Source organism: Paraburkholderia ginsengiterrae, assembly GCF_001645125.1.
GTDB lineage: Bacteria > Pseudomonadota > Gammaproteobacteria > Burkholderiales > Burkholderiaceae > Paraburkholderia > Paraburkholderia ginsengiterrae.
Map to the genome: position 1 here is coordinate 1 of NZ_LXKA01000232.1, position 57180 is coordinate 57180.

Sequence of the window (57180 nt, forward strand, 5' to 3'; positions counted from 1 at the left end):
GTGCTTCCGCGTCTCGACGGCAATGGCAACTCGCCCCTCGGACTCGCTTTCCGTCCGCTTTACGCCACCGCCCTTGGGTCCTGGTGGGGGCTCGACGCCCAGTCGATCTTGCAGCAGCGTTTCGAGCCGCTGCCGTTGTTACGCGTTTGACGACGGCTTGAGGCAGCTTAAGGCGGCTTTGCCGGTGTGTGCGGCAGCGTGCCTCCGCGTGACTATTTCGCGCGCCACGCAATCCAGAGCTTGCGGATCGGCGTCAGCGAGATGCGTTGATGCAGCACCTGATAACCGTCGCGCTCGATTTCATCCAGCAGTGCCAGCGCCAGCGCTGTCTGTGCAACCAGGGTGCGCTGCAGGCGGCGCTCGCCGGCGGGCACCGCAGCGAGCGCGCTTTGCAGCGCGTCGCGGGCGCGCTTCGTTTCGAAGCGCATCAGTTCGGTGAACGCGTCGGTATATTTTCGATTGATCAGATCCGCGGCGGTTACGTTAAAGCGCTGCATTTCGTCGATCGGAATATAGATGCGGCCTTGGCGCGCGTCGTTACCCGTTTCGACCACGAATTGCGCCAGCAGCAATGCCTCGCCGAGCGGCGCGGACCAGTTCGAATCCCGCGCGGCGCCGTTCGCCGCGGCGCGCGCGACCAGCGACGCGAAGGTGCCGCCCACGCCTTGCACATAGCGGCGCAGATTCGGATAGTCGAGGTAGCGCGCCTGGTCGAGGTCCATTTCGAACCCGGCGAGCAACGCCTGCAGCGCCGGATACTCCGCGTTCATTTCGGGGAGGTGGGCCGCCAGCGCCTTGGATACCGGATGCGAAGGCGAGCCCGAAGCCAGCGCGGCGATTTCCTTTTGCCACCAGGCGAGTTTGGTGCGGCCCACGGCCGGATCGCTGGTTTCCTTGACCGTTTCCTCGAACTCGCGGCGCAGTGCGAACAGCGCGGTCAGGAGCGGCTGGTTGCGTGCCGGCGCTTGCCGAAGCGCATAGTAAATGCTGGATCCGGGCGGTGCCGCTTTTTGCTGGCAATAGTCGTCGAAATTCACTGGATTGGGAATGTGGGGAAGGGCGGACGAAGCGAAGGCGCGTCGTGCGGGCATCAAGCCAAAAATTGTAGCATCGGCGCCGCTTCGGCATATGCTGGGCAGATGCAGACAAGCGCGAATCAATCGGTTAGAATCTCGCGCTTACGCTTTCGGGCACGTGCTTCTGGCGCGGCTCGGGGCAAGCAGGAGAACGGGTAAACGCGTGCGGTCAAACGCGCTGCGCCGTGCCCGGCTGCGAGGGTGGCGAAATTGGTAGACGCACCAGGTTTAGGTCCTGACGCCCGCAAGGGTGTAGGGGTTCGAGTCCCCTCCCTCGCACCATCATGAAGTTCAGCGGTAAAAGTAAAGAAAGGCGGAACCTGTCAAGGGTTGCCGCCTTTTTTCTTTTTCCATCGCACTTGAACGTAGCAAGGCGGGTTTTCCCGCCACGCCTTGAATTCCTGGATGAAGCGGATTAGCGCGGCGGCGTGTCGCATCACGCGGCCGGCGTTTGCGCGTCCGCGCCCGGCAACTCTGCTTGTGCGGCGCCTTCGAGAAAGCGGCGGGTCGAGTCGAAGGCTTGCAGCATTGCGTCGGGCATCGGTGCTTGCTGCATCACGGCCTGATGGTTTTCAAACGCCGAAGCAAGCAGCTTCGCCAGTTCCGGCGAACGCAAATGACGCAGCAGCACGCTGACGGCAATCGCCGTTGCCTGGCTCGCGCCGGCCGTCTGGAGTTCCGACGCGGTGAGGGCGGCGATCTGTTTGTTGATGTCCACTGAAACTTCCTTGGATGAAATGTGGGAGATTGAAGGCTCGGTGGCCAAACCCGAATTTTGACATGGTTGGCCAGCTGCCGTGAACGCGGCGGCGTTGCGCATGCTTCAGTGTGGTATTCCGCTCCGTCGTTTTCGCCGGATTGCTGATCTAATACTCTCGGGGGATGAATCCATGTGTGGCTAAATGGATCTTGCTACGGAGCACAATAATTAGAGGCTTGCGATGAGCGTGATATTCGCCATGCTCGGCGCGGTGGTCGGCATGCTGATCGCCTGGTCGAACGATTTGCCGGTTGGCTTCTGCGCGCTGACGGGCGGCGTAGCCGGTTTTGCGCTGGCGCGTCTGCTGCGGCATCAGTCGCCGGGCAGCACGGCGGAACCGGCGTCCAAGCCTGCCGCAGCAGACAACCGGAGTTCACCAGGCGACCTCGCCACGCGCGTCGAGCGGCTGGAGCGCGAGATCGTCGTATTGCGCGGCGAGATTCGTCGGTTGAGCGAAGGGGAAATGGCGGGTGCCGGAGTCGATGGCCCGCAAGCTGCTGCCCCTGCGGCGACCTTGCCACAGCGCCACGACACGGCGGCGAGCCCTGACGCGCTCTCGCCCGCAACCGGGCAGGCGGCGCGTCCTAAGGCGCCGATGCCAGTGGTTCAAGAGGCCAGCGCCGTGCCCGCCCCGGCAGGCGCCGAAACCATCAAGTTGCCCACGCCGCCGCGCGGCCCGGATTTCGCCGAACGCCTCTTCAAAGCATGTCGCGAGTGGTTTTTGGGCGGCAATGCCGTTGTGCTCGTTGGCATCATCGTGCTGTTTTTCGGCATTGCCTTCCTGCTCAAATACGCGGCCGACAACAGCCTGCTGCCGATTGAATTCCGCCTCTCCGGTGTCGCGCTCGCCGCGACCGCGCTGCTCGTGCTCGGCTGGCGCATCGGTGAACGCCGCGGCGCGTATGGGCTGATCCTGCAAGGAGGCGGCGTCGGCGCGCTCTATCTGACGGTGTTCGCCGCCACCCGGCTCTATGATCTGCTACCGGTGGCTACCGCCTTGCCGTTAATGATCGCCATCTGCGCGCTCAGCGCATTTCTGGCCGTACGGCAGAACGCTTCGTCGCTGGCATTCATGGGCAGCGCGGGCGGTTTTCTCGCACCGCTCCTGTTGACGACGGGCGTCGGCAGTCATGTGATGCTGTTCAGCTACTACGCGCTGCTCAACGCGGGTATCCTCGCGATCGCGTGGTTCAAGGCGTGGCGCCCGTTGAATCTGCTCGGCTTTGTGTTCACGTTTTCGATTGGCGCCGCGTGGGGCGTGACGGCCTACCGGCCCGAACTGCTTGCCAGTACGGAGCCGTTCCTGATTCTGTTTTTCCTCATGTATGTCGGCATCGCGTTGCTCTACGCGGTTCGCCGCGAGATCGCGCTGAAGCACTACGTCGACGGCACACTGGTGTTCGGCACGCCGCTGGTGACGATCGGCTTGCAAGCGGCCCTAATGAGGGGCACCGAATTCGGTCTGGCGTGGAGCGCGGTGGCGTTGGCTGCGTTCTACCTCGCGGTCGCGGGCTGGCTGTCGCGCCGCCGCGAGCGGCTCGGCATGATGTTCGAGGCCATGCTCGCGCTCGCGGTGATCTTCGCCACGCTCGCCGTGCCGCTCGCGTTCTCCGGCCCGACCACGAGCGCGGTTTGGGCGATCGAAGGCGCCGCGATCACGTGGCTTGCCGTGCGCCAGCGACGTCTCACCGCGTTCGGCTTCGGCTTGCTGCTGCAGTTAGCCGCGGCGCTCGCGTACGCGTATGCGGCCGGTCCGATCATGCCGGGCGAGGGCGTGAACGTCTGGCCGGTCCTGAATGGCGCGTATATCGCCTCCGTGCTGATTGCGCTCGCGAGCCTCTTCACGGGATGGCGTCTGCACGGCCGCGCCGAAGCCGCCGAGTGGCATGCATGGATGCCGCAGATCGGTCTCGCCGCCAGCGTGTGGGGCCTGTTGTGGTGGATTGCGGGCGGTCTCCACGAAATCCATGCCTACGCCGATGCTCACCTCCCGTATGATCATGCGCGTTTCGACATTGCCGCCGTCGCGCTGTTTGCCGTGCTTTCGGCGTGTCTCGCGCACGGTGCGCGACGCGCGCTGCGCTGGCCGCTCGCCGAACTCCCCGCGCTCGTGCTCGTACCGGTCCTCGCACTGCTGACCGCGGGGCTCTTCATCTTGGGTGCAGCGCCGGTCAGTGGTTACGGCTGGCTGGTTTGCGCGCTGGCCGCTGGCTGCGCGTATGGCTTGTTGTGGCGCCAGCAGCGCGACGTCGCCGATGCCGTGCTCGGGCCGCTTCACACGCTGATGTTCTGGACGGCCGGCGCGTTTGCGGCGCTGGTGGGCTATTGGGGCTTGCGGGACTATGTGCCCGAAGGCGCATGGAGCTGGAGCGCGTGGGCCTATGGCTTCGGTGTGCCGCTGTTGCTGGTGGCGGGCGTCGGGCACCGTCTGCGCTGGCCGGTCGCTCGCTTCCTGCGCGCCTATCAGGTGTGGGGCGCGGCGCCGCTCGCCGTCCTGCTGTGGGCGTGGAGCATCGCGAGCGTGACGAGCGATGGCAGTGCCGCGCCGCTCATCTGGCTGCCGGTCCTCAATTCGCTCGACGTCGCGCAGATCCTCGCGTTCATCGCCTGGCTGGTCTGGGTGCGGCGGCTGCGTGAGGCAGGCGTGCAATGGCATCCACGCTTTGCAGGCCACCTGCTGTTTGCCACGCTGTTCCTGTGGTTCAACGCGCTGCTGCTGCGCACGCTGCATCATTGGTTCGGTGTGCCGTACCATCTCGCGGCGATGTCACACTCAATGCTCGTGCAGGCGTCAATATCGGTATTCTGGACAGTGTGCGCGCTCGCCATGATGATCTGGGCAACGCGCCGGGAGAGCCGGGTGGTCTGGTTCATTGGCGGCGCGCTCCTCACGGCGACCGTTGTCAAACTGTTCCTGTTCGATCTGTCGCATGTGACCGGCATCGAGCGGATCGTTTCGTTTATCGGCATCGGTTCGATGTTGCTGCTGATTGGCTACTTCTCACCCTTGCCGCCCAAAGGCGTGGTTCCGGAAACAGAACAATGAAACGTGCTTTCACCCTGACCGGCTGGTGCTGTGCGATCGTGGCGCTGTGCGCGTCGGCGCCCGTGTTCGCGGCAGATCATTTTGCGCAGCGCTTCGCCCTTCAACTCGAAGAAGGCGCAGCGTACTACAGCGTGACGCTGCCGGCCGCGGTCTATCTGGCAAGCGATCGCGGCGATCTTGGCGACGTGCGTGTCTTCAACGGTGCGGGCGAACCCGTGCCGTATTCGCTCGATGCGGCACGCGAACTTACCCGCGTGCCGCCTACGCTGCACGCCGTGAACTGGTTTCCGTTGCCGCCGGCCGCCGCCGGTTCCAGCTCCAGCTCCCGGCTCGGCGTAACGATTGCCGCCGACGGTTCGCTGCACGCCACCGCAGCCCCGCCGGCGCGCTCGCAACACGACACCGAATTGATCGATACCGGGCGTGCGTCCCCTAAGGCGGGCGCGTCCGGAGCGCCGCCGTCGAACGAGGCAAACGCGTTGGTCGTCCATCTGCGCGATGACAATTACCAGGGGCGCGTCACCGTTGAAGCGAGCGACGATTTGCAGCACTGGAAACCCGCCGGCGACGCTCAACTCCTCAAGCTCAGCTACAACGGCAGCACGCTGAGTCAGGACCGGATCGAACTGGACGGCACGCGCGCGCGTTACCTGCGTTTGCATTGGCTCGATGGCGTGCCGTACGTCGATTCGATGGAACTGGAGGTGCAGCCCGTTGCCGCCGACAATGTGCAACGGACAGGCCGGATATGGAACGAAGGCATCGTTGCTCGCGCGGGGCCGAAACCCGGCGAGTATTTCTTCGTGACGGGCGGCCCATTCCCTGTCGAACGCTTGCGGCTCAACCTGCCTCAGCCGAATACCGTTGCGCCTGCCGTCGTCTACTCGCGTGCGGGGCTGGACGCGCCGTGGCGCCAGGTGGCGAGCGCGACGCTGTTCCGCTTGCATAACGGCGCGGTGGAGCAAAGCAACCCGGAACTCGAATTGATGCCCGACACGGATCGCCAATGGCGCGTGGTGGTCGATACGCGTAACGGTGGACTTGGCGCTGGAACGCTGACCGTTGCGGCGGGCTGGCGTCCGGCAACACTGACGTTCGTCGCGCGCGGAGCCGCGCCGTTTACGCTTGCGGTGGGGAGCGCGGCGGCGGTGTCGTCGGCGGTGAGCCGCGGCGATCTGCTGATGGGGGCTTCGTCCGTTGCCGCCACAGCGCGAGTCGGCGATGCGCTGTCAGCGCCGCCGGAGGCCGATGCGCGATCCAGCGGAGATGCGGATGCGCGTCGCCGTTACTTGCTGTGGGCGGCGCTGGTGCTGGCTGTCGGCTCGCTTGGGATGATCGCCCGGCGCCTCGCTCGTGGCGCACGGGTTCACGCGGGCGATGTGGGGAACTCAGGCGCACCTGATTCGCCCGGCCGCGCCGGAGCCGCGGGCACGGATGCGGCTGGCAGTGCCGCGGATATTCCGAACGGGCATCGCGACGACAAGACGTGAGTTCGACTTGGAGCCGGGGCCGGCGCTAACTCGTCGGCGCCGTCCCCCCAGGTTGCTGGCTGCTGGCATGCATCGTCTGGTACGCACGGTATCGGGTCACTGGGTCACACCGGGTTACCGGGTCGCGCGCACCTCGAAAAGCTACTGGCGCTTCACTCCTCGCGCGCCGTCAACGTGCCAATGATCTTGTCGAGCGCGAGGCTGAAGGCCTCTTTTTCCCGATCGTCGAGACAGTCGAACATGTCTCCATTCCATTTGCGCGCGATCGGCATCACCTTGCGGTACAGCGCGCGGCCTTCCGCTGTTAGCGAGACCAGCACTACGCGACCGTCTTCCGCGCTCGGCTCGCGCTTCACGAGCCCTTGCTTGATCAGCGCTTCAGCGGCGCGGCTTGCCTGGCTTTTGTCGAGATTGGCATGCCTCGCCAGTTCCATGATCGAGAACGGCCCGAACGACCCCACCGATGCCACCACCCGCGCTTCAGGCAGGGTCACGCCAAGCTTGTCCTGATAGCGCTCGCTGATACCGCGCTCCGCGAGTTTGTTCAGCACATGCAAACGGTACGTGAGGAACTGTTCGAGTCCGGTTTTGGCGGAGTCCTTCATGGTCTTCCCGTAATGAGTGATCGGTCGCGGCGCAATGATTGTTGCCGCAACCGTTCCTCCGGTCAACGCGCGCCGTATTTTAGACGCGTCAATTGTTCTGCTTCATTCGCCAACAGGCGTGCGGCATCGCGAATCGCGACCTCCAGGGTGATCGGCCCCGGGGCGGGCGAGAAGCAGCCGCTGAAGTGTTCGGCGAGACGCGGCAACGCTGCGGAGTCGACCGCACCGGAGAGCAGGGTGGCCGGTACGCCCGCCGCCTGCGCATGACGACAGGCAATGAAGGGCGCCTTGCCATGCAGCGTTTGCACGTCCGAACGGCCTTCGCCGGTAATCAGCCAGTCCGCGCCTTCGAGCGCCGCGTCGAGACCGATTTGCCGCGCGACGGTTTCCGCGCCCGGTTCGAACTGCGCGCCGAGCATATGCAGTGCGAAGCCGAGGCCGCCGGCCGCACCCGCGCCGGGTTGATTGCGCGCGGTGCGGCCAAGTGCCGCCTCGAGCAGATCCGCGAAGCGCCCGAGTGCGGCGTCGATCGAGGCAACCTGCTCGGGCTTGACGCCTTTCTGCGGACCGAACACGGCGGTCGCGCCGTGCTCGCCGGTGAGCGGGTTGTCCACGTCCGACATGCCGACGAACTGCGTATCCGCCAGGCGCGAATCGAGTTGTGAGACGTCGACACGCGCCACCCGCGCGAGTTGCTCGGGCGTGGCGTCGAGTTCATTGTCTTGCGCGTCGAACAGTTTCAGGCCGAGGCCGGCCAGCAAACCGGCGCCGCCGTCGTTCGTGCTGCTGCCGCCGAGCGCGACGAAAAAGCGCCGCACGCCGGCATCCATCAGCGCGCTAATCGCTTCGCCCATGCCACGGGTGCTGCGCGCCTCCACCGGCACGCCCATGCCTACCGGGTCGGTAATGCCGACCACCTCCGCCGTTTCGACGATCGCGCTGCCGTCGGCCAGCAGGCCGGTGAGCGCTTCGCGCAGCGGGCCGGCCGCGCCGCGCACGCTCAGCGTGCGGCGCTCGCCGCCGCGCGTGGGCATGGCGTCGAGCGTGCCTTCGCCGCCGTCGGCCATCGGGCAGATGCGTACTTCGGCATCGAGACGGGCGCGCTGGATGCCCGAGGCAATGGCCTGCGCGACTTCTTCCGCGCTAAGCGAGCCTTTGAAGGAATCAGGAGCAATGACGACGACAGGCGAGGACGGCAAATTCGGCATGGTGTCTCTGGATGGTTGGAATCGTTGCGAGAGCGGAGGACATGATGGGCTGCAGGCACAGCCCCAAGCGCTGCCGTTAGCTTATCAGCATGGGCGCGCCGACTGAATATGTCGAATGGCATAGCCGGAATCGTAAGGGGTCTGATGCGAGCGCGCGGTGCACCGCGGCAGTGCGGGAACAGGGCTGAAACGGGCCGGAAACAGCCCGGAAAACAGAAAAATATTGACAAAAGCGCCGATAAAAACGCGCGCGGGCATCGAATCCCGGCTAGCCGCTCAAATAGTTTGCTAAAATATTCGGCTCTTTGGACTCAACCGTGCTGCCAGCGGCCTGCAAGCCCGCGGCGCAGGCGCCAAGTCGATGCAAGGCGCGATGCAAGGCGATAACGTAAAGCGATCACGCAAAGCGAATCGCAACGCGACATCGACGGCCGGCACGGAGAAGATAACTGATTCGCTCGAATAATTTTAGGACGATTGAAGCCATGGCTAACGTTGTTGAAAACCTCGGCAAGCTCGAACGCCGCGTCACGATTTCCCTGCCGAAGGACGCCGTGCAGAAGGAAGTGGATTCGCGTATCCGTCAACTCGCGAAGAACGTGCGCATGCCGGGTTTCCGCCCGGGCAAGGTGCCGCTCAAGATGGTGACGCAACAGTATTCGGGCCAGGTGGAAGCCGAAGTGCTGAGCGACAAGGTCGGCAAGGAATTCTTCGACATCAGCCGCGCCGAAAATCTGCGCGTCGCCGGCCAGCCGAGCTTCGCGCCGAAGGGTGATGTGACCGAAGGCGACTACGCGTTCGACGCGACCTTCGAGGTGTATCCGGAAGTGAAGCTGGGCGACGTCGCCACGGCTGAAATCGAGCGCACCACGACCACCATCAGCGAAGCGGAAATCGACCGCACGCTGGACATCCTGCGCAAGCAGCGCGTGCACTTCCACGCTCGCGGCGAAGCCGGCGAGCACGGTGACGGCGGCGCGGACACGGCAGCTAAAGAAGGTGATCGCGTCACGGTCGACTTCGTCGGCAAGATCGACGGTGAAGTGTTCCAGGGCGGCAGCGCTGAAGACTTCGCGTTCGTGCTGGGCGAAGGCCGCATGCTGCCGGAATTCGAAAAGGCAGCCACGGGCCTGAAGGTCGGCGAGGCGAAGGAATTCGACCTGGCTTTCCCCGCGGACTACCACGGCAAGGAAGTGGCCGGCAAGACCGCCCAGTTCACGATCACGATGAAGAAGATCGAGTGGCCGCACCTGCCGGAAATCGACACTGAGTTTGCGAAGTCGCTCGGTATCGAAGACGGCGATCTGACCAAGATGCGCGCTGAGATCAAGGACAACCTCGAACGCGAAGCGAAGCGCCGCACGCAAGCCATCGTCAAGAACCAGGTGATGGACGCGCTCCTGAAGATTTCCGAGCTCGACGTGCCGAACGCACTGATCGAACAGGATCAGGAACGCCTCGTCGCGATGGCGCGTCAGGATCTGGAGCAACGCGGCGTGCCGAACGCCAAAGACGCACCGATCCCGGCCGCCATGTTCAAGGAACAGGCTGAGCGCCGCGTCAAGCTGGGCCTCGTGCTGGCCGAGCTTGTCAAGGCCAACGAACTGCAGGCGAAGCCGGAGCAGATTCGTGCCGAAGTGGACGAATTCGCGAAAAGCTACGAAGACCCGAAGGAAGTCGTCCGCTGGTATTATTCCAACCAGCAACGCCTTGCAGAAATGGAAGCGTACGTCGTTGAAGCCAACGTCGTCGACTTCGTTCTCAGCAAGGCCAAGGTGACGGACAAGGAAGTGAGCTTCGAAGAGCTGGCAAGCGCAACGGCGCAAGCGCAAGCTTAAGTGTCGCTGCAACGGCGTGCCGGCTGTCGGAGCGACGGCCCGCACGCCGTTTTTTTGTGCTGCGAATGTGCGCTGCGTTTTGCATGGGGTCATGCATCGCGCGCGAACTGATCGTGCACTTGAATGCGGGGTCGCTGCCCACACCTGTCTAGCATCTAATATTCAGAATATTTCCAGACAAGGATCCATTGCATGACCTTTCGCGCCCAAATGCTGGACACGTTGACCTCCCAGTCGTCGCGGGATCTCGAAGCGCAGGCGCTCGGACTGGTGCCGATCGTCGTGGAAACGAGCGGCCGGGGCGAGCGCTCGTATGACATTTATTCCCGTCTGCTGAAGGAACGCATTGTGTTCCTGGTCGGCGAAGTGAACGACCAGACGGCCAATCTCGTCGTGGCGCAGATGCTGTTCCTCGAAAGCGAGAATCCGGACAAGGACATCAGTTTCTACATCAACAGCCCGGGCGGATCCGTTTCGGCCGGCATGGCGATTTACGATACGATGCAATTCATCAAGCCGGACGTCTCCACGCTTTGCATGGGCCTTGCGGCCAGCATGGGCGCGTTCCTGCTCGCAGCGGGCGCGAAGGGCAAGCGTTTCGCGTTGCCGAATTCGCGCGTGATGATTCACCAGCTGCTCGGCGGCGCGCGCGGCCAGGCATCGGATATCGAAATTCAGGCCCGCGAAATCCTGTATTTGAAGGAGCGGCTGAATCATCTGCTCGCGCATCACACTGGCCAGCCGGTCGAGCGTATCGCGCGCGACACCGACCGCGACAACTTCATGTCCGGCGACGACGCGCAAGCATACGGTCTGGTCGATCAGGTGGCGCACAAGCGTCCTTGATCTGGCGCGGTTTTTGCCCCGAAATGGGGCAAAAACCGTCAGCGGATCGGTTGTGAAATAATCAAGAATCGTCCGAGCGCCTGCGGCAAACGCCGTCATCCTGGCTCAAGCCCTGCCGCGCCTTATCCGCGAGGCGGGGGCAAACGGCGTATCATGTTATCGAGTGTCCGGAGGCTCACACATCTATGGCGGACAAAAAAGGTTCTAACAGCGAAAAGCTGTTGTATTGCTCGTTTTGCGGCAAGAGCCAGCATGAAGTCAAAAAGCTGATTGCAGGCCCGTCGGTGTTCATCTGCGATGAATGTATCGACCTGTGCAACGAGATCATTCGCGATGAGGCGGCCGGCGCGGGCATCGAGGCGGGCTTGTCCAAGTCCGATCTGCCGAGTCCGCAGGAAATCCGTGAAATCCTCGACCAGTACGTGATCGGTCAGGAACGCGCGAAGAAGATTCTCGCGGTCGCGGTGTACAACCACTACAAGCGCCTCAAGCATCTCGACAAGAAAGACGAGATCGAGCTCTCCAAGAGCAACATTCTGCTGATCGGCCCGACCGGTTCCGGCAAGACGTTGCTTGCGCAGACCCTCGCGCGCCTTCTGAACGTTCCGTTCGTGATTGCCGACGCAACCACGCTGACGGAAGCCGGCTATGTCGGTGAAGACGTCGAGAACATCATTCAGAAGCTGCTGCAGAACTGCAATTACGAAGTCGATAAGGCCCAGCGCGGCATTGTCTACATCGACGAAATCGACAAGATCAGCCGCAAATCCGACAACCCGTCGATCACCCGCGACGTGTCGGGCGAAGGCGTGCAGCAGGCTTTGCTGAAGCTGGTCGAAGGCACGATGGCGTCGGTGCCGCCGCAAGGTGGCCGTAAGCATCCGAACCAGGACTTCATCCAGGTCGACACCACCAACATCCTGTTCATCTGCGGCGGCGCGTTCGACGGCCTCGAGAAGGTCATCGTCGACCGTACCGAGAAGACCGGGATTGGCTTCGGCGCAAGCGTGAAGAGCAAACAGGACCGTGACGCCGGCGAAGTGCTGCGCGAAGTGGAGCCGGAAGATCTGATCAAATTCGGCCTGATTCCGGAACTGATCGGCCGTCTGCCGGTGGTGGCCACGCTCGGCAAGCTCGACGAAGCGGCGTTGATGAAAATCCTCGTCGAACCGAAGAATGCGCTGGTCAAGCAATACCATAAGCTGTTCAGCATGGAACGCGTCGAGCTCGAGATTCGCCCGGCCGCGTTGCAGGCTGTGGCGCGCAAGGCGATCCGCCGCAAGACGGGCGCGCGGGGGCTGCGCTCCATTCTGGAACAGGCGTTGCTCGACGTGATGTATGACCTGCCGCAAATGAAAGGCGTTAGCAAGGTTATCATCGACGACAACGTGATCGACGGCGACGGCAAGCCGCTACTGATCTACGAAGACGCGCCTAAAGTCGCGGGTTCGAACTGATCGGCTTGTGGGTTTTGCAAAAAAAGCCGTTCATGGCGACGTGAACGGCTTTTTTCGTTTATCGTGTGGTCAGCATGGTTGTTTTCACTATGGAGTCACTGAACCTTCGGAGTCACTGAACTTTTCCCACACGCGGAGGCTTGCAATCTTTTCTGCTGGCCTCACCTATCGAACGAACTGATTCCACTCATGGGGAAATGAAATGTCAGGAACCCAACTCCTCCCGCCGGAACGCATTACGCTGCCGCTGCTCCCGCTGCGCGACGTAGTCGTCTTCCCGCACATGGTGATTCCGCTCTTCGTAGGCCGCCCGAAGTCGATCAAGGCTCTCGAAGCAGCGATGGAAGGCGGCAAGCACATCATGCTCGTCGCCCAGAAAACGGCTGCGAAAGATGAGCCGACCGAAAAGGACATGTACGAAGTAGGGTGTGTTGCCAACATCCTGCAAATGCTGAAGCTGCCCGACGGCACCGTGAAGGTGCTCGTCGAGGGCCTGCAGCGCGCGAAAACGCTTTCCATCGAAGAACAGGAAACGCAGTTCTCGTGCGAAGTCATGCCGCTCGAACCCGACCACGCCGACAGCGCCGAGACTGAAGCGCTGCGCCGCGCGATCGTGTCGCAGTTCGACCAGTATGTGAAGCTGAACAAGAAGATTCCGCCGGAGATCCTGACCTCGCTGTCGGGTATCGACGAAGCCGGGCGTCTGGCCGACACGATCGCGGCACACCTGCCGCTCAAGCTCGACCAGAAGCAGCACATCCTCGAGATGTTCCCGGTCATCGAGCGCCTCGAGCATCTGCTCGCGCAACTCGAAGCGGAGATCGACATCCTGCAGGTCGAAAAGCGCATCCGCGGGCGCGTCAAGCGCCAGATGGAGAAGAGCCAGCGCGAGTACTACCTGAACGAGCAGGTCAAGGCGATCCAGAAGGAACTCGGCGAAGGCGAAGAAGGTGCCGATCTCGAAGAACTCGAGAAGCGCATCACAGCCGCCCGCATGCCGAAGGAAGCCAAGAAGAAGGCCGACGCCGAGCTGAAAAAGCTCAAGCTGATGTCGCCGATGTCGGCTGAAGCGACGGTCGTGCGCAACTACATCGATACGCTGATCGGCTTGCCGTGGCGCAAGAAGAGCAAGGTCAACAACGACCTCTCGAACGCGGAGCGCGTGCTCGACGAAGACCACTTCGGTCTCGAGAAGGTGAAGGAACGCATTCTCGAGTATCTCGCGGTCCAGCAACGCGTCGACAAGGTCAAAGCGCCGATCCTGTGCCTCGTTGGGCCTCCGGGTGTCGGTAAGACGTCGCTGGGCCAGTCGATCGCTCGTGCCACGAACCGCAAGTTCGTGCGTATGGCGCTCGGCGGCGTGCGCGACGAGGCTGAGATTCGCGGTCACCGTCGTACCTACATCGGTTCGATGCCCGGCAAGATTCTGCAGAGCCTGACCAAGGTCGGCGTGCGCAATCCGCTCTTCCTGCTCGACGAAGTCGACAAGATGGGCCAGGATTTCCGCGGCGATCCGTCGTCGGCCTTGCTGGAAGTGCTCGATCCGGAACAGAACCATACGTTCGCCGATCACTATGTCGAAGTCGACTTCGATCTGTCGGACGTGATGTTCGTGGCGACGTCGAACTCGCTGAATATCCCGCCGCCGTTGCTCGACCGGATGGAAGTGATTCGTCTGTCGGGTTACACGGAAGACGAGAAGGTCAGCATCGCGCAACGTTATCTTTTGCCCAAGCAGAAGAAGAACAACGGCCTCAAGGATGGCGAGGTCGATGTAACGGAAACCGCGATCCGCGACATCATCCGTTACTACACGCGTGAAGCGGGCGTGCGTTCGCTCGAGCGTGAAATTTCGAAGATCTGCCGCAAGGTCGTGAAGATGCTTCTGCTGAAGAAGGCGGAAGGCGCGGTGAAGGTCGACGGCAGCAATCTCGACACGTTCCTTGGCGTGCGCAAGTACGACTTCGGTCTGGCGGCGAAGGAAAATCAGGTTGGCCAGGTGACGGGTCTCGCGTGGACGGAAGTGGGCGGCGATCTGCTGACCATTGAAGCCGCAGTGATGCCGGGCAAGGGCAATGTGATCCGCACGGGTTCGCTCGGCGACGTGATGAAGGAATCCGTCGAAGCCGCGCGCTCGGTGGTTCGCTCGCGTTCGCGTCGCCTTGGCGTCAAGGACGAAGCGTTCGAGAAGCAGGACATTCACATTCACGTGCCGGAAGGCGCGACGCCGAAGGACGGTCCGTCCGCCGGTATCGCAATGACGACCGCGCTGGTGTCGGTATTGACCGGTATTCCGGTGCGCGCCGACGTCGCGATGACGGGCGAAATCACGTTGCGTGGCGAAGTTCTGCCGATCGGCGGCCTGAAGGAAAAACTGCTGGCGGCGCATCGCGGCGGTATCAAGCTGGTGCTGATTCCAGAAGAAAACGTCAAGGACTTGACGGAGATTCCGGACAACGTGAAGAACGCCATCGAAATCGTGCCGGTCCGCTGGATCGACAAGGTGCTCGAACTGGCGCTCGAACGTGTGCCGTCACCGTTGCCCGAGGAAGAGCCGAAGGCGGCAACGCCGGTTGCGGCTGAGCCGGGCAAGGACGCTGCAGCAACGGAAGTTGTGAAGCACTAAGAGATTCAGCAACCCTGGCTGTTCGCTGAACAAAAAACCCGCGGTTACGGCCGCGGGTTTTTTTTCGCCCGCACGGCGTCCTGAAAACGTTTCAATCGATGCAATTTCCTATCTATTGGGCATCGCCGCATTGCATCCGCCGATTGGTTGTGCGCGCATCGATTTGCTGCAAGATTTGGTGATTGGAAGCCGCCTCCAAAACCGCTCGAATCAGGCTCAACCCGGCTTGACACAAGGGTTTCGGCCAATTCTAATGAGTCGGCTCGGCGAGGCCCGCCGGTCGCGTGATGCCAGGTGCTATAGAGCGCCGTCACGATTGCCATAAACATTCTCGGGGGTTGGAATGAACAAGACGGAGTTGATCGATCACATTGCGCAGCAAGCCGATATTTCGAAAGCCGCGGCAGGCCGCGCACTCGATGCGGTGATCGGCGGTGTCAAAGGCACGTTGAAGAAGGGCGGTTCGGTAACGTTGGTCGGTTTCGGCACGTTCGCGGTCGGCAAGCGCACCGCGCGCACGGGACGCAATCCGCGCACCGGCGCTGCCATCAAGATCAAGGCCGCGAAAGTTCCTAAATTTAGGCCTGGCAAAGCGCTGAAGGATGCGCTAAACTAATGGGCTCGCTGCTTGAGGAAGTCGAGTGACGGAATCAGGCAGCCAAAGCAGTACGCCGTTGTACTGCGGAAATTGCGCATAAGCGCACAGAATCGCGAAACGGGTGCTTAGCTCAGTTGGTAGAGCAGCGCCCTTACAAGGCGTAGGTCGGGAGTTCGAGCCTCTCAGCACCCACCACCGTTTCGCGATTTAATTCCAGGCAAGTCCGCTGAAGTACCCAGAAACCCGCATGGCTATTGGCTCTGCGGGTTTTTTGTTGGCGCGAGAGCGTCCCTGAAAGTCCGTAGGATGCCGCCTGGATCCGGATTTTCATCGTCGTGTCTTTCGTTGTGTTTTATGACCCATGTCCGTCAGACGATGGGTATGCAACGATGGCCCGATCTCCCCTCTACCAGCTTACCCGGCGAGATTCCAGGCCGGAGCGACCTTTGAGTCAGTCGCGAAGTCATGGATCAACGCGCAAAAGGCACACTGGTCGTCAGGCTATCTGGACAAGATCGAGCGGCGGCTCGTGAAGAATGTGTATCCGCGGTTGGGCAGTCGCCCCATCGCAGAGATCAGTACTCCAGAGTATGTCGAGATCATTCGCTACGCTCGAGATCGCGGAGTGATGGACACTGCGAGAAGAGTGCGTGAAACATGCAATCGCGTGTTTCGCCGTACCGTGGAGAACAGCAACTCTCCAGTGTCATGAAGGCAGTGGTCTACTGGACAGTCGAGGGCAGGTAGCCAAAGCGCTCCCGGAAACGTTCCGCAAAGCGCGCGCGTGATTTGTAGCCGCAGGCTTCCGCAATGCGTGGGATGCTCCAGGTGGTGGTTTGTACCAACATCATCGCGTGATGCATGCGGACGTCGATCAACAGGTCTTCGAAACGCACGTGCTCGTCTGCGAGCCGCCGCCGCAGTGTGGCTGCGCTCATCGCAAGTTCACGTCCCGCTTCCCCCGCCGTCCAGTGACGCTCCGGTGCTTCCGCGATCAGAGTGCGGAGGCGCCCAGATGTGCCGTGCTGGCCGAGCCTGCCAAAGCGATAACCACGTTCGGCGAGGGTTGCGAGCAGATCAAGCAAACGATAGCGAAGCCGTTCGTCACTCACGCGCTGTACATCAATACTATCAAGCACCTGTCGCAGCGTTGACGCGAGGTCGTCATCGAGCGGCACCAGGCGAAACGGTACAGGGCTGGTTTCGTCAGTCAAAGCATGAAGCCGACTGCGGTGAAACGCGTCCAGCAAGTCTGGCGAGAGAGTCAGGAAAATGGACCGGAAGAGTCGCTCTTCGCCCCCCGGCGTTTTCTGCAGGTTGGCGCAGGTATTTGACTCGACCAGCACCAGTGATGAGGGAGACTCAACCGTTTTCCGGTCGACACCGTCATCGAGATCAAGCTGGCCGGACGCAATTATCAGCAGCGTCGCTTCGCGAAATATGAAGCGCGGAGTGTGCTGCGGCTGCTTCAGACAAGGCTGCGCCAGACCGCATAGGGTTCGTCTGAGCACCGGCGCACCTGAAGGCAGTTCCCAGCGGGAGCGGCAGTCGGACTCCTCGCGTATGGGGAGTGTGGGTGGAGCGGTGCCAGATTGAGACCAGGTCATACTCGATTCTCGTGAGCCAGGCACTTAGTCGATCGACACGGCGGGGTTCAGACTGTAGAGCCCGGTAATGCTCGCTTGTCCACGCACTTCGGCGGAGTCAAGCGCAGCGCGCAAGTTCGTACCGGTAAGCGGACCAGTGACATCGAGCTTCGGTGTGGCGAGCGCGTAGACAGTGAATACATAGTGATGGACGATCGCGTCGTTCCACGGCGGGCACGGGCCGTCATAGCCGTAGTAGTCGCCTTTCATCTGTTCATCGGCGGCGAACCAACCGGTGTAGTCGTTGATGCCGTGGCGCAGACCTTCGAGCGTGGTCGGGCCGGATTTGCCACGCGGCGTGACGCCGTTCGAATGCGACCCGGCCGCAATCTCGGTGGTAGTGGCCGGAATGTCGAGCAGCAACCAATGATAAAAATCGACACGCGGCAGCTGTGCGGGCACGATGCGGCCTTCCTGGTTCACGTCGTCGCCACGGCTCGGCACATCGGGATCGTGGCAAACCACCACGAACGAGCGCGTCCTTTCGGGCACATCGCTCCATGCGAGATGTGGATTCCTGTTTGCGGAGAGGGCGACGTGCGATGCCACGTCCGGCACAGCGAACGCAAATTCCCCAGGGATCTTCTGACCGTCCTGGAAGCTCTCGCTGATAAGTTGCATGATATATCTCGTCCTGCGTTGGTGAAGGATCCGGTTGCGTACAAGTGCACGGATGGGGATTGTAGGGATACGAGGCTGCAAGAAGATGCAAGATCCAATCAAATGCTCAACATATCCAATCAATCTGATTGCATTGAGTGCATGTGCTGCCTTGCAAGGATAGTGTGCTGATGCCGGGCGCACTGCGATCGGGAGGCCGCCTGGCTCTATCGCAGTAAGGCGCTGCGCTGTCTCGCGGCACGGCTCGCGACACTCGACAAGACGCCGTGTCATACTTTCGAGTCGAACCGTCCACATATCCATGTTCGTGATGACCACCTCTCCTGCGTCCATTGGCTTTAACTACAATCCCCTCGACCGCCGCTCCGAAAAGCGGGACGATCACGCCTTCATCGAGCGTCTCCGTAGTGACCCGCGCGCTCGCTTTCTTATCTTCGACCTCGACATCCCCTTGCTCAAACGTGGCAATGGGCACGACGTGTGGTTTCTCGAAAGCGAAGCGGCTACCTTCGGGCAACCGATCCACAGCATCTTCCTCGGGCAAGAGAGCGACGGCAGCGGACGCTTCGCGCTCGGCTTCACTCTCGATCTCGAACAGGAGGGGAAGCCACAAGGCATGCTCTGCGATCGCATCGATCTCCGCTCGATTGCGCTGCAAGGCCTCGTCGACCCTGGGGTCCTCGGCATCCTGGGGCAGGCGAAGTCCATGCTCGACTGGCACCGCCGCCACGGTTTTTGCGCGAACTGCGGCTCCGCAAGCCGCGCTTCGATGGCCGGTTGGCGTCGTGTCTGCGATGTCTGTGGCGCAAGCCATTTTCCGCGGGTGGATCCAGTCGTGATCATGTTGGTGATCGATGGCGAACGGTGTCTGCTCGGACGCCAACGCCATTTCACCCAAGGGATGTACTCGGCACTCGCGGGTTTCGTTGAGCCGGGCGAGACCGCCGAAGACGCGGTGCGTCGCGAGGTGTTCGAGGAAGCCCGAGTGACGTGCGGCCAGGTGGTCTACTATGCGTCGCAGCCATGGCCGTTTCCGTCGTCGCTGATGGTCGGCTATTTTGCGCAGGCGAGCGATGCGGAGATCGTCGTTGACACGGCGGAACTCGAAGACGCACGATGGTTCTCGCGCTCGGAAGCTTCGGCGATGCTCGCGGGAACACATGCAAGCGGACTGACGGCTCCTAAGCCGTTCGCCATTGCCCACCATTTGCTGCAGGCGTATGTTGCACGGGGTGCTTCGGTATTGGGTAGTTGAGCTGAGTAAATTGCGGCAATCCGGTCTTTTCTTCCTGCGGCTGATGCCGTAACGAAAGAGTCGCGACATCCTCTCCGCGCACGCTGTCCCTAGCCCTTGAAAGGTAGCGTACTGGAGAACGCGTCCAATTCCATTGCACGCTCGGCCAGTCGGGCAAGCTTGGGGAAGGCCGCCGGATGAACGACATCGGGCATGAATGCCAATGACGCAGACTGCCAGGTGATCACGACCATCACGTCGGCTTGAGACAACGCGTCGCCCACCAGCCAGCCATGACCAGCCCTCGACTCGAGCATCTGAAATCCCGCCAACGCCTGCTCGCGCAGCGATTCGACAATCGTGGCGATCTGATACTCGGGCGGACGGATCGACTCGTCATAAATATCGCTGAGCTTTTCATAGATCGCGGATGCGATGCCGATGAACTGCAATGCGTCGCGCCGATTCACACCGGAGGGTGCGAGCAATGCGCGGTCTGCTCCGACTTCTTCGTGCAGATATTCGATGATGCTTGTGCTGTCGTAGAGAACGGTGCCGTCATCGAGCGCGAGCGCCGGCACCTTCACCATCGGGCTGAACGGACGGATAAGATCCTTCTGCTCATAGGCGTGATAGGGCAGATGCTCGAACGGCATGCCGAGCAGCTTTAGCGTGATGCCGACGCGACGGGTATAGCCGGAAAACCATGGACCGATAAGCTTCATTGTTGACTCTTCGAGATTGAATGTGGAGGGGTTCGCGATCGTTTAGAACGCTTCCTTGAAAGGGCGCAGATCGAGCTCGTGCGTCCACGCCGAACGGTGCTGGCGGTGAAGCGACCAGAATGCATCGGCGATGGCGTCGATATCGAGCAGTCCGTCGACGCCTTTCTGTTTGACGTGCTCCGTGAAACGCGTATGCACCCGTTCTCCGTCGATGCCACCGTCGATCACGATATGAGCGACGTGCAGGCCGAGCGGGCCGAATTCGCGCGCCATGCTTTGAGCGAGCATGCGCAAGCCGGCCTTGCTCGACGCGAAGTGGGCGAAGTTTGGCATGCCTCGAAGTGCGCCCGTCGCCCCACTGAACAGAATCGACCCGCGGCCGAGGGGCGCAAAGCGGCGTGCCGCCTCGCGACCCACGAGAAACCCGCCAAAGCAGTTGAGCCGCCAGAACGATTCGAAGACGTCCGCTTCCATCGTCCGCAGATCCAGAGGCTGGTTGTTGCCTGCGTTGTAGGCAATGAGGTCAGCGCTGGCGCCATGCTCATCTGCCTGCATCGCGATGTCGAACAACCGGATCACATCCGCTTCGCTCGTCACGTCCATGACGACCGTGCTCGCCGAGCCACCCGCCTCGACAATGCTCTCGCGTACCCGTTCGATCTTCGCTTCGGTGCGCCCCGCGATGATGACATGACGCCCCTCTGCGGCGAATCGGCGAGACAGCCCGGCGCCGAGCCCTTGCTCCGGCCCGACTCCGATAACCACCGCTTTCGGACGGTCCGAGACATGCATTTTTGTAGCGATAGACATGGATTTTTCCCTGGTCAAATTGAGCTTCGGCGCAGCTGCGAAAACAGGACGAATGTTCGCTTGGTCCGTTCGAAGCGCCGTTGAAGTTGGTGTGGCGATGGGTGAACGATACCGAGGACGTGCGAGGGGATAAATCGCTGCTACGATTCCACATTGTTTCTTCAGTGAAACAATCAAGCAGGCTGGGATGGGACAGCGAGGAGTGAGACCGTGGACAAGTTTCAGGCCATGCAGGCGTTCATTCGAGTGGTTGAGAGCGGAACCTTCACCAAGGCTGCGCAGGTGCTCGACTTACCGAAGACGGCCGTCAGCCGTCTGATCGCGTCACTCGAAATCGAACTCGGCACAAAGCTGCTCAACCGTACGACGCGCAAGGTCTCGACAACCACGGATGGTGCGGCGTACTACGAGCGCGCGCTGCAGTTGATGAGCGATCTGGCGGAGCTTGAGGGCACGATGTCGCGCGCGAAGACGAATCCGCGAGGACGCTTGCGCGTCGATCTGCCCGTGCCATTAGGTCTGTCGGTGATACTTCCCGCTTTACCGGCGTTCGTCGAGCGTTATCCGGATATCGAAATTGAGTTCGGAATCAGCGATCGTCCGGTCGACCTCATCGCAGAGAATGTCGACTGTGTCGTGCGCGCGGGGGAGATCTTCGATCAATCACTTGTCGCGCGCCAGATCGGCGCCGTCAGACAGATCTTGTGCGCGACGCCCGCGTACTGGGACAAGCACGGGCGGCCTTCGCATCCTTCGGACCTCGAGCGCGGTCACGTCGTCATCCGGACCGTTGCCTCGCGAACCAATCGACCTTTTCCAATCGTGGTGACGAAGGGTCGTGAGCGCGTGGAAGTGCAGAATCGGCGCGGACTGACCGCCAACGACATCATGGCATGTCTGACCATTGGCCTCGCCGGTCTCGGCGTCGTTCATGCGTTGACGTTTTCCGCCACGACGCACCTTCAAAGCGGCGCACTCGAGGCCGTCCTGAACGACTGGGTATCGGATCCCGTTCCCGTTTTTGTCGCCTACCAGCCAAACCGGCACCTGAGTGCGAAAGCTCGCGTGTTCATCGACTGGCTCATCGAACTTTTCGCGACCAACGAAACGATTGCGAAGGGTAAGCGCGGCGAGAAGACGTAGCGATTGCCACGGTCGGCAAATTCGCTGGGCAGACGTGAGCTTGGCGGGGCAAACGTCCGGAGTTCTTCCAACAAGAGTCGCACGCTCACTGGGCGGCGCTTCCCTGTCGCATTGCACGAGTGCGTCGCTCCCTGAACATTAACGCCCACATTGAATTCCGGCTTCCGCTCGACTAGTCTGGACTAGTCTGGGCGAAACGCACTGGTGGAGTTTCCTCCCTGGCACCATGTACTCGGAGCGTCATGGATAACGATCTGGCGCGGAAGTCAGGAAGGGGCGGTCGGCCTTCGCGGCACGACGCGGAGGTTCGCGCGCAGGTCGTGCTCGACGTGGCAAAGGGAAAATTCCTTTCGGCCGGCTATCGGGAAACGAGCCTCGACGCGATCTCCCGCGACGCTGGAGTGGCGAAAAAGACGCTTTATTGCCATTTCGGCAGCAAAGCGGGCTTGTTTGATGCCATCGTGCGGACGCTGGCCGATGCGTGGGTGGAGGAACTCCGGAAAATCGTTGCCAACGATAACGGGCCGGTTGCCGTGCTCGAAGCAGCGGCGCTGCATCTTCTCGACGTCGGCACGCGGAGTGACATGATCGAGCTGTACCGGACGCTCATCGTCGAGTCGCGTCGATCTCCGGCCCTTGTCGACGCTTATCGCGACCGCTGCGGCAACCTGGCGGGCACGGAGCCGCTGACGAACTATCTGCGGCGCGCCGTGGAGCGCGGCGAGTTCACGATTGAGAACGTCGATCTCGCCGTGGAGCAGTTCGTGTACCTGGTGCTCGGCGGCGTGCGTGCGCGGATGCTGCTCGGCTGTGCGGTCCGTCCGAACGCGGCAACGCGGCGGCGCATCGCGCGGCAGGCGGTCCGCATTTTTGTGTCTGGCTGCGCAAAGTGACTCACCCGTGACTCACCCTTTTGTAAGCTTTCATCTTTCAGTTATATAGGCATCCGAAATACCTCATTTGTTTTGTCGGAGTTGCCGTGGATTCTGTAGAGATGCGCATGAAGAAAGATCCGCGTACCGTGGCCTTTGCAGCGAGTGGCACCGCGCGGCCAGCGCGGCGGTACGTTCGCGGCGGCGCGGCACTTGTGCTCGCCGTCTGGCTCGCGGGCTGCATGGTCGGCCCCGACTATCGCAAGCCCGAGGTGCAGGTACCCGAGAGCTTCAAGGAAGGCGTGGATTGGCAGCGCGCTCAGGTCAATCCGACTGCGTCGCTCTCCAGCACGTGGTGGAGCATGTATCAGGACGCGACGCTCGACGATCTCGTCGAACGTTCGCTGAAGGCGAATCAGTCGATCGCGGCGGCCGAGGCCGCGTACCGCGTCGCGCTCGCCACCGTTGAATCCAACACCGCAGGCCTCTTTCCCATCGTAACGGGCGACCTTTCGGCCTCGCGCACCGGCTTCGGCAAGGGCGTGACCCAGGTGCCCGGCAGCTCGTCGTCCGTTGCGGGCTCGGGCGGGGGCGTGGTCAACAACACGGTTGCACAGGTCTCCGCGAGTTGGGAGATCGACCTGTGGGGCTCGATTCGCCGTCAGATCGAATCCTCGCAGGAAAGCGCTCAGGCGAGCGACGCGCAGCTGGCGGGCGAGCGGCTCTCGATCGAGGCGAGCGTGACCGGGGATTACCTCGCGCTGCGCCAGGCCGACTACGATATCCGGTCGCTCACGAGGCAGCAGGAGATCGACGCGCGGATTCTCGAGATGACCCAGAGCTCGTTCAACGCGGGCGCGGCTTCGAGCGATCAGGTGCTCGTGGCCCAGGACGACCTCGAAACCGTCGTCGCCCAGTTGCAGCTCACCAAAATATCCCGCGAGCAGGACGAGCATGCGCTGGCCGTGCTGACCGGCGTGCCGCCCGCGGGCTTCGAGATCGCCCCGGATCCGGACCACGTTTTCGTGATTCCGGACGTGCCGCTCGGGCTGCCTTCCGAACTGCTCGAGCGGCGCTACGACGTGGTGAGCGCCGAACGCACGGCCGCAGCCGCGAATGCCAGAATCGGCGTAGCCGAGGCGGCATTCTTTCCCAGCCTGACGCTGTCGGCGGAAGGCGGCTTCCAGCACAACACGTTCGCCCATCTTTTTTCGCTGCCGAACCGCTTCTGGACGCTCGGCCCGGAGCTTGCCGAAACGATTTTCGATGGCGGCGCACGCACCGCCGCGGTGAGGCAGGCCCGTGCCGCCTATGACGGGGACGTGGCGACCTACCGCAACACGGTGCTGACCGCCTTCGGCAGCGTGGAGGACAGTCTTTCAGCGGTCAACCATCTGCGCGTGCAGGCATCCTCGTTCGCCGCGATCCTGCATCGCAACCAGCAACTCTTCGCCAGCGTTCGGGCGCAGCGCGACTTCGGCTCGGCTAGCGAGCAGGATCTGCTCAACCAGCAGCGCACGTTGATCGAGGCGGAGCAGAACCTGCGCGACACCCAATCGTTGCTTGCCCAAAGCAGCGTCACGCTGGTCAAGAACCTCGGCGGCGGCTGGCAATGGGACGACAACAAGGCGGCCGCGGCGACGGGCCACCCCCTGTCGTCGACGGCGTTTTCGTCGATCGATTCGCAGGCGCGCCGGCAGGACGCCGGATCGCCTCCCAACTGAATGAAGTGCTTCTGACTGGAGTCTCCATTTCATGAAGTCACTGCCCACCAGCGTGCCCGTGCTTTGCGCGAGTCTGTGCCTCCTCGCACTCGCGGCCTGCACGAAGAGCAAGCCCCCCGCGCCGCCCCCGCCGCAGGTCGCCGTGACGACGGCGCATCCGCAGACCGTGCCGCTGACGCGCCAGTTCGTCGGACGCCTGTCGCCGTACTACAGCGCCAACGTCACCGCGCGCGTGTCGGGTGTGCTGGTGAAGCGGGCCTATGCCGAGGGCAGCCAGGTCCGGCAGGGGCAAGTGCTGTTCGAGATCGATCCGTCGTACTACAAGGCCCAGCTCGACAACGACATCGCGCAGCAGGCGCTGGATCAGGCCACCTACGTCAACAACCACATCACCGCGGAGCGCAACCGCAAGCTGCTACCCATCGGTTCGGTGTCGCAGCAGACAGTCGACAACTCCAATGCGGCCGAGCGCAGTGCGGCGGCCAAGGTGCAGGCGGATCAGGCGCTAGTCCAGAGCGCACGCATCAGTGTTGGCTATACGCGGGTGACCTCGCCGATCAGCGGCATCGCGGGGCAGCAACAGGTGACCGTGGGCGCTGTGGTCGGCAGCAGCACGACTGACGCCGGGACGAGCGGCACGCTGCTGACCACCGTTCAGCAGGTCGACCCGGTGTACGTCAACTTCACGATCAGCGCGGCCGATCTGATCACGCTGCGGCAATCGCAGGGCAGCGGCTCCGTGGCTCTCGCTCAGCAAGACTCGACGACCGTCCAGGTGAGCCTCCCCAACGGCACGCCTTACGAGCACACCGGCAAGCTCGATTTTTCGGACCCAGCCGTCAACGCCACAACGGGCACCGTCAACCTGCGCGCGCTCGTTGCCAATCCGCAGCATCTGCTCCTGCCCGGCATGTACGTGACGCTGGTTGTCCGCTTCGGTCAACAGAACAACGTCTTCCTGATCCCGCAGCAGGCGCTGCTGCGAGATACGCAGGGAGCGTATCTGCTGGTAGTCGGGCAGGACGGCAAGGTGGTGCGCAAAAACGTCGAAACGAACGCCAGCCTCGGCAATGACTGGATCGTCACGAAAGGCATCGCCGAGGGCGACCGCGTGATCGTCACAGGCGTGCAGGTCGCGCATGAGGGGATGCAGGTCAACGCCAGTCCGTGGCAGCCGCCCGCTCAGCCGCTGGCGGCGGCGTCCGACAGCCAGCCCGCCAGCGCCGCGCACTAGGAGATCCCCCCATGCCGAGTTTTTTCATTGAACGGCCGATATTCGCGTGGGTGGTCGCGATCCTGATCTCGCTGTTCGGCATCATCTCCATGCGCAGCATGGGGATCGATTCCTATCCAGACATCGCGCCACCGCAGGTGACGATTACCTCGACCTATCCGGGTGCGAGCGCCGCGACGATGGAATCGACCGTGACCCAGGTTATCGAGCAGCAGCTCACCGGCATCGACAACCTGCTGTACTTCAGCTCGAATTCGAGTGCCAACGGCCAGAGTGTCATCACGCTCAGTTTTGCGATCGGCACGAACCCGGACATTGCGCAGGTGCAGGTGCAGAACAAGGTTCAGATCGCCGAGCCATTGCTGCCCTCGCAGGTGACGCAGCAGGGCGTGGTGGTCGCGAAGTCGAGCCCGGACATCCTGTTGTTCATCGCGCTGCGCTCGAACAGTCCGGGCATTGACGCGGCGCGACTGTCGGACATCGTTGCGTCACAGATCCAGCCGGTGATCGGTCGCATTAGCGGTGTCGGCAATACTACGCTGCTCGGCTCCGAATACGCGGTGCGCATCTGGATCGACCCCGACAAGCTGCAGGGCTACGGACTCTCGACGACCCAGGTCCTCAACGCAGTGAATGCGCAGAATGCGCAGTTCGCGGCCGGTTCTATCGGTGCGGATCCGGCGGTGAAGGGGCAAGTTTTCACAGCGACGGTGTCCGGCGACATGCGGTTCTCTTCGCTGCAGCAGTTCCGCGACATCATTTTGCTGGCGAACAGTAACGGCACGACGGTACGGCTCTCGGATGTCGCGCGCGTCAGTTTCGGTCCGCAGACCAATGGCCTCGCGTCGGTTTACGACGGCAAGCCCGCAGGCGGCATGGGCGTGTTCCTGCTGCCGGGCGCCAACGCGCTCAAGGTGGCCAAAGTCGTCAAGTCCACCATGGCGGATCTCGCGAAGGACCTGCCGCCGGGCGTGACATGGGACATCCCGTATGACACTACGCCGTTCATCACGGCTTCCATTACCGACGTGGTCAAGACACTGATCGAAGCCATCGTGCTGGTTTTCTTCGTGATGCTGATCTTCCTGCAGAACCTCCGGGCCACGCTCATCCCGACCCTCGTGATTCCGGTTGCGCTGCTCGGCACTTTCATCGGGCTTTCGGCGCTGAATTTCACGCTAAACCAGTTGACGCTGTTCGGGATGGTGCTTGCAATCGGCATCGTGGTGGACGACGCGATTGTGGTGATCGAGAACGTCGAGCGGATCATGAGCGAGGAGCATCTGGAGCCGAAAGCGGCCACGCGCAAGGCTATGGCGCAGATCACGGGCGCGATTGTCGCGATCACGGTCGTGCTGTCGGCCGTATTCGTGCCGTCCGCGCTGCAACCAGGTGCGAACGGCATCATCTATGCGCAGTTCGCGCTGACCATCGCGGTCTCGATGGTGTTCTCCGCGTTTCTGGCGATGTCGTTCACGCCGTCGCTCTGCGCGGCCATCCTGAAGCCGGTTCACGAGCAGGAGAAGGGCGTGTTTTACCGCTGGTTCGACCGCGGCTTCGACCGGATGTCCCACAGCTACCTGGGACACGTCGGACGGGCCGTGCGTCATGCGCCGCGCTGGATGATGGCCTTTGTTCTCGTGGTCGTGCTGACCGGATTCCTCTACACGAAATTGCCGACGGGCTTCGTGCCCGACGAAGACCAGGGTTTCATGCTGGCGCTCGTGAACCTGCCGCCGGGCTCGACGCTGCAGAGTACCAACCGCGTGATGGGCGAAGTGCGCGACAAGCTGGTTCATAGCGACATCGGCAGGGATATCTACGCCATGTTCCAGCCGGAAGGCTACAGCTTCGTCGGTACCAACGAAAATGTCGGTATGACGTTCATCAAGCTCGTCGAATGGAACAAGCGTGGGCGAACGGCGATGGAGCTGATCCCGCAGGCCAACAAAATCCTGCACAGTATTCCGGACGCACAACTGTTCGTTGTGAATCTGCCGACGATCCGCGGGCTGAGCCAGTTCGGCGGCGTCGACATGTATCTGCAGGCGCGCGCAGGCCAGTCGCGCGCGGAACTGGGCGCCGCCGAAGCGACGCTGCTCGAGAGCGCCAGCAAGAATGAAGTTCTTTTCGGTGTCCGACCGAACTCGCTACCCAACGCGCCGCAACTGCAGATTGCGGTGGATCGCCCTCAGGCACAGTCGATGGGGCTGTCGCTGACGGATGTCTACCAGGCGATCGGCGCGGAGCTGGCGCCGTTCTACGTGAATCAGTTTACCTACGGCGGTCGCGTGAAGAAGGTGTTCCTCCAGGCGGATGCGCCGTACCGAATGGGCCTCGACGCATTCCAGCACCTCTACACGCCGTCGGGCATCACCAACACCGCGTCGGGCACTGCCAGCACAGCGGGAACGGTGACCAACACGAGTGGTTATCTGACCCAGGTTGACCCGTCGGTGGCGAACACGTCGATCAGCCCGTACAACATGGTGCCGTTGTCGAGCGTCGTCACGACCAACTGGTACAACGGGCCGACCGTGCTGCCGCGCTACAACGGCTATTCCGCAGTCGAAGTCGTCGGCAATTCGGCGCCCGGATATTCGACGGGCCAGGCGATGCAGACGCTGCAGGGCATCGTCAATCAAAAGCTGCCGCACGGATTCGATGCGGATTGGACCGGGCAGTCCTATCAGGAAATACTGTCGGGAAGCTCGGCGACGACACTCATGGCGCTGTCGATCCTGGTGGTCTTTCTGTGTCTGGCGGCGCTCTATGAGAGCTGGTCGATTCCGGCTGCGGTGCTGCTCGTGGTCCCGCTCGGGATGCTCGGCATGCTGGCGTTCTGTCTGTGGCGCGACGTGCCTAACGATATCTACTTCAAGATCGGTCTCGTCACGGTTATCGGCCTGGCCGCGAAGAACGCGATTCTGATCGTCGAATTCGCGGTGGAAGGGCAGGCGAACGGGATGACGCTCTACGATGCGGTCACGAGCGCGGCACGGCTGCGCTTGCGCCCGATCCTGATGACCTCGATGGCCTTTATTCTGGGCGTGTTCCCACTCGTCGTATCCACCGGGGCCGGCGCTTCGTCCCGGCACGAGATCGGTACGGGCGTAATTGGCGGGATGCTCTTCGCGACGGTCTTCGGGCTGCTGCTGATTCCGGTGTTCTATGTGGCGGTGCGACGGCTGCTCGGTGACAAGCTCGATGAGGTCACGCACAAGCTGAAGCATCATACCGGCGGGGCAACAGCGGCACACGCCCACCCGCGCGAGGGCGGCGACGATATCGGTCAATATCGGTGATCGAGACCGGGACCGGAACAGGCTCGCAGCTTGAACGCGGTCTGCGAAACGCGATCGAAAAAGCGCAGTTGTCGTAGGACCTTGATACGGCGCGAGCGGCGGATGTGGTCCATGCGTTTCTCGGCGGGGTGTTGCGCGACTGGCTACTGGGTCAAGGCTCGATCGTTCTGCCGCGCGATGCGGAGTATCTTGCCGACTTCTGCATCGGTCTGCTGCGATTTTCGCCTTCGCTTCATCGCCAGGGGACCGGAGCCTCGTGAGGACGACAGGCCGCAGTTCGATACGTAGCGGATTTTGTGACTCTCGGCGGAATTCCTTGGAAACAGAAGCGGTCGAGGTCATTCGTGGGGGCAATTGGTGTGGTGGATGCCGAGGATGAACTTCTGGATTCGGCCAACAAGCGACGGTCGTCCTATCGCGTTGAATGGCAGCAACTCCGCGCGGAGCGGTCGCTCGCAAAGCGTCTATTGGTGAACTTGAATGAAGCAGTCTGTTCGCTACATTAATCCTAGCGGGCTATTAGATGATGCACTGCCATCAGCAACGCAAAAGGGACAAGAAATGTAGCTACTAGCGCGAATTTTCTTAACGCCGCAGGTCCCCATGCCATCCCACCTTCTGAGCGTCCAAGCAGACTCTTACGTTCACCGAGTGCCGAAAGTCGTGCTGCTACAACATCGAGATTTGCAAAAAAACGCTCCCCTCCCGTAGCGTCACCATCGATTGAACTATCATAAACACTGACGCGGGCAGAAAGTCGAGAACTAGCCCATTCAATCGAGTACGCGTAGCCTTCGAGTAAAACGCGTAGCGCGGCGCACAGTTCATCGTCGCCAGCAAACAAGTCGATCCACCTATCGATGTCTTTGCCCCGAGCATAAAGCCCGGTTCTGATTTTTCGACCTGCGAAGAAAGGGAGCACGCTGCCTATGAGCGTCCGTTCTTTTCTGGAAAATCCAATGTCGACCTGCCCGTTAAACATTACCGATACGTACGTGACACTCAGGCTTCTAATCCTGACGATTCTGGCGTTATGGGCGTACGCGATATCGTCGAGTTTTCGCAATTTTGTTTCCCCCGGGGATCTGACTCCAGCTGGTAGAGAGCAGAAAGGCTCGCACCGATACGTTAAAGCGATCTTTTTTGCCGGCCTGGTGCTGCCCAATAGTAACCGACGATCCCATCTGGCAAAGCCAAACGCGACCACTGACTCGAATCGACAGGTAGCGGTCATTCGCTTTTTGAGTTCAATTGACCGCTCCGGATCAATAGCACGCGTTCGTCAAAGTCGATAGCGACCGTTCGCCGTTGCCGTCGACGAATGGCCGGTCTCGAACACCGAGCGGGCATATAGGCGCCGATGGGCGAACGACTGCTCTGGCCGATGACTTGCTGGATGGGCGCCTTACCCCATAAGGCTTTGCTGAGCGTATTCATACCACTCAGCAACCATTTCCGTTTCGCGATTTGTCCAGGCAAGTCCGCTGAAGTACCCAGAAACCCGCATGGCTATTGGCTCTGTGGGTTGTTTGTTTTTGTCGGGCAATCTGAAAACTCTCAAACCACGCTGGTGTCGCCACGTGGGCGTCATCGGCGCTTCAAATGCTCGTTCTGCTCGAACAGCTCAATGACCCAGTCGATAAACACCCGCACTTTCGCGCTCAGATAGCGGTTCGGCGGGTAGATCACATGCACCGGGTTGGCCTGTTGCTGCCAGTCCTCGAGCAGGGGCACGAGCGTCCCGGCGGCGATCGCAGCGCGTACCGAGTACGTCGGCGCCTGGATGATCCCCAGGCTCGCGAGGCCCGCGGCCAGATACGCATTCGTATCGTCCACGACGAGCCGGTGATCGACCGTGAGATCGCAGTTCTGATCGTCCTCGGAAAACTGGAATGGCAGCGCGCGCCCGCCGCGCGACGGGGCCATGCCGACGGTCGGCAGATCGCGCAACTGTTCCGGCGAGGCAGGCGTGCCGTGCACGTCGAGGAAGGCGCGCGTCGCGCACGTCGTGAAGCCAAAGGTGCCGATCTGTCGCGCGACCAGGAATTGCTCCTCGACTTCGCCTGCGCGGATCGAGCAGTCGATGCCCTCGGCAAGCAGGTCGATGCGCCGGTTGCCGATGTCGAGATCGATCTCGACGTCCGGATAGGCGAGGTAGAAGTCGGCGAGCGCCGGCACAAGCACGAGCGTGCCGATGGCAGTCGGGACATCGACATGGATCCTGCCCGACGGCTTCCTTTGCGCATGGGTGGTCGACGATTCGAGGTCCGCGAGGTCCGCGAGCAGGCGCACGACGCGCTCGTAGTAGATCGCACCTTCCGGCGTGACCGTCACCGACCGCGTCGTGCGGTGCAGCAGGCGGACCTTCAGATCCGCCTCGAGCCGCTGGATGAGCCGGGTCACCGTTGCGTTCGGCAGGTCGAGGGTGTCGGCCGCCTTGGCGAACGTCCCGGCTTCGACCACGCGGACGAACGCGTTCATCGCTGCGATGCGGTCCATGATGCGTGGCTCCTTTGGATGGGGAGAAGCCATTAGACCGCAATCCCGATGTTTTCTGCTAGTACCAGCTTGGTTTCTCGCTTAGTTTCGCTTAATGCCCGTTGAAGTCCATCACCGGGCGCGGGCGGCCCGCGTTCAGCGCATCGACCGCGGAGCGGATGCCGCGCTGAGCGTCGTCGGTCTCGAACAGCGGCATCGCGATGTCGAACATCGCGTCGTCCGCAGCCGCGACGCCGCCGACTGCCCATGCGCGCAACAGTGCCTTGTGCGCGGCATAGGCGCGCGTCGGGCCGAGCGCGGCTTTGCGCGCGAAAGCGGACGCTTCGGTCAGCAGGTCCGCGTCGGCGACCACGCGGTTCACAATCCCGAAGCGTTCCATCGTCGCGGCCGGGACTTTCTCCGAGGTCAGCGCCCATTCGGCGGCGCGCGAGCGGCCCGCACGCTCCGCGACCCGGTAGATGCCGCCGAGAATCGTGACGATGCCAAGCGTTTGTTCAGGATGCCCAAACGTTGACGATTCGCCCGCGATGATCACGTCCGCGCGCAGCGCAAGTTCGAGACCGCCGCCGAAGCACAGGCCTTGCACAGCGGCGACGACCGGCACCGGCAGGCGCTCGAATCGGTTGAACACCGACATGTAGTGGTCGAAGCGGGCGCGCAGCTCGCGCACGCTCGCCTCCGGCCAGGTCATGATGTCGCCGCCGAACGAAAAGTTTTCGCCAACGCTGCGCACGAGCACCGCGCGCGCCTCGCTGCGCTCGATGGCGGCGACAGCGTCGGCCAGCTCGTTGACCATCTGGTCGTCGATGCGGTTCTGGGGAGGGCGGTCGATGACGATAGTGGCGAGGCCGTCGTCGAAGCTGACAGTCAGGTGAGGCATGGGGAAATCCTTGGTCGTGTAAGTGGACGTTAGCCGAGGTGCTGCTTGAACCACTCGACAGCGGCTTCGCTGGAAATACGGAATTGCGACAGGTACGGATCAAAGTGCCCGCCTTCGATCGTCACAAGCCGCTTGGGCTGCAACGCGCGCTCGTAAGCCGCAAGCTCGAGGTCGGTCAGCGTGATCGCGTCGCGCGTGGCGACCACCATCATGAGCGGCGTGGGCGAAACACGTGCGATCCAGTTCCCCGGCTCGTACATGCGGGCGGCGCGCGTCGAGCGCACCGTCACGTTGTTTTCCCAGACACCGTCCGGCAGCGGCTGCAGATAAAAGTCGATCGCGTCCTTCGCGCGATACGACGCGGGGACCGCGGGATCGGAACCGACGATCGCCTGGCGGCGGGGTAGCTCGCCGCGCAATTGCGCGCGATCGTCGTCGGCGAACGCTTCCTCGATGGCCGCGACGTTCTCCGGCGCAATGCGGCGCAGTCCCTGTTCGTAGCCGCTGATCGTCGGCACTTGAGCGACGACGGCGCGTAGGCGCCGCTCGGTCGCGCCGAGCACGATCGCATGGCCGCCCGCGTAGCTCGTGCCCCATAGGCCGATGCGCGCCGGATCGACGACGTCGAGACTTTCGAGGTAGCTGATCGCGCGCCGCCAGTCCGCAATCTGGCGCCATGGATCGATGTCGTGGCGCGGCGTGCCTTCGCTTGCGCCGAAGCCGCGATGATCGTGCAGCAGCACGACGAAGCCGGCCTCGGCGAAGGCGCGCGCGAACGGCTCGAGCCCGTGCTGCTTCACGCCGGCGTAACCGTGCGCCATCGTGATGGCGGGGCGGCGTCCTTCGCCGGGCGGCACGAAGAGCCAGCCGCGCAGCTTGACGCCGCCATCCACTTCGAATTCCACGTCGGTACGTTCAATCATTTCAATCTCCTGGATTCTGACGAGGCGCGCGAATTACGCGCCGCGATAAAAATGGCTCGCGTCGACCTGGCCTTGCAGGCGACGGCTCATTTCGGCCGAAAATTTCAGCGCGCCGCTGAGCGGGCGATGATGGATCGCAATGTGCTCGATCTTGCCGGCCGCGTTCTTCGTGAGCACCGTGACCCCACGCATCCGCTCGCCGCCGAAAGCCTGCACTTCCCATTCAAGGTAATCGCGCAAGCCGTTGCGCGCTTCGTGCGTGAACGCGAGCGCTTCATAGATCTTGCTCGCTGTCGTCATCACCGCCTTGACCTGATCGACGCCGCTGACCGGCTTCACCAGCACGCTCGCTTCGAGCACGACATCCGGCGCGAACGCATCGGCGAACGAGTCCTGGGACTTCGCCTCGAACGCGCGCGTCCATCCTTGTGGCTTGACCGGCGCACCCGCCGCATTGGAGGCATCCGATGCATTCGCGGCCGATTCAACTTTGACGAGAAACGCTTCAACGATGCGAGCGACCTCGGCCGGCTGCTCGACATGCGGCCAGTGGCCCGCGCGCTCGATCGACGCGACGCCCGGCGCCTCGAAGCGCGGCGTCACGGCCGACGCGATCACCTCGGCGGTGACGAATGCGTCGTTTTCGCTATAGGCGATCTGCACGGGGCCGCGGAATCGCGCGGGCTCGGCGCCCGACGGATGGCCCTTGTTCCACGTATCGGCGAGCGTGCCGACCGTGGCGGCCGCGATGCGGTCGCCGAGTTGGCCGAGAAACTCGAGCCGCGCGTCGTCGAGGCTCACTGAAAAATTGCGACGCATCTCGCGCTGCGCGGCCGGGTTGCCGCCGAGCGCGTGAAAGTCGCCCATCGCTTCGTCGGGCAGGCCGGCGCCACCCAGCGGCACCGGCGTCAGCAGCACGAGGCCGCGGACCTGCTCACCGAGCCGCTCGGCGACGAGTTCGGCGATCTGCGCGCCCATGCTTTGACCGACCAGCACGACCGGCCGCGCCAGCGTGCGGACCTGCGTCGTGACGTCCGTTGCGTAGCGCTCCAGACTGTAGGGGCCCGGTTCGTCAGAGCGTGCGCCCATGCCAGGAAGATCAACGGTCAGCGCACCGGTTGCGCGCTCGCCAAGGTGACGGACGACGTCGTCCCAGGCTCGCGCGCCGTCGAGAAAGCCGTGGATGAAAACGAGGGAGGGTTGAGTCGGATTCATGCTTGTTCCCAGTAGCTCAGTAGAGTTGTTCGATGATCAGCGCGTCGCGCCGGACGCGGACCAGTTATTCGTGTCGATCGGCGAGTAGCCGTCCTCGAAGCCGTCGAGCCGGCCGAGCCGCCTGTTTTGCTGCAGCGCGAGCACCTGCGGGTCGAGCGGCGTTGTGAACGCGTTCTGCACGACTGTGTATTCGGCGGCGAGGCGGCCGACCGCCTGCAGCCCCGCGGTATCGATGCGGCCGCGATCGAGGTAGAGGTCGTCGCGGATCTGATAGCGCAGCACTTCGCCGAACACCACGTGGTCGTTCTGGTCGCCGATCGGGATGATCCGTTCGAGCTTGCATTCGAACGCGATCGGCGCGGCTTTGACGCGCGGCGGACGGACCGTCTGCGACTCGGCCTTGTCGAGGCCGACCGCTTCGAACTCGTCGACATCGGGCGGAAAATCGAACGCCGTGCGGTGCATGGCATCCGCGAGCTCCAGGTTCACGATGTTGACGACAAACTCGCCGGTATCGCGGATATTGACGAACGTGTCCTTCAGCGTGACGCCGTCGGCGCGCGGCTGCATCGAGATCGACAGCATGGGCGGCTTGCGGCCGACCACGGTGAAGAACGAGATCGGTGCGAGGTTCGCGACGCCGTCCCTGGAAAGCGTGCTGACCCATGCGATAGCGCGTGGCAGGATCGAGCCGATCAGCAGTTTGTAGTTTGCGGCGGCGTCCTGGGTGGAGGGATCGACGATCATGTTGTGTCTCCGGGGAATAGTTTGTGTGTAGTTCTTTACGCGGGACGGCGCGTAACAATCAGTTTTGCTTTCAGGTTCTGCACAACTTCGCCATGCTGATTAATCGTTCTGGAGTGCAGCACCAGCATGCCGCGATCAGTGCGCGAGCGGGACGGGATCAACTCCGCGACCTCGCTTTCGACATGCAGCACGTCGCCGGGGCGCGTCGGAGTTTTCCAGTCGATCTCGCCGCCTGCGCCGAGCACGCCGTTGGCCAGCTTCGGGCCACCGGAGACGAGCAGACGCATGGTGATGGCGGCGGTATGCCAGCCGCTTGCGGCGAGCCCACCGAATAGCGTGCCGCGTGCGGCTTCATCGTCGAGGTGGAAGGGCTGCGGATCGAACTCCGCGGCGAAGCGTTTGATATCGGCCGCGCTGACTTCGTACGTGCCGGTGGTGAAAATGTCGCCGACCTTGAGGTCGTCGAAATAGAGCGTCTCCTGACTCATGACCCTCTCCTTAAAAGGTGGGGATGGCGGGCCGGCTGACCGTTTGCGTTCGCCGTCCCGCGGGTGTTGCAACTACTGTAGGGAAAGTCCGTCAGGAGAGAAAGACGGCACGCTTGAATGCATCATTTCAAATCGATCAATGATCGCTCAAACACTGCTCAATCACCGCTCAATCACCGGCAAGCGGGACGTCGATACGGGGCCGGGCGGCCAGAGCCTTTTCCATGGCGGCGATGCGTTCGCTGTCGAGCTTCAGGGTGCGAGCGGTAAACGCGGTGGTCCACGTCTGCCCGTCGATACTCCAGGTGCCGCTGGGAATCTCCTCGACAATGCAGAATACGCGCGGGCCGCTGCCGTCGCCCTTCGTTCCGTCGACTTCAAGGATGGTGTCGGTCAGCTCGCGCGCGAGACTGTCGATCCGCTTCTGGTCCATGAACCCGGCCATGACCCGAACGTTGATTCGATAGATGTTTTGCCCGGGGGATTTTCCCGCGACGGTGATGTGATGCAGCGGGCGTTCGTCGAGGTAGACCCAGGCGACGGACGCGGACGACTCATTGATTTCGATTCCTTCCCAGCGAAGCGCGATGGCCCACAGCTTTTCCGAGAGCCTGTCCTGGGCCTTCGTGTCCAGTGAACCTTGCGCAAAAGTGACATCCATAAGTGGCATGACCAGTACTCCTGATATTGAGGGGGATGCATCAGGAATCGTAGTGGTCGCGGCGGCGTGCCGATTGCGTTTCCGTGCACGGAGAGTTGCCGTGTAGCGCACTCGCCTGAGCTTATGGCCGCCAGAGGCATGCAGCAGACCTGAGTGGAAGAGGGTAGTATTCCCCTCCAGAGCCGGGTCGTAGCAAATTCTTCAGGAGATGGCGTAAACGTCGCCAATAGAAGACCAGCCGAAGAGCCGCTGCGGCCGGAGACAGGAGACAGCTTTGCAAAATGCTTTTACCGAATGGTCGATCGACCGGGTTCCCGCGAGCGATCGCACCGACGCGTGGCAGGATGTACTGAGTCACAGCTACCGGGATTGGCAGGTTCCGCAACGCTTGCCTGCAACGTTCTATGCGCGCGTGAAGCAGCACGACTTCGCCGGCGCGGGCATCGTCGAGACGGTATGCGACCCTTGCGTCGGAGAACGGACACGCGCTCAGGTACGTCGCGACGACGACCTGTACGTGGGCGTCCAGCTGACCACGAGCGGCCGTGAGCGGTTCAGGATCGGCGATGCCGGGGTAGAGGTGACATCGGGCGACCTCGTGGTATGGACGACTGACCAGGTGGTGCAGTTCGAGGTGCTCGAGCGGCTGCACAAGGTGACGCTGATGATCCCATGGACGTTGATGCGGGAGCGTTTGCCCGAACGCAAGCAGCCGCCGTCGGGCGGCAGGATCGAAAGCCGTACGGGCGTCGGCTCGCTGCTGGCGGTCCACTTGCTGGCCCTGTCGAATCAGATCGACAGCCTCGACCAGAATGTTCAGGCGTCCGTGAGCCGCTCCACGCTCGAACTCCTAGGCATTGCGCTCTCAGGCCAGCAACCCTCGGCCACGTTCGATGCGAGCGCGGCCATGCTGCAGCGCGTGAAGGACTTCATCCTGCAGCACCTGCATGAGGAAGACCTGAGTCCGACACGCATTGCCGAGGCCAACCACATTTCGTTGCGCTATCTGCATATGCTGTTCCAGCGCAGCGATATGACCGTCTCAGGATTTATTCTGAGCAATCGTCTGCGTATCTGCCGGCAGGCGTTGGTCGATCCCGCCTTCCGGCGCCTGCAAATATCCGAAATCGCGTTCCGCTGGGGCTTCAATTCGGTCAGCCATTTCTGCCGGACTTTCCGCGAGCGGTACGGCGCTTCACCTGGCGACGTGCGCCGCGCGGCGCTGAGCGGCACGGCAGGCGCGGACGTTATCTGACTACGCGGCGGTGGCGCGCCCGATGCGCCACTGCACCGCATCACACGTAATGCCCTGCGCGCTCCAGCACCTCGATCTTGTAGCCATCGGGGTCCTGAATGAAGAAAAAACGCGCAAGCAATTCGTCGCCCCGTTTGAATTCCCTCACCACGGTCGGATCGATGCCGAGTGCCGCCATTCGCTCGCGCTCGGCTTCGACGCCGGTGACGGCTACCGCAACGTGCCCGTAGCCATCGCCATGCGTGTAGGCCGGCTCGTGCCCCTTGTTCCACGTAAGCTCGATCTCGAAGTCGTTCTCTTCATTGCGCAGATACACGAGCGAGAAGTCAGGGAAGTCCAGACGGTGGCTGGGCGAGAGTCCGAGCGCAGCCTTGTAGAACTGCAACGACCGGTCAAGGTCGTGAACGCGGATCATGGAGTGAATGATCTTGGCCAATTTTTTCTTCCAGGTTAGGCGGATGCCGGCGTGGCGTTCAGCCGGAGACGGCGGTGAAAGTTTGGACAACGATCTTTCCTTCCCTAACGACAAGCGTATCGGTGGCAAGTGTTACCCAGGGCTTCGCCTCCCACGCCAGATAGGCGACATCGCCAGCCGTACTCTTGCTCGTGACCTTGAACGCCGGCCAGAAGGCGGGATCGGCGCTATCGATGAACGCCTTGAAGAAAGCACGGATTTCCGCAAGACCACGATAAGTCTTGTCCGGCGTGATGATCGTCGAGCTCTCGCCGTAGTCTTTCAGCAGTTCGTCCAGACCTTGAGCGAACGCGCCCAGATGATGGTCGAACACTTGCAGGGTGGCATCGTCGATCTGTGTTGAGGCATGGGTCATGGTCTATCTCTCCAGGAACCGGTTGCGGAGCCCGCAAACACGCTGTTGCGGGCACGGTCTCAGGGTGGGCTCAGAGCGCACTCAGCTCGCGTAGGCGCGTTGCGCTTCGTCCCACGACACGCTGACGATCGGCGTGCCGTCCTCCTTGATGAAGAGCAGCGGGCCGAGGAACGTCATGTAGAACTCGCTGTCGACCGGGAAAAACGTCTTGTCGTGCCGGGCGTTCGCGGATTCGTAGCCATAGGCGGGAGCGACGACGGTGTCGCCACCATGCTCGACACCGCCGCGCACATCCATGCGGCCTTTTGTCAGAAGATATTCGCCGGGCCCGACATGGAAGTGGGCATTGAAGGAGGAGCCGCCCGGGCACTCGAACATGGCCGTCCAGGCACCCATCTCGGGCGACGCGTGCAGCATCTTCCAGCGGATGCCGCCATGGGAAAGCGCATCGGGGAACGCCTTCCAGGGGAGGTCGTTCAGGTGAACAGCTTCCTCAAGGACCTTCGGCTTGATTTCCATCGTCGTCTCCTGGAATGTTGCCGCGCCTCGGAGGGGGCGGCAGGCTTTGCGGGGTGAGACAACGATATCGCCGACGGGCCGGCCGGCGCTTGCCCGACAGCGCAGATCCGCTTGCCTGCCAGTGCAAGGGGAGTGATGGGGGTTATTGCGGGGGCGCGATGGACCTGACCCGATTGCGTCCGGTCCTTTTCGCCTCGTAGAGTGCGGCGTCGGCCGCCTGCACGAGCGCGTCGGGCGTGCCCGGTGTGTTGTATTCGTTGGTTGCGCAACCCGCGCTGACGGTGACCTGACCGGCCTCGCTGGGCGAGTGCAGACCCAGATGCATGACGGCGAGCCGCGCCTGCTCGGCAATGGCCGATGCTTCGTCCGATTTCGTGTCCGGTAGTACCAGCACAAACTCTTCGCCACCGTAACGGGCGACGAAATCGCTCGACCGCCGCGCGACTCCGGCGAGCGCTTTGGCAATCGCGCCAAGGCAGGCATCGCCCCGAAGATGGCCAAAGGCGTCGTTGTAATCCTTGAATTTGTCGACATCGACCATGACGAGCGAGAGCGGCTGACCGTTGCGCGTCGCACGGTCGAACTCCTTGCGGAACTGTTCGTTGAAGTAGCTGCGGTTGTACACGCGCGTCAACGCATCGCGTGTGGACGTGCGCAACAGGGAAGCGTGCGCCACGGACAATTCGCGGTAGAGCACGGTCACTTCCCAGACCAGCAGGCAGACCAGCGTGCCGGGCGCCAGCATGCTGAAGACGCGCGCGACGTACCAGCCAAGCGTGAACGGGGCCGCCGTCAGCAGATTCAGGCTGGCGTCTGCAAACGACGCCAGCAGGGCGATCGTGACCCATAGATCGAGCACGGTCAGCAGCCGCCCTTTGATGAGGACCACGACGATGGCGAGCACATCGAGCGCGCAGATAACGAATCCGAGTCGGCCGCCTGGGAGCGCATCCACGTCGGGTGCCGCGTAAAAAGGCGCTGCCAGGTTCGCCTGAATGACGAGGATGCCTAATGCCGCGGCAAGCATGGTTGGAAGACCGATCAGCGCCCACGTCCAGCGATCGATAGAGCGCAGCGTGACCGGCCTGCCCGGCAGGTGATCGCGTACGAGCGCGGCCACCATCACGAGCAGCGGAAATCCCGCGTGCCAGAAGACCCACATCCACGCCGCACTGTGTGGCCCCGCGCCGAACAGACCCGTGCGCGTGAATACCCCTGGGAACATCAGCAGCTGCAAAGCGACGGTAATGGCAGTGAACGCGTAGGCGCCGCCGAGCGCGCCGAGCATCGGCTGTTGCGTGACGGTGAAGCGGGCGCCGAGCAGGAACGCGGCGATGCCCGAGGTGGTGAACACCGTGAGCGCACACATGGGCATGAAGGGCGCGACGGCCGGCAGCGTCTCGCGAGCGTGCTGGCCCGCGAGGGTCAACGCGAGCAGAACGAGTAACGCGCACGTGCTCGCAACGACGACCTGTTTGCGCGTAGCCGGCCCTATCAGCAAGCTGTCCATTCTGCCCCGTTTGGTCGATGTTCGGTCGTCTGTCCCGTTCGGGCGTTGCGACCAGTCACGTTATATTGTCCTACAGATAGGCGGTCCGTCTACACCATATTTACCGATACGTTCTGCGAACGGAAATAGATGCCAGTCAACGAGGAAATGATACGAATGAGCATTTTATAGAGATTTTACGGCCTTATAAGGATCACATCTGCGGCTTAAAGTGGAGACTCCTACCCACCTGTTACAGGAGCAACACCATGAGTCGTATCGCCATACCCGCTATTTCGACCGCCACCGGCGCCACCGCCGAAGTCTATGCCCAGGTCAGGAAGGCCGCTGGCAGCGTTCCCAATCTGTTTGCCGCGCTAGGCGCGCTGTCGCCCGACGTGCTCAAGACGTACCTGAGCGCCGAAGGCGTGCTGGCGGCGGGCACGCTGAGCAAGCAGGATGGGGAAACGATCAAGCTGCTGGTCAGCGAGCTCACCGGCTGTGACTACTGTGTGGCCGCGCATACGATGCTGGGCAAGATGACGGGTCTTTCGCTGGAGACACTCAAGCTGATCCGCGCGGGCCAGCCTACCGGGGATGCAAAGCGTGACGCGCTGGTGCGCTTCGTGAGAAACCTGCAGCAAACCAGCGGCACGATCACTGCGGTTGAGTTCGCGGCGATCAAGGCGGCCGGCTACACCGACGCGCAACTGGTCGAGATCACATTGGCTATCGCGTTGACGGTGTTCACGAACACCTTCAATCGCATCAACGATACCGACGTGGACTTCCCTCCGGTCAAGTAACGCGCGGCAGGGGCGGGCGTTGCCTGGCAGCGCCTGCTCCTTTCACCGCAGGTGTTCTGCATGCCTGATTAATCGGGCGGCCGCCTCAACACCTCATTCCGATCCACGCGCGAGCCGGCGCCAGTCCCCCGGCGTCATGCCCATGCGCTGCGTGAACGCACGCCGGAACGCCGCCAGCGATTGATAGCCCACGACTTCGGCCACGGTTTCGGTGGAAGTCGATGGCTTCTTCAATTCGTTGGCCGCGAGGGTCATCCGGATATCGGTCAGCAAATCATTGGCCGAGCGCCCGACGCTGTCCTGAAACTGCCGGATCAACGTGGCGCGCGACATATTGCAGCGCTGCGCCAGCTCGGGGAGGGTCCAAGGATGCGCAGGATCGTCGAACATGGCCGTCAAAGCGGGCGCGAGGCGAGGGTTGGCGGCGAGTGCCAGCATGCCGGAGGGCACCGCATTCGACTCGCTGGCCGTGCGCAAGGTCAGCGCGAACAGTGCGGCTGACAGCGCGTTGAGCATGGCGTGGCCGCCCAGGCTAATTGCAGTCGACTCCGCGCGAATCAATCCGACGAGGCTTGCCAGTTGCGACGCGGTCGCCGGCTGCTTCGAGGCATCGTCTTGCGCGGCGGTTCGTACCACGAGTGCGGCGGGGAAATAGTCGCGCATCAGGCGATCGTGCGGAGGCGTGAGCACGAAGCGGCCGCAGAGCATGTCGAGGTGCTCGCCGGTTCCGCCGTTTTCCCTGATTTCCACGTTCAGGTCGTCACGCGTGCGCGTCGGCGAGGGCGCTGCGCCGCTGCCGTCGTGCAACACGTGCTCCGAGCCGTGAGACAGCAGCAGGATATCGCCTGCCACCAGATGCTGAGGGGCGCCCGCGCCAGGAATCTCCAGCAGAGCCGACCCGCTGACCACGACGTGATAGGGCATCTCTCCGGGATTGGAGCGTTCGTATGCGATGCGCCATGGCGCGCCGAACGAGCAGCGGATTTCGAGCTGGCCGGTCACGGGCATCATGACCAGCAGGCGGCTAAGCCAATCGAGACGGGGCATCAGGATCCTTGTGACGACGTGAATGAGCACGCAATCCAACCGGGCATCCAGCCGGGCAGCCGGAACTGCACGCCGGCGCGCGACCCTTCATCCGGTGGTGCATCGCGTCAATCGCGCCTGCGGCCGGAATCGCATCATGCATGAGCGCGGCCATCTTCGTGCGGTAGCGCTCGTGCCCGCGAACTCCGGCGCGTATACGATATCTGAACGAACATGGAGGGTGGTCATGACGACGGCTGCCAGTTTTCATATCGGCTGCACGCAATACCTCGGCCCCAACGGCGAACCGGTTCAGCCGTTGCCTGGCTTCGCGCGGGACCCGGCGGCGCTGCTTCCGCTGTATCGCGCGATGGTGCTGACACGCGCCTTCGACACGAAGGCCGTTGCACTGCAGCGTACCGGCAAGCTCGGCACGTTCGCGTCATCGGTGGGGCAGGAGGCGATTGGTGTCGGTATCGCCAGTGCGATGCAGGCCGAAGACGTGCTGTTTCCTTCCTATCGCGATCACGCCGCTCAATTGCTGCGTGGCGTCACGATGACAGAGAGCCTGCTGTACTGGGGCGGCGACGAACGCGGCAGCGACTTCAGCGTGCCGCGCGACGACTTTCCGAACTGCGTGCCGATCGGTACGCAGCTATGCCATGCAGCCGGCGCGGCCTATGCGTTCAAACTGCGTCAGGAGCCGCGCGTCGCGGTGGCGATCTGCGGCGACGGCAGCACGTCCAAAGGCGACTTCTACGAGGCCATGAACATGGCCGGTGTCTGGCAGGCGCCGCTCGTGATCGTGATCAACAACAACCAGTGGGCCATCTCCGTGCCGCGCAGCCGGCAGAGCGCCGCGCAAACGCTCGCACAGAAGGCGATCGCCGCGGGAATCGACGGGTTGCAAGTAGACGGCAACGATGTGATCGCGGTGCATCACGTGGTGCACGCGGCGCTCGCCAAAGCGCGCCGCGGCGATGGACCCACGCTGATCGAAGCGCTCAGCTATCGGCTGGGCGACCACACGACAGCCGACGACGCGACACGCTATCGTGAGTCCGAGGTCCTCACCCAGCAATGGCAAAACGAACCGTTGCTGCGCTTGCGCACGTACCTCACGCAGATGAACGTGTGGGACAAGGCGCAGGACGAGCAACTCGGCCGCGCCTGTCTGGCGCAAGTCGAGCAGGCCGTCGACGCCTATCTGGCGGTCGCGCCGCCGGACACCGCCGCGATGTTCGATCACCTGTACGAGAGCTTGCCGGTGGCGCTGCGCGAACAACTGGAGATGGCGCGGCGCTTCGCTTCGCCCGCGGGGAACCACCATGGCTGACCTCAACATGGTTGAAGCGCTCAATCATGCGCTCGCCTACGAACTGGAGCACGACCCGGCCGTTGTGCTGCTCGGCGAGGATATCGGCGTGAACGGCGGCGTGTTTCGCGCGACGGTCGGGTTGCAGACGCGCTTCGGCGCGCAGCGGGTGCTCGATACGCCGCTGGCGGAAACCGGCATTGCCGGCACGGCGATCGGCATGGCGGCCATGGGCCTGAAGCCGGTGGTGGAGATCCAGTTCAGCGGCTTCATTTATCCGGCCATCGACAACATTCTCAATCACGCGTCGCGTCTACGGCATCGAACGCGCGGACGGCTGACGTGCCCGCTCGTCATCCGTGCTCCGTCCGGCGCGGGGATTCACGCGCCCGAGCATCACTCCGAAAGCCCTGAAGCGCTGTTCACGCACATTCCTGGATTGCGCGTCGTGACGCCGTCGTCGCCGGCGCGCGCCTACGGGTTGCTGCTCGCGGCGATTCGCGACCCGGACCCGGTGATCTTCTTCGAGCCGACGCGGCTATACCGGCTCTTCAGGCAGGCAGTCGAGGATAACGGCGAAGCGCTGCCGCTCGATACCTGCCTGACGTTGCGCGAGGGCGCTGACGTCACCCTCGTGAGCTGGGGCGGTGCCGTGCAGGACACGCTGGCCACGGCCGATCTGCTTGCCGAGGAAGGCGTGATGGCCGAGGTGATCGACGTGGCGACGCTCAAGCCGCTCGACATGAACACGATTCTCGCCTCGGTGGCGAAAACCGGGCGCTGCGTGATCGTGCACGAGGGGTCGCGCACCGGCGGGGTGGGCGCGGAGATTGCCGCCAACATCGCCGAGCACGGCCTGTACTCGCTGCTCGCCCCCGTGCAGCGTGTCACCGGTTATGACGTGGTGGTGCCGCTCTACAGACTGGAGAGCCAATATATGCCCGGCACGGAGCGCATCGTCGCCGCCGTGAGGCAGACGCTGGAGGCGTCGTAAAACCATGAAAGTCTTCAAGCTGCCCGATCTCGGGGAAGGTCTTCAGGAAGCGGAGATCGTCGAATGGCATGTCGCTAGCGGCGAAGAGGTGCGCGCCGATCAACCGCTCGTGTCCGTCGAAACGGCGAAGGCCATCGTCGAGATTCCGTCGCCGCAATCGGGCCGTATCGCGAAGCTGTTCGGCCAGAAGGGCGACGTCGTGCATCTCGGCGCGCCGCTCGCCGCCTTCGAAGGCGAGGGCGGCGAGGCCGATGCCGGCACCGTGGTCGGCCATATGGAGGTCGGCCAGCACGTCGTGCGGGAAACGCCGGCCGCGCCTGGTGGCGGCGCGAGCGGCAGCGGCGCGGCGCGCGGCGTGATCAAGGCGATTCCCGCGGCGCGGGCGCTCGCACGCAAGCTGGATGTCGATCTGACGATGGTCACGCCATCGGGGCCGGACGGCGTCATTACGGCGGCGGACGTGCAGCGCGTCGCGAAGGTCCTCGCCGAACTGGGGCCACCCGAAGTGCTGCGCGGCGTGCGGCGCGCGATGGCACAGAACATGGCGCGCGCGCAGAGCGAAGTGGCGGCGGCGACCGTGATCGACGATGCCGATATTCACGCGTGGCAGCCCCATACCGACGTCACGATCCGGCTGATCCGCGCGCTGGTGGCGGGATGCCGCGCCGAACCGGGGCTCAACGCCTGGTTCGACGGACGCACGGAACGGCGCCACGTGCTCGAGAAAATCGACGTAGGCATCGCCGTCGATCTGCCGGATGGCCTATTCGTGCCAGTGTTGCGCAACGTTGCGCTGCGTGATCCGGCCGATCTGCGCGACGGCCTCGACCGCATGCGCGCCGACATCCGGGCGCGCAAGATTCCGCCGGAGGAAATGCGCGGCAATACGATCACGCTGTCGAATTTCGGCATGATCGCCGGCAAGTATGCGGCGCCGATCGTGGTGCCGCCCACGGTCGCGATTCTCGGCGCCGGGCGCATTCACGAGCAGGTCGTGGCGGAAGCCGGCGTGCCCGCCGTGCATCGCATCCTGCCGCTGAGCCTGACCTTCGATCACCGGGTCGTCACCGGCGGTGAGGCGGCGCGCTTTCTGGCGGCGGCGATAGCGGATCTGCGCATGGCGCGGTAGCGGCTGCCTGCATCCGGCGTGCCCGGTCCGGCCGCGCGCCGCTTTTCCCACGCGAGCCAAAGCGACCTATCCTTAAGGAATCGCGCGCGATCCGCGCCGGTCTTGTTTCTTCCTGAGGAGGTGCGTCATGGCAATGTCTGCCACTCTTGAAAACTGCCTGCGCAGCAAGGGCTCCCAGTACGAAATCGTGCATCATCCGTATAGCCATTCCAGTGTCGAAAGCGCGGCGGCCGCGCATATTCCGGGTGACCGCCTTGCCAAAACCGTGCTGTTCGAGGACGAACACGGCTACGTGGCGGCCGTGCTGCCATCCACTTACGCCGTGCGGCTCTCAGAGCTGTGGGCCAAGACCGGGCGCAAGCTCGTGCTGGCCAAGGAAGTCGATCTGCGCGAACTGTTCAAGGATTGCGACGCGGGCGCGCTGCCGCCGGTCTGCACGGCCTATGGCATGCGCACCTATCTCGACGAAAGCCTTGCGCTGCAGCCGGACATCTATTTCGAAGCCGGCGATCATGAAGAGCTGATTCATATGGGCACGGATCAATTCCTCGAATTGATGGATAGCGCCGAGCGGACCCGCTTTGCTCGCCGCATGCAGGGTATGCCGATGTGAGCGTTGTCTCCTGAGGCGTCCAGCCACGGTGCGGTACGGCATCAAGGACGCCGAATCGTCCAACCATTGCGCGAGGCGGAACATGCAACGCAGCGATACGGTCCTGAAGCAGGTGATGGCTGACTTCGAACGCGAATCTCACGTGAAGCTCCAGCATCACCCTATTCATATGAGTTTCGACGACGGCGCCTTGACCGTGGCAGGCGAGGTGCCGGACGTCGCATCGAAGAAGCGCCTTTTGCAACTGACCCGGTTGCACGGGGAGGGCAAACGTCTGGTCGATCAGCTGCGTGTCGCCGTCAATCCGCCGGTCGGCGACGGCGAGTTGCGCACGCGTGTTTGCGAACGGCTGGCGCAGGCGGTGGAGTTCCGCAACTGCGTGATCTGCGCGCGCGTCAAAGGTCAGCTCGAAGTCCTGCGCGGCACCATGGATCAGGCGGGCAATGACGGCAGCGGTGTGGTCGAAGTGACGGTCGACGATGGCGTGGTGACCTTGACGGGCCAGGTGATCAGCCTGTCGCACCGGCGCCTCGCGAGTGTGACCGCGTGGTGGGTCGGCGGCTGCGGTGACGTGGTGAATCTGCTGGAGTTGGCGCCCGCGGAAACGGACGGCGACGATGAGATCTCCGACGCCATGCAGCTCGTGCTCGAAACCGATCGGTTCGTGCGTGCCGAGCAGATCACCATCAATGTGGAAAACCACCGGATTACGCTGGCGGGCTGGGTGGCGACCGAAGCCGAAAAGCGCCAGGCGGAGCAGGACGCCTGGTGTCTGGATGCCATCGAGGGAGTGGTCAATCAGATCCGCGTGCGGGCCTGATGGGCCTGATAGTGGCGCTTATGCCGGGCCCGGCAACGGGCCCAGCGACGACCCGCGATGGCGTGCGTTATTTCTCAGCGTCCGTGGAGGCCATCCGAAACACCGAGATACCCTCCATCGGGTCCAGGGTCTCGCGCCACGGTGCCCGCGCGAGCAGGCGGGTCGTGTCTTCATAGCCCGCGGCCCAGCGTTTCTCAATCCCCGCTGACGAAAAATCGATGTCCCGGTTCAGGTCGTCGTTATCGAATGCGGGCGCGTCGAGTTCCAGTACCTGCATGGTCGTGCCACAGCCCCAGCCGAGGAGCGCCTGCAGTTCCGGCGTCTTGCGCTGATCTTCCGGGATGTGCTGGCTGAGTTCGCGAATCACGTGACGCAACCGGTGAATCTGCTTCTGCCGGTCGAGATGGCTTTCCGCGCGGCTCGAATACTGAATGTCGCGCTGGCGGCTCATGACCTGCAGGATGGACTCGGGTTCGGGTCCGTTCGACGGCCACAACTGCACCGAAAAAATCACCGAGCTGCGGCGTGGGCGGTCGTCGAGCACGGCTTCCAGCGGCGTGTTCGAGTAGATGCCGCCGTCCCAGTACGATTCGCCTTCAAGACGCACCGAAGGAAAGCCAGGTGGAAACGCCGCGGATGCCATCACGTGCTCGACGTCCATGGGCGCATCGCGATTGGTGAAATAGCGCATTCGTCCGCTGCGGACATTGACGGTGCCCACCGTCAGCCGCGTTGCCTTGCTGTTCAGATAATCGAAATCGACCAATGAAGACAAGGTTTCGCGCAACGGGTCGGTCGAATAGAACGCCGCGTTCTCCGAACCGACTCGCGTCTGAATCCCTGCCCATGACGACGGCCGGGGCGTGAAGAAAGACGGCACGCCTTGCGTGACGATCGCGAGGTCGCGCGACCAGTTGGCGAGCCCTGGCCACCACCCGCTCAATGCGTCAAAGCCATGCCGCGCCACGCCGTTCCAGAACTGCTTCAATCGCTCGATGCGGTGCTCGGGCAGATTGCCGGCTATGATCGCGCCGTTGATCGCGCCGATCGACGTGCCGATCACCCAGTCGGGTTTGACCTTGCCGTCGTGCATGGCCTGATAGACGCCCGCCTGGTACGCGCCTAGGGCGCCGCCGCCCTGAAAGACAAGCACGACCTGTCCGGGAATGTCCGGCGCGCCCGCCGTTCGAGCGGACGTGTCAGCGTCGCGTTTGCCTTGCGTCTTGTTGCCCATTGCAGGTCTCCCGGCTGAATGCCGCAGTGCCGGTGATTTTGCCACGTGTCGGGCCGGACCGGCGCGAGTCAAAGCGTGGACGAGCGCGCTTCTGCTGAATTGCGGCGAGACGGCCGCTGTGCCTGGCGGACTTCATCCCGCTCAGACCATGGAGACAACGCTGTTGAGCAGCGTCTTCACGAGTACCGACTGGCGCGTCGCGCCGGTCTTAGCGAACACGCCGCGCAAGTGCGCGCGCGCGGTATTTTTGGTCATGCCGAGCGCGTCGGCGGCTTCGTCGAGCGTGAGGCCATCGACCAGCAGCAGCGCGACCTCGGTTTCGGTCGGCGTCAGGCGAAACAGTTTGCGCAGCATGGCGCGTGAGTTTTTCGGCGAGCCTGCGGGATCGCGAATAAAGACGGCGACGGCCGGCCGTCGCCGCTTGTCCTCGGCGCAATAGTTCAGCGGAATGGGACGGATCAGCACACTGAGCGGCATGTCGCCCGCCGGCCGCGACAAGGTGGTCGCCTCGACGCATGACGTAGCGGCGATCAGGTGGTTGTTGATGCCCGACTGGATCGCCTTCTGGAATTTGCGGTTTTCCAGCGGACAGTGCGCGTGCAAGGCGTCCTGGCTGACATAGATGCCGTCGCGCTTCGCGAACAGGCGATCGGCCGCGCCATTGCTCTTCATGATCTTGCCGTGTTCGTCGAGGATCACGGAGCCCACCAGCATGCGATCGATCGTGCCCGCGTACAGCGTGCGCTCGGATTCGAGCACATCCAGTATGGAGTGCAGATCAACGGCGCGTTTCAGATGCGGCAGAACAATGGTGATCAATGCCTTGTCGGCCTCGTCATAGTCGCGGCCGCGATGGGCCCGGCTGACAAAGAACGCGCACTCCACGCCGTCGTCGGTATGGATGTTGGCCGCGAGGATGTAGCGCAGATCGAGCGGCTTCAGGTATTGCAGATAGAAGTCGTGCTCACGCCAGGCGGCTTCGCCGAACAGTTCGTCCGCCGTGAGCACCTGACCCGCCGGGAGGCGGGTGAACGGACAGATCGCGTAGTAGTGTTCGCTGTACGAAGGCTCGCCCGGCAATAGCGTCCCGTACGAGGACGCATTGACGATCAGGCCGGGCCGCTCGCTTGCCGGATTGCGCAGCACCAGCGTGACAAAACTGGCGTCGAGCCGCTGCCGGATCCATTCCAGCAGGCTCGACCATGGCGTCGTCTCTGTCGGCCCCTGATAGACGAGGCCGAGCAGCGCGCTCAGTTGCCGGGGGGCGAGCGCGGCGGCGTCGAAGCAATCGGAAGCGGTATTGCTGCAATCAGGCTGATGCTGCATCGACATGTCCAGCGTCTCCCATGGAACATGGCCTCAGGTTCGTGTTGCTTGGTTCGCCTCAATCATACGAACCTGAGTGCCGCCCGCGTCGTCCGTTTGATCTAGACGACGCGGGCGGGGTGGCCGTGCTAATCCGGCCGACCGCCGGCCAGCAGATGCGCGACGATGCGCCCGGCGGCCTGTTCCGGTGTGTCGGCCGTGGTGTCGATACGGATCTCCGGGTGTTGCGGCGGCTCATACGGCGAGTCGATGCCGGTGAAATTCCTCAGTTCGCCGCGCCGCGCTTTCTTGTACAGCCCCTTGGGGTCGCGCTGTTCGGCGACGTCGATGGGCGTGTCGACGAATATCTCGACGAACATGTCTGGGCCGGCCAGCGCGCGCGCCATGTTCCGTTCGGCGCGGAAGGGCGAGATAAAGGACACCAGCGTGATCAGACCGGCGTCGGCCATCAGACGCGCCACCTCGGCCACCCGACGGATATTCTCGACCCGGTCGGCCTCGGAGAAACCGAGGTCCTTGTTCAAACCGTGGCGCACGTTGTCGCCGTCGAGCAAGTAGGTGTGCTTGCCGAGCGCGTGCAGCTTCTTCTCGACCAGGTTGGCGATGGTCGACTTGCCGGCGCCCGACAAGCCGGTGAACCACACAATGCGCGGCGTCTGATTCTTGAGCGCCGCATGGGCTTTGCAATCGACGTCGACGGCCTGCCAGTGCACGTTCTGCGAGCGCCGCAACGCGAAATGCAGCATGCCCGCGCCGACCGTATTGTTGGTCATCCGGTCGATGACGATAAAGCCGCCCGTATCGCGATTCTCCGTGTAGGGATCGAAGGCGATCGGCTGGTCGAGGCTGAGATTGCACACGCCGATCTCGTTGAGCTCGAGTGTGCGGGCCGCCATATGGTCGAGCGTGTTGACGTTGACCCGGTATTTCGGTTGCGCGCTCGTCGCGCCGACCAGCCGTGTGCCGATCTTCAGCAGATACGGACGGCCCGGCAGCATCGGTTCCTCGCTCATCCAGACGAGTGTCGCTTCAAACTGGTCGGCGACCGCCGGCGGCGCGTCGGCGCGCGCGATCACGTCGCCGCGGCTGATGTCGATTTCGTCTGCGAGGGTGAGCGTGACCGACTGGCCGCACGCTGCCGTATCGCATTCGCCCGCCGCGGTGATGATGGCCGTGATGCGGCTTTCCTTGCCGGACGGCAGCACGCGGATGCGCTCGCCGCGGCGGATGTCGCCGGAGACGATGTTGCCCGCATAGCCGCGAAAGTTCAGGTTCGGCCGGTTGACCCACTGAACCGGCAGACGGAATGGGGCGCTGCGTTGCGCGTCGTCTTCGATCGGCACGCTCTCCAGATACGTCATCAACGCGGGCCCGCGATACCACGGTGTGTTGGCGCTGGGTTCCGTGACGTTGTCGCCGCGCAGCGCGGACATGGCGATGCAGGTGATGTGCGCGAGGCCGATCTGGGCGGCGAACTCCCGATACTCCGCCTCGATCCTGTCGAACACCTCCTGCGCGTAGCCGACCATATCCAGCTTGTTGATCGCCACCACCACGCGCCGGATGCCGATCAGCGACACCAGGTAGCTATGACGGCGCGTCTGCGTCAGCACGCCCTTGCGTGCATCGATCAGGATGATCGCGACGTCGGCGGTGGAGGCGCCGGTCACCATATTGCGCGTGTACTGCTCGTGCCCCGGCGTATCGGCGACGATGAACTTGCGCTTATCCGTCGAGAAGAAGCGGTAGGCGACGTCGATGGTGATGCCCTGTTCGCGCTCGGCGGCGAGGCCATCGACGAGCAGCGCGAAGTCGAGCTCGCCGCCTTGCGTGCCGGCTCTCTTCGAATCCGCTTCGAGCTGGCTCAACTGGTCTTCGAACAGCATCTTCGACTCGTACAACAGCCGGCCGATCAGCGTGCTCTTGCCGTCGTCGACGCTGCCGCAGGTGATGAAACGCAGCAGTCCTTTGGTTTGATGCACCGACAGATATTGCTCGATGTCGTCGGCAATCAGCGTGGAGACGTGTGCCATCAGAAGTAGCCCTCCTGTTTTTTCTTTTCCATCGAACCGGCCGAATCGCTGTCGATCAGCCGTCCTTGACGTTCCGAGGTTTTCGCCAGCAGCATTTCCTGAATGATGCCGGTCAGCGTATCGGCTTCGCTCTCGATCGCGCCGGTGAGCGGATAGCAGCCCAGCGTGCGAAAGCGCACTTTCTTCATCTGCGGCACCTCATTTTTTCGCAGCGGCATGCGTTCGTCGTCGACCATGATGAGCGTGCCGTCACGTTCCACGACCGGGCGCTCCCTTGCGAAATAGAGCGGCACGATCGGAATCTGATTCAGGTAGATGTATTGCCAGATGTCCAGCTCGGTCCAGTTCGAAATCGGAAACACGCGGATGCTTTCGCCCTTGCGTTTGCGCGCGTTATACAGGCGCCAGAGTTCGGGGCGCTGCATCTTCGGGTCCCAGCGGTGCTGTTCGGAACGGATCGAAAAAATGCGTTCCTTGGCGCGCGATTTTTCTTCGTCGCGGCGTGCGCCGCCGAATGCCGCGTCGAATCCGTAGTGGTCGAGCGCCTGTTTCAGCCCCTGCGTTTTCCAGATGTCCGTATGAACCGCGGAACCGTGGGTGAACGGATTGACGTTCTTTTCGATGCCTTCGGGATTGACGTGTACCCGCAAATCAAGGCCGAGCCGTTCGACGGTCTGGTCGCGGAACGCGATCATCTCGCGGAATTTCCACGTCGTATCGACGTGCAGCAGCGTAAAAGGCGGCTTGGCCGGATAAAAGGCCTTGAGCGCGAGGTGCAGCATGACCGAACTGTCTTTGCCGATCGAGTACAGCATGACCGGGTTTTCGCATTCGGCCACCACCTCGCGCATGATGTGGATGCTCTCCGCCTCCAGCCGCTCCAAGTGAGTCAACATCGTGAGTCTCCTTTGTCGTTTGCAGGACCCCGTGACGAAGAGCCAGGGCCGCGCATGAAGGAGACAGTACCGGTCGGGCGGGTGTCGGTTCTTCGTCCGACCGGACTAAAAAAGACAAGGGGACGGCGTGATCTGCGATGGGTGAGCACGTTTTACGGGGGCGGGAGGCGATCAGGCAACGGCCGGTTCCGCGGCAAGCGCGGAAAGGTCAGGCCATCGTGGGCCACCGCCGCGTAAGCAGACTTGGTCATGGCGACACCGGCCGCGACGTTGCGGTGATACTTGACGAGCGCAATTGTGAGCCGGCCGGCGGGCGTCCTGTCTTCGTTGGCGCCGGACTTGATGAAGCGGTTGCGCAGCGCGAGTGGGTCGATTTTTACGGGAGAGAACTGCGAGGCCGCCTCGGGATAGGCGTGTTGCATGCGTGGCTGCACTCGCCGTCGCCATCGGCTGCCTTCGCGCTTCTTCCCATGACAACGCGTCGCTGGTTGAGCAGCTACGAACCGTTGCACGCGAAGCCGCGTCGAACCTCCAGTTCGAACTGGGCCAGTTACGGGGACTGTGCGATGTGTCGATATCCGATCTGAAATTGCGTCAACCCCTCCAAGCCATCGACCTGTGTGCGGTCGGGCCGTCCATATTCACGAGGCATTAACCCTGACTTTGGTATTCCAATAAAACTTCGTAATGCTAAGTTAACGTGCTTGACAAAAATTGACCGAATTTTCGGTTCAATCCTATTTGATTCGACCCCAAAGTTCGCTACCGTTCTGCTGGGCTATTCAGTGAACGTCTAGCAGGAGGGGGCTTGAGTCAGAAAAAAGATCTTACGCACCGGCACTACCATCTCGACATGCCACAGGCCAGCAGTGCCGAGCTGGCCGACATTTTTGCATTCGAGGGAGAACGGGCCATCGGGGAACCCGGTCGGTATGCGATCCGGTTCACGCATCCGCAACCGGACCTGTCACGCACCGACTACCTGAACAAGCCTGCTGCGTTTGTGATCCAGCCCCCGTTCAATCCGCTCACGACGCTCAAGCCCGAAGCGGAACGGCGTGTGCAGGGGGTCATCACAAGCTTCAGCCAGCGCGGCAGCAGTCGCGACGAAACGACCTATGAGGTGGTGCTGGAGTCGCGCCTGGCGCTATTGCGCAATACGCCCAAGTGCCGGTTCTTCCTTGACAAGAGTTTCCCGGAAATCATCGAGCAGATCCTGCGCGAACACGGTTTCGACAGGATCCACGGCAGCTTCGAGTTCAACCTGTACCGCACCTATCGCAAGCGCGGTTTCGTGATGCAATGGGGCGAAGACGACCTGACCTTCATCACGCGACTGTGCCGCCGCTCCGGTATCTGGTTTGTTTGCGAGGAGGGCACCAGCGCGACGAGATCAGGAGAGAAGCATGGCGCTACTTGTCGCGGACCCTCTGGCGTATCTACCGCTGGCTGCTGCTGAGCATGTTGTCTCCGGCGATCATGATCGCAATGGGGATGACTTTCGACGGGGAGCCCGGCAGTAAGGCTGTCGTCTGGATAGGGGGCGTCTTGCTGGCGTTCGTACCTTGCTGGGGCATCTGGATTTTCGTTCCAATCTGGCGTGACCATGTTGCCCAGCGACTGTATTTCGAGGACATCGCGGACGGCACCTGCCCGGATCGGGGCTGGCAGATTTCACGCGCGAACGGGTTGAAGTGGTACAGGAAACAGGGTTCGCCCTTGTGGATCAGTTCGAGGCGGGAACGCCCGTGGGCGCACCCTGCCGATGCGATTGCGCGCATGGAAGGCCGGGATCCACCGCCCCGGCAACGGACGAAGTGGTAGGAGTGGCAGGCCTAACCCGCCTGCATCGCCCCTGCTGCGTGAAAAAGCGACTCAGCCCGCACCTTCAAACTGCGCGCAACCGCATCGAAGCCCTGGCGCACCCATTCCCCATGCGTTGCCATCACGACAGGCGCCGTCGGCCCCAGGAAGAGGTCGGTCGAGTAATACGTGCAACTCGCCTCACCGGTGGCCTCGATCACCTGATCGCGGCGCGCCGCATCTGGATTGCCTGCTGAAGGCGTCATTTCCCAAGACAACAGCGCCGGGCGGTCGAACGCGGCCAGATGCTCGACCACATGAATCAGTTCGCCCGGCACCGCGGGATTCGGCAGGTAAAGGTTCACCGGGTCGCCCAGCTTGAGCGTGGATTCGACCTTGACCGTATAGGGATTCCATTGCGGATAGGCGGCAAGATCGGTCAACACGTCCCATACGAGCGACGCGGGAGCGTTGATCTCGACCTTGATCGAGGTAACCAGGTATTGCTCTGCGGACATGCAAGCCTCCATGGCAAGTGATGGTCGCGCGTCATAGCGCGCGGCCATCATGTCAGGGACGCACTGTCACGTTCCTCGTCCGGATGGACTAAAAACGGGTAAACCCAGGCTAGTCCGGTCGGACGAAGATTGCCGGTTCGCACCACTTGTATCGTGCGCTTTCAAGAACACGATGGAGGTCCGGCATGGCAGCACAGTCCAGCGAAGCGCAACTCCTTTCCGGTCAGACGTGGGCCGATTTCTGCGACACGCTAAAGCGCAGCGGGCAGCAGATTCTCCGCGCGGAAGCGCCGGGTGATGCGCTGACCCGCACCGAGGGTTTCCGTTATCTGAGCCGGCTGTTGCGGATCGCGCTTGAAATGCACGTGGAATTCGCGGACGCGGATTTTCCCGGATTCTTTTCGCCGTCGCATGAAACCGCGAAGATCGGCGCGGATAACCCGGACAATCTCTATCAGTACGCACGCCTGAACGGCGCGCATGACTATCGGGTATCCGGGCGGCGGGGCACGGTGGCGTATCTGAGTTTCGGCACGCAGAAGGGCGGCTACGAAACCGACGGCAAGATGATCCAGACCGGCTTCCTGGATGCGAAACATCTCGCGGTCGATGCACACGGCAACTTCGAAATCGTGCTAAGCCAGCAAGCGCACGAAGGCAACTGGGTGCGCATGGAGCCTGGCACCAACGCGCTAGTGGTGCGGCAAACCTTTCTCGATCGCAAATCGGAGCAACCCGCTGAACTGAAGATCACGCGTCTTGGCTCCACCGACAAACCGGCTCCGCTCGACCCCGTGACGCTGCACGACGGCCTGATGCGCGCGGCCGGCTTTGTCGAAAACACCGCGCGTCTTTTCGCGGATTGGGCGGGCGGCTATCAACGTCATGCCAACCAGCTGCCACCGGCGGACCAGGCGGTGTGCCAGGCAGTGGGCGGCGACCCCAACATTTTCTACTACCACTCGTACTGGGCGCTCGGTGACGACGAAGCGCTGGTGATCGACGTGGCTTCGGTTCCCGAGTGCGACTTCTGGAATCTGCAAATCAATAACTACTGGATGGAATCGCTCGATTACCGGCACCACACCGTCTGCATCAACAAGCACTCCGCGCGCTATGACGCCAATGGCGGCGTCTCGCTGATGCTCAGTGCGCGCGATCCTGGCAAGCCCAATTGGCTCGATACGGCGGGGCATCGCAACGGCACGATGTGTCTGCGCTGGGTGGGCGCGAAGCAGCCTGTCCATCCCGTTGTGCGGGTCGTCAAATTCAACACGCTAGAGGAGGCTGCATGACAACCGGCGCTGCCATTGAACACAAGCTAGAGGTGGATCATCTGCTGGCGCTCGCGATCGAACGCTCTGGAGGCCTGACCGATTTCGGAAGCGGCAATTACCGCGAGGCCCTGGACGTGCTGTTCGATTCGTTGAACCGCGAAGCCAACCTGTCGGCGCAAGGCGAAGCGCTGCTGCACGACAAGGTGCTGGCGCAACTGGTCAACCGGCTGGTGATCGAAGACTATTGCCGGCGCTACCCCGAGATTCTCGCGCAGTCGATCGACGATCCGCTTGTGATTGTCGGCTTGCCGCGCACCGGCACTACGCTGCTGCAACGCGTTCTGGCGGTCGACCCGCGCTTCCATTCGGCGGCGTGGTGGGAGACCCGCTACCCGGCGCCACGGCACGACGAAACACTCGAGAATCCGGCGTCGCGTATCGGCCTGGCGTGCGCGGAGGTCGATCTGATGATCCGCTATATTCCGCAGATTCTCGCGATACACCCGCTCGACGCGATGCAGCCCGACGAAGAGTTCATGCTGATGGAGCACTCGTTCATGTGCGCGATGGACTCGTACGCGAACGTGCCCAGCTATACCGCGTGGCTGGCGCAGCAGGATCAGACATCCGTCTACGAATACCTGAAGAAGATGCTGCAATTCCTGCAATGGCAAAAGCGGCAGCGTGGCGTGCCGGCCGCGTCGCGCTGGATCCTGAAGACGCCGCAGCATCTGCACACGCTGGAACTGCTGTTCAAGGTTTTCCCGGGCGCGCAGGTGGTGCTGACTCACCGCGATCCGGCCATGACCATTCCGTCGATGGCCAGCATGGCGCACACGCTGTGGAAAATGTACGCCGATAACCCGGATGCCAGAGTTGTCGGTAATCAGTGGTCCTCGCAAATGCGGCGTGCGGTTCATCACGCCATGGAGGTGCGCGCCACGTTGCCTGACGAGCGCTTTCTCGACATCCGTTTCGAGGATACGGTGACCGATCCATTCGGCGTGATCGAGTCGGTGT

General features: G+C 62.6%; 51 protein-coding genes, 2 tRNA genes and 2 pseudogenes (1 of these 55 only partly in view). 27 read left to right on the plus strand and 28 right to left on the minus strand.

Translation table 11 applies throughout. The features are described 5' to 3' along the window. Positions 1-150 (plus strand): annotated as a pseudogene (locus A6V37_RS40795) (DUF1501 domain-containing protein); the annotation flags it as partial. 62 nt (positions 151-212) lie between these two features. On the opposite strand, the gene A6V37_RS18335 reads toward A6V37_RS40795, so the two are convergent. After that, positions 213-1037 carry a squalene/phytoene synthase family protein gene (locus tag A6V37_RS18335; RefSeq protein ID WP_064267883.1) on the minus strand — a complete coding sequence of 275 codons (825 nt, stop codon included), beginning with the start codon at positions 1035-1037 and terminating at the stop codon, positions 213-215. A gap of 234 nt (positions 1038-1271) precedes the next feature. On the opposite strand from A6V37_RS18335, the gene A6V37_RS18340 reads away from it, so the two are divergent. Continuing rightward, a tRNA-Leu gene (locus A6V37_RS18340) sits at positions 1272-1358 on the plus strand. A 154-nt stretch (positions 1359-1512) separates the two neighbouring features. On the opposite strand, the gene A6V37_RS18345 is transcribed toward A6V37_RS18340, so the two are convergent. Continuing rightward, on the minus strand, positions 1513-1794 hold the full coding sequence (locus A6V37_RS18345) for a hypothetical protein (protein WP_064267805.1): 282 nt from the start codon (positions 1792-1794) through the stop codon (positions 1513-1515). A gap of 223 nt (positions 1795-2017) precedes the next feature. Here A6V37_RS18345 and A6V37_RS18350 point away from each other — a divergent pair, with 223 nt between their 5' ends. Continuing rightward, positions 2018-4882 carry a DUF2339 domain-containing protein gene (locus A6V37_RS18350; RefSeq protein WP_064286184.1) on the plus strand — a complete coding sequence of 955 codons (2865 nt, stop codon included), beginning with the start codon at positions 2018-2020 and terminating at the stop codon, positions 4880-4882. After that, entirely contained in the window at positions 4879-6372 is a 1494-nt protein-coding gene (locus A6V37_RS18355) for a DUF3999 domain-containing protein (protein ID WP_064267807.1), read from the plus strand. Before A6V37_RS18350 ends, A6V37_RS18355 begins: the two co-directional genes overlap by 4 nt. Positions 6373-6524: 152 nt before the next feature. On the opposite strand, the gene A6V37_RS18360 is transcribed toward A6V37_RS18355, so the two are convergent. After that, entirely contained in the window at positions 6525-6977 is a 453-nt protein-coding gene (locus A6V37_RS18360; protein ID WP_064267808.1) for a MarR family winged helix-turn-helix transcriptional regulator, read from the minus strand. A gap of 62 nt (positions 6978-7039) precedes the next feature. Then, positions 7040-8185, minus strand: coding sequence for a glycerate kinase (locus A6V37_RS18365; protein WP_064286185.1), 1146 nt, complete (start codon positions 8183-8185; stop codon positions 7040-7042). 485 nt (positions 8186-8670) lie between these two features. On the opposite strand from A6V37_RS18365, the gene tig reads away from it, so the two are divergent. The 7 genes from tig (at position 8671) to A6V37_RS43205 (ending at position 16262) form a co-directional block, all read left to right on the plus strand. Beyond that, a complete protein-coding gene (gene tig, locus A6V37_RS18370; protein ID WP_064267810.1) occupies positions 8671-10023 on the plus strand; it encodes a trigger factor in 1353 nt (450 codons plus the stop codon). A 192-nt stretch (positions 10024-10215) separates the two neighbouring features. Continuing rightward, positions 10216-10869, plus strand: a complete 654-nt coding sequence (gene clpP, locus A6V37_RS18375; protein WP_064286186.1) for an ATP-dependent Clp endopeptidase proteolytic subunit ClpP — start codon at positions 10216-10218, stop codon at positions 10867-10869. Positions 10870-11054: 185 nt separating this feature from the next. Then, positions 11055-12326 carry an ATP-dependent Clp protease ATP-binding subunit ClpX gene (gene clpX / locus A6V37_RS18380; protein ID WP_064267811.1) on the plus strand — a complete coding sequence of 424 codons (1272 nt, stop codon included), beginning with the start codon at positions 11055-11057 and terminating at the stop codon, positions 12324-12326. Positions 12327-12528: 202 nt separating this feature from the next. After that, complete coding sequence (gene lon, locus A6V37_RS18385; RefSeq protein ID WP_064267812.1) at positions 12529-14952, plus strand: endopeptidase La; 2424 nt, start codon at positions 12529-12531, stop codon at positions 14950-14952. Positions 14953-15295: 343 nt separating this feature from the next. After that, on the plus strand, positions 15296-15568 hold the full coding sequence (locus A6V37_RS18390; protein WP_007585907.1) for an HU family DNA-binding protein: 273 nt from the start codon (positions 15296-15298) through the stop codon (positions 15566-15568). A gap of 101 nt (positions 15569-15669) precedes the next feature. Beyond that, a tRNA-Val gene (locus A6V37_RS18395) sits at positions 15670-15745 on the plus strand. A gap of 166 nt (positions 15746-15911) precedes the next feature. Next, a complete protein-coding gene (locus A6V37_RS43205) occupies positions 15912-16262 on the plus strand; it encodes a phage integrase central domain-containing protein (RefSeq protein WP_423213116.1) in 351 nt (116 codons plus the stop codon). A gap of 10 nt (positions 16263-16272) precedes the next feature. Here the strand turns inward: A6V37_RS43205 and A6V37_RS18400 are convergent, their stop codons facing one another. Next, positions 16273-17157: a helix-turn-helix transcriptional regulator gene (locus A6V37_RS18400; protein ID WP_082902699.1), complete on the minus strand. Its 885-nt coding sequence runs from the start codon at positions 17155-17157 to the stop codon at positions 16273-16275. 24 nt (positions 17158-17181) lie between these two features. Further along, positions 17182-17817, minus strand: coding sequence for a YbhB/YbcL family Raf kinase inhibitor-like protein (locus A6V37_RS18405; protein WP_064267813.1), 636 nt, complete (start codon positions 17815-17817; stop codon positions 17182-17184). Positions 17818-18127: 310 nt separating this feature from the next. On the opposite strand from A6V37_RS18405, the gene nudC reads away from it, so the two are divergent. Beyond that, complete coding sequence (gene nudC / locus A6V37_RS18410) at positions 18128-19072, plus strand: NAD(+) diphosphatase (RefSeq protein ID WP_064267885.1); 945 nt, start codon at positions 18128-18130, stop codon at positions 19070-19072. A gap of 89 nt (positions 19073-19161) precedes the next feature. Here nudC and A6V37_RS18415 read toward each other — a convergent pair whose 3' ends face one another. Together A6V37_RS18415 and A6V37_RS18420 are read right to left on the minus strand one after the other, a co-directional pair. Then, on the minus strand, positions 19162-19776 hold the full coding sequence (locus tag A6V37_RS18415; RefSeq protein ID WP_064267814.1) for a glutathione S-transferase family protein: 615 nt from the start codon (positions 19774-19776) through the stop codon (positions 19162-19164). 42 nt (positions 19777-19818) lie between these two features. Beyond that, positions 19819-20586: an SDR family NAD(P)-dependent oxidoreductase gene (locus tag A6V37_RS18420; protein WP_064267815.1), complete on the minus strand. Its 768-nt coding sequence runs from the start codon at positions 20584-20586 to the stop codon at positions 19819-19821. Between the two features lie 210 nt (positions 20587-20796). Here A6V37_RS18420 and A6V37_RS18425 point away from each other — a divergent pair, with 210 nt between their 5' ends. From A6V37_RS18425 to A6V37_RS18445, 5 genes are all read left to right on the plus strand, one after another. Next, positions 20797-21729 (plus strand): LysR family transcriptional regulator, encoded by a 933-nt coding sequence (locus tag A6V37_RS18425; protein ID WP_064267816.1) that lies wholly within the window; start codon positions 20797-20799, stop codon positions 21727-21729. A gap of 242 nt (positions 21730-21971) precedes the next feature. Beyond that, positions 21972-22622 (plus strand): TetR/AcrR family transcriptional regulator, encoded by a 651-nt coding sequence (locus A6V37_RS18430; protein ID WP_064286187.1) that lies wholly within the window; start codon positions 21972-21974, stop codon positions 22620-22622. Between the two features lie 107 nt (positions 22623-22729). After that, on the plus strand, positions 22730-24325 hold the full coding sequence (locus A6V37_RS18435; protein WP_064267886.1) for an efflux transporter outer membrane subunit: 1596 nt from the start codon (positions 22730-22732) through the stop codon (positions 24323-24325). A 31-nt stretch (positions 24326-24356) separates the two neighbouring features. After that, positions 24357-25559 carry an efflux RND transporter periplasmic adaptor subunit gene (locus A6V37_RS18440; protein WP_064286188.1) on the plus strand — a complete coding sequence of 401 codons (1203 nt, stop codon included), beginning with the start codon at positions 24357-24359 and terminating at the stop codon, positions 25557-25559. 11 nt (positions 25560-25570) lie between these two features. Next, a complete protein-coding gene (locus A6V37_RS18445) occupies positions 25571-28864 on the plus strand; it encodes an efflux RND transporter permease subunit (protein WP_064286189.1) in 3294 nt (1097 codons plus the stop codon). Positions 28865-29372: 508 nt separating this feature from the next. Here the strand turns inward: A6V37_RS18445 and A6V37_RS40800 are convergent. From A6V37_RS40800 to A6V37_RS18480, 8 genes are all read right to left on the minus strand, one after another. Continuing rightward, positions 29373-29930 carry a hypothetical protein gene (locus A6V37_RS40800; protein WP_131799863.1) on the minus strand — a complete coding sequence of 186 codons (558 nt, stop codon included), beginning with the start codon at positions 29928-29930 and terminating at the stop codon, positions 29373-29375. 521 nt (positions 29931-30451) lie between these two features. Beyond that, positions 30452-31363: a LysR family transcriptional regulator gene (locus A6V37_RS18450; RefSeq protein WP_064267820.1), complete on the minus strand. Its 912-nt coding sequence runs from the start codon at positions 31361-31363 to the stop codon at positions 30452-30454. 91 nt (positions 31364-31454) lie between these two features. Further along, positions 31455-32243: an enoyl-CoA hydratase/isomerase family protein gene (locus A6V37_RS18455; protein ID WP_064267821.1), complete on the minus strand. Its 789-nt coding sequence runs from the start codon at positions 32241-32243 to the stop codon at positions 31455-31457. Positions 32244-32272: 29 nt separating this feature from the next. Continuing rightward, complete coding sequence (locus A6V37_RS18460) at positions 32273-33166, minus strand: alpha/beta hydrolase (RefSeq protein ID WP_064267822.1); 894 nt, start codon at positions 33164-33166, stop codon at positions 32273-32275. A gap of 33 nt (positions 33167-33199) precedes the next feature. Beyond that, the gene (locus tag A6V37_RS40100; protein WP_082902700.1) at positions 33200-34381 is read right to left on the minus strand and encodes an alpha/beta fold hydrolase; all 1182 of its coding nucleotides are present in this window, start codon (positions 34379-34381) and stop codon (positions 33200-33202) included. 36 nt (positions 34382-34417) lie between these two features. After that, on the minus strand, positions 34418-35128 hold the full coding sequence (locus tag A6V37_RS18470; RefSeq protein WP_064267823.1) for a flavin reductase family protein: 711 nt from the start codon (positions 35126-35128) through the stop codon (positions 34418-34420). Positions 35129-35163: 35 nt separating this feature from the next. Next, positions 35164-35616: a MaoC family dehydratase gene (locus A6V37_RS18475; RefSeq protein ID WP_064267824.1), complete on the minus strand. Its 453-nt coding sequence runs from the start codon at positions 35614-35616 to the stop codon at positions 35164-35166. A 169-nt stretch (positions 35617-35785) separates the two neighbouring features. Next, positions 35786-36286 carry a tautomerase family protein gene (locus A6V37_RS18480; RefSeq protein ID WP_131799864.1) on the minus strand — a complete coding sequence of 167 codons (501 nt, stop codon included), beginning with the start codon at positions 36284-36286 and terminating at the stop codon, positions 35786-35788. Positions 36287-36551: 265 nt separating this feature from the next. Between A6V37_RS18480 and A6V37_RS18485 the strand changes: the two genes are divergently transcribed. Next, complete coding sequence (locus A6V37_RS18485) at positions 36552-37532, plus strand: helix-turn-helix domain-containing protein (RefSeq protein ID WP_064267826.1); 981 nt, start codon at positions 36552-36554, stop codon at positions 37530-37532. 40 nt (positions 37533-37572) lie between these two features. Here the strand turns inward: A6V37_RS18485 and A6V37_RS18490 are convergent, their stop codons facing one another. The 4 genes from A6V37_RS18490 to A6V37_RS18505 all read right to left on the minus strand — a co-directional run bounded on the left by A6V37_RS18490 (position 37573) and on the right by A6V37_RS18505 (position 40391). Beyond that, on the minus strand, positions 37573-37968 hold the full coding sequence (locus A6V37_RS18490) for a VOC family protein (RefSeq protein ID WP_064267827.1): 396 nt from the start codon (positions 37966-37968) through the stop codon (positions 37573-37575). Between the two features lie 37 nt (positions 37969-38005). After that, the gene (locus tag A6V37_RS18495) at positions 38006-38362 is read right to left on the minus strand and encodes a nuclear transport factor 2 family protein (RefSeq protein WP_064267828.1); all 357 of its coding nucleotides are present in this window, start codon (positions 38360-38362) and stop codon (positions 38006-38008) included. Positions 38363-38443: 81 nt separating this feature from the next. Then, a complete protein-coding gene (locus A6V37_RS18500; RefSeq protein ID WP_064267829.1) occupies positions 38444-38881 on the minus strand; it encodes a cupin domain-containing protein in 438 nt (145 codons plus the stop codon). Positions 38882-39023: 142 nt separating this feature from the next. Next, complete coding sequence (locus A6V37_RS18505) at positions 39024-40391, minus strand: sensor domain-containing diguanylate cyclase (RefSeq protein WP_064267830.1); 1368 nt, start codon at positions 40389-40391, stop codon at positions 39024-39026. 248 nt (positions 40392-40639) lie between these two features. On the opposite strand from A6V37_RS18505, the gene A6V37_RS18510 reads away from it, so the two are divergent. Further along, positions 40640-41176: a carboxymuconolactone decarboxylase family protein gene (locus tag A6V37_RS18510; RefSeq protein ID WP_064267831.1), complete on the plus strand. Its 537-nt coding sequence runs from the start codon at positions 40640-40642 to the stop codon at positions 41174-41176. Between the two features lie 93 nt (positions 41177-41269). Here A6V37_RS18510 and A6V37_RS18515 read toward each other — a convergent pair whose 3' ends face one another. Next, positions 41270-42223 (minus strand): AraC family transcriptional regulator, encoded by a 954-nt coding sequence (locus A6V37_RS18515; RefSeq protein WP_064286190.1) that lies wholly within the window; start codon positions 42221-42223, stop codon positions 41270-41272. A 226-nt stretch (positions 42224-42449) separates the two neighbouring features. Between A6V37_RS18515 and pdhA the strand changes: the two genes are divergently transcribed. From pdhA to A6V37_RS18540, 5 genes are all read left to right on the plus strand, one after another. Beyond that, the gene (gene pdhA, locus A6V37_RS18520; RefSeq protein WP_064286191.1) at positions 42450-43538 is read left to right on the plus strand and encodes a pyruvate dehydrogenase (acetyl-transferring) E1 component subunit alpha; all 1089 of its coding nucleotides are present in this window, start codon (positions 42450-42452) and stop codon (positions 43536-43538) included. Continuing rightward, complete coding sequence (locus A6V37_RS18525) at positions 43531-44511, plus strand: alpha-ketoacid dehydrogenase subunit beta (protein WP_064267834.1); 981 nt, start codon at positions 43531-43533, stop codon at positions 44509-44511. The genes pdhA and A6V37_RS18525 overlap by 8 nt, the downstream gene beginning before the upstream one ends. A 4-nt stretch (positions 44512-44515) precedes the next feature. Continuing rightward, positions 44516-45640, plus strand: coding sequence for a dihydrolipoamide acetyltransferase family protein (locus A6V37_RS18530; RefSeq protein WP_064267835.1), 1125 nt, complete (start codon positions 44516-44518; stop codon positions 45638-45640). 127 nt (positions 45641-45767) lie between these two features. Next, positions 45768-46253, plus strand: a complete 486-nt coding sequence (locus tag A6V37_RS18535; RefSeq protein ID WP_064267836.1) for an aminoacyl-tRNA deacylase — start codon at positions 45768-45770, stop codon at positions 46251-46253. A gap of 82 nt (positions 46254-46335) precedes the next feature. Continuing rightward, entirely contained in the window at positions 46336-47073 is a 738-nt protein-coding gene (locus tag A6V37_RS18540) for a BON domain-containing protein (protein WP_064286192.1), read from the plus strand. 67 nt (positions 47074-47140) lie between these two features. On the opposite strand, the gene A6V37_RS18545 is transcribed toward A6V37_RS18540, so the two are convergent. The 5 genes and pseudogenes from A6V37_RS18545 to A6V37_RS18565 all read right to left on the minus strand — a co-directional run bounded on the left by A6V37_RS18545 (position 47141) and on the right by A6V37_RS18565 (position 52984). Further along, positions 47141-48307, minus strand: coding sequence for a patatin-like phospholipase family protein (locus tag A6V37_RS18545; protein ID WP_064286193.1), 1167 nt, complete (start codon positions 48305-48307; stop codon positions 47141-47143). 141 nt (positions 48308-48448) lie between these two features. Further along, positions 48449-49633 (minus strand): helix-turn-helix transcriptional regulator, encoded by a 1185-nt coding sequence (locus tag A6V37_RS18550; protein WP_082904862.1) that lies wholly within the window; start codon positions 49631-49633, stop codon positions 48449-48451. A gap of 128 nt (positions 49634-49761) precedes the next feature. Then, positions 49762-51666 (minus strand): sulfate adenylyltransferase subunit CysN, encoded by a 1905-nt coding sequence (gene cysN / locus A6V37_RS18555; RefSeq protein ID WP_064267839.1) that lies wholly within the window; start codon positions 51664-51666, stop codon positions 49762-49764. Then, positions 51666-52568: pseudogene (cysD, locus tag A6V37_RS18560) on the minus strand (sulfate adenylyltransferase subunit CysD); the annotation flags it as partial. The gene cysN and the pseudogene cysD, both read right to left, overlap by 1 nt. Before the next feature lie 146 nt (positions 52569-52714). Beyond that, entirely contained in the window at positions 52715-52984 is a 270-nt protein-coding gene (locus A6V37_RS18565; protein WP_064267841.1) for a beta/alpha barrel domain-containing protein, read from the minus strand. A gap of 386 nt (positions 52985-53370) precedes the next feature. Between A6V37_RS18565 and A6V37_RS18575 the strand changes: the two genes are divergently transcribed. Continuing rightward, positions 53371-54021 (plus strand): phage late control D family protein, encoded by a 651-nt coding sequence (locus A6V37_RS18575; RefSeq protein WP_064267843.1) that lies wholly within the window; start codon positions 53371-53373, stop codon positions 54019-54021. Here the strand turns inward: A6V37_RS18575 and A6V37_RS40805 are convergent. Further along, positions 54002-54343: a hypothetical protein gene (locus tag A6V37_RS40805; protein ID WP_131799865.1), complete on the minus strand. Its 342-nt coding sequence runs from the start codon at positions 54341-54343 to the stop codon at positions 54002-54004. The genes A6V37_RS18575 and A6V37_RS40805 overlap by 20 nt on opposite strands. 54 nt (positions 54344-54397) lie before the next feature. Beyond that, on the minus strand, positions 54398-54883 hold the full coding sequence (locus A6V37_RS18585) for an SRPBCC domain-containing protein (RefSeq protein WP_064267845.1): 486 nt from the start codon (positions 54881-54883) through the stop codon (positions 54398-54400). A gap of 185 nt (positions 54884-55068) precedes the next feature. Here A6V37_RS18585 and A6V37_RS18590 point away from each other — a divergent pair, with 185 nt between their 5' ends. Further along, on the plus strand, positions 55069-56178 hold the full coding sequence (locus A6V37_RS18590; RefSeq protein WP_064267846.1) for a DUF1214 domain-containing protein: 1110 nt from the start codon (positions 55069-55071) through the stop codon (positions 56176-56178). After that, positions 56175-57180 carry the 5' portion of a sulfotransferase family protein gene (locus A6V37_RS18595; protein WP_064267847.1) on the plus strand. It continues 224 nt past the right edge of the window, so only the first 1006 of its 1230 coding nucleotides appear in the window; the start codon lies at positions 56175-56177; the stop codon falls past the right edge of the window. Before A6V37_RS18590 ends, A6V37_RS18595 begins: the two co-directional genes overlap by 4 nt.

Coding starts and splice junctions, on each gene's coding strand:
- A6V37_RS18500 (WP_064267829.1), bottom strand. CDS start 38,881: ATGGAAATCAAGCCGAAGGTCCTTGAGGAAGCTGTTCACCTGAACGAC.
- A6V37_RS43205 (WP_423213116.1), top strand. CDS start 15,912: ATGTCCGTCAGACGATGGGTATGCAACGATGGCCCGATCTCCCCTCTA.
- A6V37_RS18350 (WP_064286184.1), top strand. CDS start 2,018: ATGAGCGTGATATTCGCCATGCTCGGCGCGGTGGTCGGCATGCTGATC.
- A6V37_RS18420 (WP_064267815.1), bottom strand. CDS start 20,586: ATGTCTATCGCTACAAAAATGCATGTCTCGGACCGTCCGAAAGCGGTG.
- clpP (WP_064286186.1), top strand. CDS start 10,216: ATGACCTTTCGCGCCCAAATGCTGGACACGTTGACCTCCCAGTCGTCG.
- nudC (WP_064267885.1), top strand. CDS start 18,128: ATGACCACCTCTCCTGCGTCCATTGGCTTTAACTACAATCCCCTCGAC.
- A6V37_RS18550 (WP_082904862.1), bottom strand. CDS start 49,633: ATGCAGCATCAGCCTGATTGCAGCAATACCGCTTCCGATTGCTTCGAC.
- A6V37_RS18525 (WP_064267834.1), top strand. CDS start 43,531: ATGGCTGACCTCAACATGGTTGAAGCGCTCAATCATGCGCTCGCCTAC.
- A6V37_RS18515 (WP_064286190.1), bottom strand. CDS start 42,223: ATGCCCCGTCTCGATTGGCTTAGCCGCCTGCTGGTCATGATGCCCGTG.
- A6V37_RS18475 (WP_064267824.1), bottom strand. CDS start 35,616: ATGAGTCAGGAGACGCTCTATTTCGACGACCTCAAGGTCGGCGACATT.
- A6V37_RS18390 (WP_007585907.1), top strand. CDS start 15,296: ATGAACAAGACGGAGTTGATCGATCACATTGCGCAGCAAGCCGATATT.
- A6V37_RS18455 (WP_064267821.1), bottom strand. CDS start 32,243: ATGCCTCACCTGACTGTCAGCTTCGACGACGGCCTCGCCACTATCGTC.
- A6V37_RS18540 (WP_064286192.1), top strand. CDS start 46,336: ATGCAACGCAGCGATACGGTCCTGAAGCAGGTGATGGCTGACTTCGAA.
- lon (WP_064267812.1), top strand. CDS start 12,529: ATGTCAGGAACCCAACTCCTCCCGCCGGAACGCATTACGCTGCCGCTG.
- A6V37_RS18365 (WP_064286185.1), bottom strand. CDS start 8,185: ATGCCGAATTTGCCGTCCTCGCCTGTCGTCGTCATTGCTCCTGATTCC.
- A6V37_RS18545 (WP_064286193.1), bottom strand. CDS start 48,307: ATGGGCAACAAGACGCAAGGCAAACGCGACGCTGACACGTCCGCTCGA.
- tig (WP_064267810.1), top strand. CDS start 8,671: ATGGCTAACGTTGTTGAAAACCTCGGCAAGCTCGAACGCCGCGTCACG.
- A6V37_RS40805 (WP_131799865.1), bottom strand. CDS start 54,343: ATGCGCGCAATCGCATCGGCAGGGTGCGCCCACGGGCGTTCCCGCCTC.
- A6V37_RS18535 (WP_064267836.1), top strand. CDS start 45,768: ATGGCAATGTCTGCCACTCTTGAAAACTGCCTGCGCAGCAAGGGCTCC.
- A6V37_RS18470 (WP_064267823.1), bottom strand. CDS start 35,128: ATGATCGTCGATCCCTCCACCCAGGACGCCGCCGCAAACTACAAACTG.
- A6V37_RS18400 (WP_082902699.1), bottom strand. CDS start 17,157: ATGACCTGGTCTCAATCTGGCACCGCTCCACCCACACTCCCCATACGC.
- A6V37_RS18565 (WP_064267841.1), bottom strand. CDS start 52,984: ATGCAACACGCCTATCCCGAGGCGGCCTCGCAGTTCTCTCCCGTAAAA.
- pdhA (WP_064286191.1), top strand. CDS start 42,450: ATGACGACGGCTGCCAGTTTTCATATCGGCTGCACGCAATACCTCGGC.
- A6V37_RS18510 (WP_064267831.1), top strand. CDS start 40,640: ATGAGTCGTATCGCCATACCCGCTATTTCGACCGCCACCGGCGCCACC.
- A6V37_RS18585 (WP_064267845.1), bottom strand. CDS start 54,883: ATGTCCGCAGAGCAATACCTGGTTACCTCGATCAAGGTCGAGATCAAC.
- cysN (WP_064267839.1), bottom strand. CDS start 51,666: ATGGCACACGTCTCCACGCTGATTGCCGACGACATCGAGCAATATCTG.
- clpX (WP_064267811.1), top strand. CDS start 11,055: ATGGCGGACAAAAAAGGTTCTAACAGCGAAAAGCTGTTGTATTGCTCG.
- A6V37_RS18505 (WP_064267830.1), bottom strand. CDS start 40,391: ATGGACAGCTTGCTGATAGGGCCGGCTACGCGCAAACAGGTCGTCGTT.
- A6V37_RS18440 (WP_064286188.1), top strand. CDS start 24,357: ATGAAGTCACTGCCCACCAGCGTGCCCGTGCTTTGCGCGAGTCTGTGC.
- A6V37_RS18355 (WP_064267807.1), top strand. CDS start 4,879: ATGAAACGTGCTTTCACCCTGACCGGCTGGTGCTGTGCGATCGTGGCG.
- A6V37_RS18450 (WP_064267820.1), bottom strand. CDS start 31,363: ATGGACCGCATCGCAGCGATGAACGCGTTCGTCCGCGTGGTCGAAGCC.
- A6V37_RS18415 (WP_064267814.1), bottom strand. CDS start 19,776: ATGAAGCTTATCGGTCCATGGTTTTCCGGCTATACCCGTCGCGTCGGC.
- A6V37_RS18435 (WP_064267886.1), top strand. CDS start 22,730: ATGAAGAAAGATCCGCGTACCGTGGCCTTTGCAGCGAGTGGCACCGCG.
- A6V37_RS18480 (WP_131799864.1), bottom strand. CDS start 36,286: ATGCCACTTATGGATGTCACTTTTGCGCAAGGTTCACTGGACACGAAG.
- A6V37_RS18405 (WP_064267813.1), bottom strand. CDS start 17,817: ATGCAACTTATCAGCGAGAGCTTCCAGGACGGTCAGAAGATCCCTGGG.
- A6V37_RS18530 (WP_064267835.1), top strand. CDS start 44,516: ATGAAAGTCTTCAAGCTGCCCGATCTCGGGGAAGGTCTTCAGGAAGCG.
- A6V37_RS18460 (WP_064267822.1), bottom strand. CDS start 33,166: ATGATTGAACGTACCGACGTGGAATTCGAAGTGGATGGCGGCGTCAAG.
- A6V37_RS18445 (WP_064286189.1), top strand. CDS start 25,571: ATGCCGAGTTTTTTCATTGAACGGCCGATATTCGCGTGGGTGGTCGCG.
- A6V37_RS18590 (WP_064267846.1), top strand. CDS start 55,069: ATGGCAGCACAGTCCAGCGAAGCGCAACTCCTTTCCGGTCAGACGTGG.
- A6V37_RS18495 (WP_064267828.1), bottom strand. CDS start 38,362: ATGACCCATGCCTCAACACAGATCGACGATGCCACCCTGCAAGTGTTC.
- A6V37_RS40100 (WP_082902700.1), bottom strand. CDS start 34,381: ATGAATCCGACTCAACCCTCCCTCGTTTTCATCCACGGCTTTCTCGAC.
- A6V37_RS18430 (WP_064286187.1), top strand. CDS start 21,972: ATGGATAACGATCTGGCGCGGAAGTCAGGAAGGGGCGGTCGGCCTTCG.
- A6V37_RS18360 (WP_064267808.1), bottom strand. CDS start 6,977: ATGAAGGACTCCGCCAAAACCGGACTCGAACAGTTCCTCACGTACCGT.